The organism is Catenovulum agarivorans YM01 (assembly GCF_000281085.1).
Taxonomy (GTDB): domain Bacteria; phylum Pseudomonadota; class Gammaproteobacteria; order Enterobacterales; family Alteromonadaceae; genus Catenovulum; species Catenovulum agarivorans.
The window spans coordinates 173,015-216,200 of sequence record NZ_JH767528.1 but is presented as its reverse complement, the minus strand read 5'-3'; the positions used below and the strand labels follow the sequence as shown (position 1 = coordinate 216,200).

General features: G+C 40.5%; 36 protein-coding genes (1 of these 36 only partly in view). 24 read left to right on the top strand and 12 right to left on the bottom strand.

Features of this window, described 5'->3' with window-relative positions:
- On the bottom strand, positions 1 to 1,551 hold a 1,551-nt coding region (locus tag WSC_RS22665), incomplete at its 3' end, for an NADPH-dependent 2,4-dienoyl-CoA reductase (RefSeq protein WP_016956207.1).
- 92 nt (positions 1,552 to 1,643) lie between these two features.
- On the opposite strand from WSC_RS22665, the gene WSC_RS0112135 reads away from it, so the two are divergent.
- The 3 genes from WSC_RS0112135 (at position 1,644) to dtd (ending at position 4,024) form a co-directional block, all read left to right on the top strand.
- Positions 1,644 to 2,450, top strand: coding sequence for a YihY family inner membrane protein (locus WSC_RS0112135; protein ID WP_016956206.1), 807 nt, complete (start codon positions 1,644 to 1,646; stop codon positions 2,448 to 2,450).
- Between the two features lie 30 nt (positions 2,451 to 2,480).
- A complete protein-coding gene (gene pip, locus WSC_RS0112130) occupies positions 2,481 to 3,446 on the top strand; it encodes a prolyl aminopeptidase (RefSeq protein ID WP_016956205.1) in 966 nt (321 codons plus the stop codon).
- A gap of 140 nt (positions 3,447 to 3,586) precedes the next feature.
- Positions 3,587 to 4,024 (top strand): D-aminoacyl-tRNA deacylase, encoded by a 438-nt coding sequence (gene dtd / locus WSC_RS0112125; protein ID WP_016956204.1) that lies wholly within the window; start codon positions 3,587 to 3,589, stop codon positions 4,022 to 4,024.
- On the opposite strand, the gene WSC_RS0112120 is transcribed toward dtd, so the two are convergent.
- A complete protein-coding gene (locus tag WSC_RS0112120) occupies positions 4,021 to 4,707 on the bottom strand; it encodes an alpha/beta hydrolase (RefSeq protein WP_016956203.1) in 687 nt (228 codons plus the stop codon). The two genes, dtd and WSC_RS0112120, sit on opposite strands and share 4 nt — an antisense overlap.
- Positions 4,708 to 4,788: 81 nt before the next feature.
- A complete protein-coding gene (cyaY, locus tag WSC_RS0112115; protein WP_016956202.1) occupies positions 4,789 to 5,121 on the bottom strand; it encodes an iron donor protein CyaY in 333 nt (110 codons plus the stop codon).
- 72 nt (positions 5,122 to 5,193) lie between these two features.
- Between cyaY and lptM the strand changes: the two genes are divergently transcribed.
- The 9 genes from lptM (at position 5,194) to WSC_RS0112065 (ending at position 20,523) form a co-directional block, all read left to right on the top strand.
- Positions 5,194 to 5,361, top strand: a complete 168-nt coding sequence (gene lptM, locus WSC_RS0112110; RefSeq protein ID WP_157447273.1) for an LPS translocon maturation chaperone LptM — start codon at positions 5,194 to 5,196, stop codon at positions 5,359 to 5,361.
- Positions 5,362 to 5,372: 11 nt separating this feature from the next.
- Complete coding sequence (gene lysA / locus WSC_RS0112105) at positions 5,373 to 6,623, top strand: diaminopimelate decarboxylase (protein ID WP_016956200.1); 1,251 nt, start codon at positions 5,373 to 5,375, stop codon at positions 6,621 to 6,623.
- A 168-nt stretch (positions 6,624 to 6,791) separates the two neighbouring features.
- Complete coding sequence (locus WSC_RS0112100; protein ID WP_026016822.1) at positions 6,792 to 7,988, top strand: ABC transporter substrate-binding protein; 1,197 nt, start codon at positions 6,792 to 6,794, stop codon at positions 7,986 to 7,988.
- 16 nt (positions 7,989 to 8,004) lie between these two features.
- Positions 8,005 to 11,325, top strand: a complete 3,321-nt coding sequence (locus tag WSC_RS24185; protein ID WP_016956198.1) for an ATP-binding protein — start codon at positions 8,005 to 8,007, stop codon at positions 11,323 to 11,325.
- Between the two features lie 180 nt (positions 11,326 to 11,505).
- Positions 11,506 to 13,584 (top strand): ATP-dependent DNA helicase RecG, encoded by a 2,079-nt coding sequence (gene recG, locus WSC_RS0112085; protein ID WP_016956196.1) that lies wholly within the window; start codon positions 11,506 to 11,508, stop codon positions 13,582 to 13,584.
- Positions 13,585 to 13,756: 172 nt separating this feature from the next.
- Positions 13,757 to 14,464 carry a TetR/AcrR family transcriptional regulator gene (locus WSC_RS0112080; protein ID WP_016956195.1) on the top strand — a complete coding sequence of 236 codons (708 nt, stop codon included), beginning with the start codon at positions 13,757 to 13,759 and terminating at the stop codon, positions 14,462 to 14,464.
- Between the two features lie 167 nt (positions 14,465 to 14,631).
- Positions 14,632 to 15,483, top strand: coding sequence for a hypothetical protein (locus WSC_RS0112075; protein WP_016956194.1), 852 nt, complete (start codon positions 14,632 to 14,634; stop codon positions 15,481 to 15,483).
- 44 nt (positions 15,484 to 15,527) lie between these two features.
- Positions 15,528 to 16,781, top strand: coding sequence for an exonuclease subunit SbcD (gene sbcD / locus WSC_RS0112070; protein WP_016956193.1), 1,254 nt, complete (start codon positions 15,528 to 15,530; stop codon positions 16,779 to 16,781).
- Entirely contained in the window at positions 16,768 to 20,523 is a 3,756-nt protein-coding gene (locus WSC_RS0112065; protein WP_016956192.1) for an AAA family ATPase, read from the top strand. Before sbcD ends, WSC_RS0112065 begins: the two co-directional genes overlap by 14 nt.
- A gap of 5 nt (positions 20,524 to 20,528) precedes the next feature.
- Here WSC_RS0112065 and trmH read toward each other — a convergent pair whose 3' ends face one another.
- From trmH to gmk, 5 genes are all read right to left on the bottom strand, one after another.
- A complete protein-coding gene (gene trmH / locus WSC_RS0112060) occupies positions 20,529 to 21,257 on the bottom strand; it encodes a tRNA (guanosine(18)-2'-O)-methyltransferase TrmH (protein ID WP_016956191.1) in 729 nt (242 codons plus the stop codon).
- 180 nt (positions 21,258 to 21,437) lie between these two features.
- Positions 21,438 to 21,830: a RidA family protein gene (locus WSC_RS0112055; protein WP_016956190.1), complete on the bottom strand. Its 393-nt coding sequence runs from the start codon at positions 21,828 to 21,830 to the stop codon at positions 21,438 to 21,440.
- 31 nt (positions 21,831 to 21,861) lie between these two features.
- Positions 21,862 to 24,117, bottom strand: a complete 2,256-nt coding sequence (locus WSC_RS25290; RefSeq protein ID WP_016956189.1) for a RelA/SpoT family protein — start codon at positions 24,115 to 24,117, stop codon at positions 21,862 to 21,864.
- 207 nt (positions 24,118 to 24,324) lie between these two features.
- Positions 24,325 to 24,600 (bottom strand): DNA-directed RNA polymerase subunit omega, encoded by a 276-nt coding sequence (gene rpoZ, locus WSC_RS0112045; protein WP_016956188.1) that lies wholly within the window; start codon positions 24,598 to 24,600, stop codon positions 24,325 to 24,327.
- Between the two features lie 64 nt (positions 24,601 to 24,664).
- Positions 24,665 to 25,285 carry a guanylate kinase gene (gmk, locus tag WSC_RS0112040; RefSeq protein ID WP_016956187.1) on the bottom strand — a complete coding sequence of 207 codons (621 nt, stop codon included), beginning with the start codon at positions 25,283 to 25,285 and terminating at the stop codon, positions 24,665 to 24,667.
- Between the two features lie 137 nt (positions 25,286 to 25,422).
- Between gmk and WSC_RS0112035 the strand changes: the two genes are divergently transcribed.
- From WSC_RS0112035 to WSC_RS0111995, 9 genes are all read left to right on the top strand, one after another.
- The gene (locus tag WSC_RS0112035; protein WP_016956186.1) at positions 25,423 to 25,794 is read left to right on the top strand and encodes a DUF2750 domain-containing protein; all 372 of its coding nucleotides are present in this window, start codon (positions 25,423 to 25,425) and stop codon (positions 25,792 to 25,794) included.
- Between the two features lie 90 nt (positions 25,795 to 25,884).
- Positions 25,885 to 27,369 carry a substrate-binding domain-containing protein gene (locus WSC_RS0112030; protein ID WP_016956185.1) on the top strand — a complete coding sequence of 495 codons (1,485 nt, stop codon included), beginning with the start codon at positions 25,885 to 25,887 and terminating at the stop codon, positions 27,367 to 27,369.
- 75 nt (positions 27,370 to 27,444) lie between these two features.
- Entirely contained in the window at positions 27,445 to 28,293 is an 849-nt protein-coding gene (locus WSC_RS0112025) for a DUF72 domain-containing protein (protein ID WP_016956184.1), read from the top strand.
- 19 nt (positions 28,294 to 28,312) lie between these two features.
- Positions 28,313 to 29,299 carry a serine/threonine protein kinase gene (locus tag WSC_RS0112020; protein WP_016956183.1) on the top strand — a complete coding sequence of 329 codons (987 nt, stop codon included), beginning with the start codon at positions 28,313 to 28,315 and terminating at the stop codon, positions 29,297 to 29,299.
- A gap of 69 nt (positions 29,300 to 29,368) precedes the next feature.
- A complete protein-coding gene (locus WSC_RS0112015; protein ID WP_016956182.1) occupies positions 29,369 to 29,986 on the top strand; it encodes a thiol:disulfide interchange protein DsbA/DsbL in 618 nt (205 codons plus the stop codon).
- On the top strand, positions 29,987 to 31,450 hold the full coding sequence (locus WSC_RS0112010) for a TolC family protein (RefSeq protein WP_016956181.1): 1,464 nt from the start codon (positions 29,987 to 29,989) through the stop codon (positions 31,448 to 31,450).
- Entirely contained in the window at positions 31,440 to 33,278 is a 1,839-nt protein-coding gene (locus tag WSC_RS0112005; protein ID WP_016956180.1) for a GAF domain-containing protein, read from the top strand. Before WSC_RS0112010 ends, WSC_RS0112005 begins: the two co-directional genes overlap by 11 nt.
- Positions 33,275 to 33,940, top strand: a complete 666-nt coding sequence (locus WSC_RS0112000; RefSeq protein ID WP_016956179.1) for an ABC transporter ATP-binding protein — start codon at positions 33,275 to 33,277, stop codon at positions 33,938 to 33,940. The genes WSC_RS0112005 and WSC_RS0112000 overlap by 4 nt, the downstream gene beginning before the upstream one ends.
- Positions 33,937 to 35,112, top strand: a complete 1,176-nt coding sequence (locus WSC_RS0111995; RefSeq protein ID WP_016956178.1) for an ABC transporter permease — start codon at positions 33,937 to 33,939, stop codon at positions 35,110 to 35,112. The genes WSC_RS0112000 and WSC_RS0111995 overlap by 4 nt, the downstream gene beginning before the upstream one ends.
- A 1-nt stretch (position 35,113) precedes the next feature.
- Here the strand turns inward: WSC_RS0111995 and WSC_RS0111990 are convergent, their stop codons facing one another.
- Genes WSC_RS0111990 through glyQ form a run of 3 tightly spaced genes read right to left on the bottom strand, consistent with a single transcriptional unit; the run spans position 35,114 to position 38,602 of the window.
- Entirely contained in the window at positions 35,114 to 35,593 is a 480-nt protein-coding gene (locus WSC_RS0111990; RefSeq protein WP_016956177.1) for an early set domain-containing protein, read from the bottom strand.
- Positions 35,594 to 35,628: 35 nt separating this feature from the next.
- Positions 35,629 to 37,698 (bottom strand): glycine--tRNA ligase subunit beta, encoded by a 2,070-nt coding sequence (gene glyS, locus WSC_RS0111985; RefSeq protein ID WP_016956176.1) that lies wholly within the window; start codon positions 37,696 to 37,698, stop codon positions 35,629 to 35,631.
- 1 nt (position 37,699) lies between these two features.
- Positions 37,700 to 38,602, bottom strand: a complete 903-nt coding sequence (glyQ, locus tag WSC_RS0111980) for a glycine--tRNA ligase subunit alpha (RefSeq protein ID WP_016956175.1) — start codon at positions 38,600 to 38,602, stop codon at positions 37,700 to 37,702.
- A gap of 983 nt (positions 38,603 to 39,585) precedes the next feature.
- On the opposite strand from glyQ, the gene WSC_RS25495 reads away from it, so the two are divergent.
- From WSC_RS25495 to WSC_RS0111960, 3 genes are all read left to right on the top strand, one after another.
- Complete coding sequence (locus WSC_RS25495) at positions 39,586 to 39,828, top strand: (2Fe-2S)-binding protein (RefSeq protein WP_026016821.1); 243 nt, start codon at positions 39,586 to 39,588, stop codon at positions 39,826 to 39,828.
- A 144-nt stretch (positions 39,829 to 39,972) separates the two neighbouring features.
- Positions 39,973 to 40,980, top strand: coding sequence for a hypothetical protein (locus WSC_RS0111965; protein WP_016956171.1), 1,008 nt, complete (start codon positions 39,973 to 39,975; stop codon positions 40,978 to 40,980).
- Between the two features lie 77 nt (positions 40,981 to 41,057).
- Positions 41,058 to 41,990: a hypothetical protein gene (locus WSC_RS0111960; RefSeq protein WP_016956170.1), complete on the top strand. Its 933-nt coding sequence runs from the start codon at positions 41,058 to 41,060 to the stop codon at positions 41,988 to 41,990.
- Between the two features lie 13 nt (positions 41,991 to 42,003).
- On the opposite strand, the gene WSC_RS0111955 is transcribed toward WSC_RS0111960, so the two are convergent.
- A protein-coding gene (locus tag WSC_RS0111955; RefSeq protein WP_016956169.1) for a hypothetical protein crosses the window boundary here: on the bottom strand, positions 42,004 to 43,186 show its 3' portion. The gene runs 206 nt beyond the window's last position; only the last 1,183 of its 1,389 coding nucleotides appear in the window; its start codon lies beyond the right edge, outside the window; the stop codon is at positions 42,004 to 42,006.

Genomic DNA, 43,186 nt, shown 5'->3' with positions numbered 1-43,186 from the left:
AACCCCCGCCATATCCACACCAATACCACCAGCACCAACAATTGCAGTTGCGCCCATTAAACTCACATTGCCGGATAACACCTGCTGATAATCAAATACTTTAGTGCCAATAAAATCATCCAAACCTTGGATATCTGGATATCTAGGTTGCACACCAGAGGCTACTATCACTTCATCAAAGTTGGTTAAATCATCAGGTTCAACTTCAATATTCAAACGAATGTCCACTGAATGTTTAGCCAACATGGTTTTAAAATATCGTAGCAATTGTGCGAACTCACTTTTACCGGGAATGTTTTTCGCAAAATTAACCTGACCACCAATTTCACTGCGTTTTTCAAATAATCTCACTTGATGACCCCGCATGGCGCAATACACAGCGGCCGCCATACCAGCCACTCCAGCACCAATCACAGCAATATTTTTAACAACTGCGGCAGGGTTAAATTTCAGTTCAGTTTCGCGGCAAGCAACAGGGTTAACTAAACAACTGGCGGTTTGGCCTAAAAAAACTTTATCTAAACAAGCTTGGTTACAGGCAATGCAGGTATTAATTTCATCCACTTTGCCACTTTGCGCTTTTTTCACCCAAGTACTGTCGGCTAAAAAAGGTCGCGCCATTGAAATTAAATCAGCATGACCGTCTTGCAGTATTTGTTCTGCCGTATCTGGCATATTAATGCGGTTAACCGCAACAACGGGAATATCAACATGCTGTTTAATTAATTGGCTCGCTTGGCTAAACACCGCATTTGGCACCATAGCAGCTATGGTTGGCACTCGCGCTTCATGCCAACCTATGCCAGTGTTAATAATATCCACTCCGGCATCTTCCAACCATTTAGCCAGTTGTAAAACTTCAGTTTTATCACTGCCCTGTTCAACTAAATCAAGCACAGACAATCTGAACAAAATTAAAAATTTATCACCCAATTTATCACGAATACCCTGAACGATTTCAAGCGCAAAGCGACAGCGGTTTTCGAGGCTGCCACCCCAATTATCCGACCTGTGGTTAGTACGTTTGGCAATAAACTGGTTAATTAAATAACCTTCAGAACCCATAATTTCCACACCGTCGTAACCCGCTTGGTCAGCTAACACAGCCGCGTTAATAAAGTCTTCTATCTGCTGATTAATTTCTGTATCTGAAAGTTCTTTAGGTTTAAAAGGGCTAATCGGTGCTTGAATAGCAGAAGGTGCAACTACGTCAGGATGAAAACCATAACGCCCAGCATGTAATAATTGCATGCAAATTTTACCACCCGCATTATGCACAACTTGGGTTATTTGTTTATGTTGCTCAACATCCGCTTGAGTTGTCATCATGGCTTGTTTTGGAGCTAACACACCACAAGCGTTAGGTGAGATACCGCCAGTGACAATGAGTGCAACATCATTTTCCGCTCTATACCGATAAAACTCGGCTAATGCGGCAAAACCTTGTGGCGACTCTTCCAAATTGGTGTGCATTGAGCCCATAATAATGCGGTTTTTTAAACAATGATGTTTGAGCTTGAGTGGCTGAAATAATTGCGGAAACTGCGTCATTGGCTTAGCCTATCTTTTTTATAAATCTGAATTAGTTATAGCACATGCAAGTGAATAGCATAACCATGTGTTTAATGTAAGGAACAGCATAAATGCAGACACTAGGTCGCTTTCTAGTTAGATACTTTAAAAAGTGTCAACAAGATGAAGTGAGCATCATCTCTGGCAATTTAGCTTTTGTGACACTGCTAAGTTTTGTGCCTTTTGTTACTGTGATCATGAGTGTTATGAGCACGTTCGGTATTTTTGAACAAGCACAAACCAGTATTGAAGGTTATTTACTCCATCATTTTGTTCCTGAAGCAAGTGCCGAGGTACAAAAACACCTAGTTAAATTTATCAGCAATTTAGGCAATGCGACGGGTTTAAGCACGGCAGCACTATTTGTTATTGCGGTTATGCTACTGAAAAATATAGACAAAGAGCTAAACCGCATATTTGTCACCAATAAAAAACGTCCATTCTGGCAAGATTTAATCATTTATTTAATGGTGATTATTTTAGGCCCAGTGTTAATAGGCATAAGTTTACTCGCCACCAGCGCCTTTTTAGCCAATGAATGGATCCAACAAGTTGCGAGCTGGTTTCCGGGCAATATGCTCAACGCCGGCATTCCGCTGGTTTTCTCATTTTTATATTTTTTATTGTTGTACCGTTTAGTGCCAGCCAAAGCACCCAGTAGCCAAGTTGCTATGGTAGGAGCTGGTATCACGGCTATTTTATTTGAAATATGTAAGTACATCTTCAGTTGGTATATCAGTGCCTTTCCAACCTATGAATTTATTTATGGCTCATTGGCAGCCATTCCAATATTTTGTGTTTGGGTGTACTTTAACTGGCTAGTTGTATTGCTCGGTGCTGAATTTACTTGCGTGTTAGATGAATTTAGAAGCGCCTAATATTGAATCAATTAACAGGATAACTGACCCATGCTTTACCCAGATATTCAGCCAAATCAGACTTATCAACTAGACACAGATGATGGCCATAGTATTTATGTAGAAGAATCGGGCAATCCACAAGGTTATCCTCTGCTCTATTGTCATGGTGGGCCTGGTGGCAGTAGCTGTGCTTTTTTTCGGCGCTTTTTCGACCCTAACTTTTACCGCATTATCTTATTTGACCAACGCGGATGTGGCCAATCGACCCCTAGTTTGTCGTTAGAACACAATACCACAGCACATTTGTTAGCCGACATTGAGTTGATATGCCAACAGCTTAATATCAAAAAGATGGTATTAGCAGGTGGCAGTTGGGGGACAACTTTAGCTTTGCTCTACGCACAAAAACACCCAGAACAAATCAGCGCTATGTTATTGCGTGGGATATTTTTAGCACGCGAACAAGATTTACAATGGTTATACGAACCGACTGGTGCAGCACGATTATTCCCAGATTATTATCAAGAGTTTATTCGCGCAGCCAATTTAGCAGATGATGAACAAATTACTCTCCAACAATTAGCGGCAAGTTATTTGGCACAGCTTACGAGCAACAATCAATTTAGCCAAATAGCCGCAGCTAAACATTGGTGCAATTGGGAAAACAGAATATCTGTGTTACATCATTTAGAATCGCGCGAAAATACCGATGATATTCACGCCAATATGACGATGGCGCTGATGGAATGCCATTATTTTACTCAAGCAAGTTTTATTGAAGAGAATCAAATTCTCAAAAATATAGATAAATTACAAAATATCCCAGTGACCATAATTCACGGCCGCTACGATGCGGTTTGTGATGTCAGCCAAGCTTGGCAATTAGCTGAAAAATGGCAAAATAGCCGCCTGTATATAGTGCCAAACTCAGGTCACTCTTTAGGTGAACCTTTTATGGCCGAAGCATTTTTAAACGCTGCAAATAAAATTGCGCGTTTTTTACAAGAAAACTGATTTCCAAAAACACTAAAGCATAATTTTCGCAAAACCGCTGTAAATACATCCTTGTACGCTTCGCTTTTTCATCCCTGAAAAAGAAATTTTGCTCTAAATTATTGCTTCAGTATTTCCGGAAATACTAAAAGTGAGCAAAAATGATCGCATTATTACAAAGAGTTAGCCAAGCTAGCGTAACAGTTAACAACCGAATAATATCCAATATCAACCAAGGAATTTTAGTATTACTTGGCGTTGAAAAAGGCGATGACGAAACCAAAGCTAAACGTTTAGCTGAACGTGTTGCTGGTTATCGAATATTTGAAGATGAAAATGGTAAAACCAATTTAAGTGTAAAAGATGTCGGCGGCGAAATTTTAGTTGTATCACAATTTACCCTAGCGGCAGATACCAAAAAAGGCATGCGTCCAAGTTTTTCCAATGCTGCAACACCCGAGTTAGCCAATCAGTTGTATTTATATTTTGCGAGCCAAGTTGAGGCTCAAGGGATAAAGGTGCAAACAGGGCAATTTCAGGCTGACATGAAAGTCAGCCTAATAAATGATGGGCCTATGACCTTTAGGCTAGAAATTTAGGCAGGTGATTTAGCCGTGAGTACAGCTTGCAACCATTTTGAAATAGCACCAATTTGTTCAGCACAGACATTGTGCTGCATTGGGTAATCTTGCCATTCAACATTAAAACCGGCTTGTTTAACCATATCGGCAGACTGTCTACCCAGTTGTACTGGAATAATTTCATCCTGTAAGCCATGCATAGCCAACACAGGTGCAGCTTTGGCTGCATCAGTTGCTTCACTGGCTAACTTGTCGGCACGAGATAGATAAGCAGACAAAGATAAAATGCCAGCAGGCGCAGCAGGCTGGCGACAACCTAATTGATAAGCCATGACACCACCCTGCGAAAAACCAGCAATCACTAAGTTTTCATGGGTTAAATCATTTTTGCTTAACTCGGCGTCTATTAGTGCCTGCAATTGTGCAGCCGACTCTAATACACCTTTTTCATCCGCTCGGTTATTCATATCAAACGAAACTATGTCGTACCAACCACGCATAGGCAGACCATTGTTAATAGTAATTGGTCTAACGGGAGCGTGCGGAAATACAAAACGTATGCCTAATTCTGCAGGAAGTTTTAACTCAGGCACTAATGGGGCGAATCCGTGACCCGAATCACCTAATCCATGCATCCATACAACTAATGATTTAACTTCCCCTTGCGGGTTTACATCAATGTACGAGAGCTGCTCAGTCATAAATTCTCCGTTGTCTTTCTCGTTTGCCTAAAAAGTGGCTGGGCTATTTTCTAACATTATTTTGTTTAATAAACCAGCAATTTAGCTTTTAAAAGTGACTTTTGTGCCAGCTTGTTTAGCAACGGCTTCTTCAATGAAGTGCCAGAACTCATCACCAAAACGTTCATCAATCCATTTACCGTCTTGGTAGCTAAAATGGTAACCATTAAATTTAGTTGCAACCCACAACTGCAATAGTGGTTCTTGTTTGTTTAAGATAATTTTGCTGCGGTCAGCAAATTCAATATCTAACTTGCCACCAAAATTTTCATAATCAATGTCTAAATCGTCTTCTATTTCTTCGAGCTTTTGCTCAATTTGCAGTAAAATGTCGTCAACAAGTTGGTGATATTGGGTTTCAGTTAATTGGCTCATGTCTTTACACTTGATTTTCTAACAATGAATGCGATTATACCCGCATTAAAACAAAAGAGTTTAACAATTGTCATGAGATTTAAAACTTTGTCTGCGCTGATAAGCTGCAGCTTGTTAATTTGTGCCTGTGGTCAACGTGGGCCATTAACTATGCCAAAACCAACAGAGCAAAATACTCAGACACAGGCGCACAACAATACAGTGCAGCAAAACACTTTAGAACAAACAACAAATCAATAGGTTGAATTAGCGTGGATTTTTTTAATTACAAACAAGAGCAGTTATTTGCAGAAAACGTGAGCGTGGCAGAAATTGCCGCTGAATTTAACACACCTGCATATATTTATTCGCGCGCGGCAATTGAGCGCCATTGGCAAGCATTTGACACAGCAGCCGGTGAACATCCACATTTAGTTTGTTATGCAGTTAAAGCCAATTCAAACTTAGGTGTGTTAAATGTAATGGCGCGTTTAGGTTCAGGTTTTGACATAGTGTCAGGTGGTGAGCTGGCGCGTGTTATCGAAGCCGGTGGCGATCCAGCAAAAGTAGTGTTTTCTGGTGTTGGTAAAACCGAAGCAGAAATCGAATATGCGTTAGAAGCCGGTATTTATTGTTTTAATGTAGAGTCTGAACCTGAGCTTGATCGCATCAACAAAGTTGCTGCAGAGCTTGATAAAAAAGCACCCATTTCAATTCGAGTAAACCCAGATGTTGATGCAAAAACCCATCCGTACATTTCAACTGGTTTAAAAGCGAATAAGTTTGGAATTGAGCGTGAGCGTGCTTTGGAAGTATACAAATACGCAGCGTCATTATCACACTTAGATATTCAAGGTATCGACTGCCATATAGGTTCACAGCTAACTGAAATTCAACCTTTTATCGATGCACTAGACAAAGTTTTAGCTTTAATTGACGAATTAGCTGCTGCTGGTATCCAAATTAGTCACTTAGACGTAGGTGGTGGTTTAGGCGTAACTTACGCGGATGAAACCCCACCAGCAACCGAAGAATATGTTGCAGCATTAAAAGCAAAGTTAGCAGACCGTACGCATCTGAAACTTATTTTTGAACCGGGTCGTTCAATCATGGCCAACGCGGGTATTTTAATTACCAAAGTTGAATTTATCAAAAACGGTGAAGAGAAAAACTTTGCGATTGTTGATGCAGCAATGAACGACTTAATTCGTCCAAGTTTATATTCAGCATGGCAAAACATTGTGCCAGTCAACGCTGCATTAAGCCGAGACAAAGCAGTTTACGATGTAGTTGGTCCTATTTGTGAAACGGGTGATTTTTTAGGTAAAGATCGCGAACTCGCCATTGAATCAGGCGATTTGCTTGCTGTTCGTTCTAGTGGTGCATACGGCTTTACTATGGCGTCTAACTACAACTCACGTGTGCGTGCAGTTGAAATTATGGTTGATGGCGACAAACCTTATGTTGTACGCGAACGTGAACAGCTAGTCGATTTATGGAAAGGTGAACAGTTATTACCATAATTTAAACTGCCAATAGGCTGAAGTTGGCAAAGATGCAACTTCAGCCATTCACCTCAGCATAACCCCCTAATAAATTCAGCTAATTTTCTAGCTAAACGCCTGTAAATCATTGCAGTGTTGGCTATACTCAAAACATCAAAAACAAAACTAACATCGCCTGTTAAACCAATGCAAAAATTATTAGTTAGTTTAATTACAGTTATTTTGTATGCTGCACCGAGTTACGCCGATGAACTGATAATTGGCCTTGATGCAGATTTATCCGCCGTTGCAGTGGAAGGTGGTATCGCCATTCAACGTGGTGCTCAGCTCGCAATCGATGAAATTAATCAAGCAGGAGGCTTACTGGGTAAACAACTAAAATTAGTTAGTAAAGACCATAGAGGCAATCCGGCTCGCGGCCAGCGCAATATCGAAAATTTTGCTCAAATGCAAAACCTGGTTGCCGTATTAGGGGGTATCCACACACCCGTTGCCATGTCGCAATTACCTTTAATCCATAAACACAAAATAGTTTATTTAGGCCCTTGGGCAGCCGGTACACAATTGGTCGACAATGGTTACACACCCAATTACGTTTTTAGAGTGTCATTGCGTGACCAAGACGCTGGTGTCGTTTTACTTAAACACGCTAAACAAAACAATTTTACTCAAGTGGCGCTGATGTTAGAACATACAAGCTGGGGACGTTCAAACAAACAATCGTTAACACTAGCAGCAGAGCAACTTGGGATTAATATCATCCATGTCGAATGGTTTAATTGGCGAGATTCAGAAATGGCGAATAAAGTGACGCGGGTAATAGCTACTCAGCCACAGGCTATTATCTTAGTCGCGAATGCACCTGAAGGTGCTGAAATTGTAAAAGCAATGAATAAATTACCGACAAATTTGCACAAGCCCATCATATCTCATTGGGGGATCACTTCAGGAAATTTTGTTGAACAAGTTGGCTTAGATATTATTAGACAATCCGATATTCGAGTATTACAAACATTTTCGTTTTTTACCGCCCAAAATATGCAAAAAGCAACCAAAGTACTTCAAGCATATAATCAAAAATATCAAACAGATTATACAGCACAAACAGTGCCTTCTGCGGTAGGTATTGCCCATGCATATGATTTAGTCCACATACTGGCACAAGCAATTAATCTAGCTCAATCTACCGAACGCTCAGCAATTCAAAGTGCCCTACAAGATTTGCCTACCTATCGAGGTTTAGTTAAAACTTATGCTCCTGCGTTTACCGCCAATAAACAGGATGCATTAGCGCCAGAAGATTACCATATTTTCGCATATGATAAGTTTGGTTATTTATCCATTATTCAAAGCGCCACTCGCGCAGCCAAAATAACTCAATAAGGCGCATACACAACGCATGGACCAAAATAACCAACCAACATTGCAGCAGCACATCACCCGCAAAACACTACCAAAAGTGCTGACCATGTTGCTAATTGTTGGCTTTTTACTGTTCGTCTACATTCAAAGATTAGTAGAACATGAAATAACAGATCAACAACAAGAAATTGCCGAGCAATTCAGTCATGCACTGAATAAAACCGAAGCTGCACTTTTGTCTCAAGTAGAAAGTTTGGCCAATAATGATCTCGTCATTAATAGCCTAATTGATATAGATGGTCGGAAGCAATATATCAATTTGTTGTTCAATTCGTTTGTATTTGCCGGGATTAAAAGCAGCCAAATTAGTTTATTAGATTTTGAAGGGCAAGTTGTCACCAGTAATCAAATCAAACATCCAGTTATCGACAAAAAGCTCTGGTTCACGGCAGTGTTACAGCAGGGAAAAGTTTATCGTCAGCTTTCTGAAAAAGGCTGGCTATTTATTGCTCCGATAAAATACGGCGCCTCTCCCGAGGGCGCAATTTACGCATTTATTCCACGTGCACAAGTGCAACCATTGCTGACACTTAACCTCTTAAAAACAGATATTATTTACCTTGATAAACACAATAATATTGTGTTTCAAACCACCCCTGAACTTGCTACCGACAGCTTTCAGTTTGCAACCGAGCAGCTACAGGCGTTTAAATTTTATCTTGAAACCTTAAATGACGGCAGCAAAATTTACGTGCTGCAAGCCGCTGAATACGCCTACCAACAGGTTATTATATTTATTATCGTATTAATTGTTGTGTTAATTGGTTTAATTCTGGTCACAACCTACAGTATCAGCTTAGCCGCTAATTTTGCTTCTCAAACACTACATCAGTTTGTTAAGGCGATTGAAAATCAAGACGAGTATGCTTCAAAAGACATCAACCACTCAGAAAACATTGAACTATATGAAATGGCGCAATTGCGTCACCAGTTTGATGGTTTGTTGGATGAATTATTTGCCACCAATGTATCTAAAGAACAATTTCAAAGTGTTATCAACTCAATTTCCGAGTCGCTGGCTGTTTTTGATCTCAATGGCCGCTGTTTATTGCATAACAATGCGTTTGACCACTTTAAATCACAAGTGTTAACCGAAGGTGTCGCATCAATCAATTTAATAGAAGAGTGCCACAGAGCGGCAGTATTTAACCTAGACAATGAATTATATGAATTTGAGAGCATGTATAACCTTAAAGATGGTGACTCTGCCTACCAGCAAGTTTTTATCCATTGGCATAGAACTTTATATTTAACCTCGGATGGACGCCTCGCCGGTATAGTGTTAGTCGGGATAGATGTAACTTTACAAAAGAATATTGACCGCGAGCTACTCATTCGCGATCGTGCAATAGAAACAGCCCCTTGCGGTATCCTGATAGTGGATGCTAGTTTAGATTCTCAACCAATTGTTTATGTCAATCCAGCATTTGAAGCCATTACCGGTTACGACAAAGCTGAAGTGCTAGGACAAAACTGCCGATTTTTACAAGGGGAAGAGTCAGACCCTCAAGCGGTTGAGCAAATTAGCCAAGCGATTCGTTTGCAACAGCCGATTACCACAACAATTATTAATTACACCAAACAAGGCAAGAAATTTTATAATCAACTATCAATAACACCTGTGTTTGATAACCATGGTAAGTTAACCCACTATCTTGGCATTCAAAACGATGTAACTGAGCGTATGGCCGCCGAAAATCAACTAAAAACAGCCATAGTAGAACGAGAGCAAGCCCTCGAAAAAGCACAAGAATCTGCCAAACTAAAATCGGCATTTTTAGCCAGCATGTCACACGAAATCCGCACACCAATGAATGGTGTACTTGGCATGCTTAATATTCTCCAAAACACTGATATGAGCTCGCGTCAACACCACTACACAAAACTTGCGCAACATAGCGCCAACTCGTTACTGGTGTTAATTAATGACATTTTAGACTTTTCTAAAATAGAAGCGGGTAAAATTGATATCGAAAAAGTCCCAACAAATATACAAGAGCTGATAGAAAATGTCGGTCAAACTTACGCAATTAAAGCGTTTGAAAAAGGGTTACAATTATTAGTTGATGCAACCGATTTACAGCATATCCACTTATTAACAGATCCAACTCGCTATCGACAAATCTTAACCAATTTGGTTGGTAATGCGATTAAGTTCACTGAACACGGCTCGGTAAGCATCAAAGCGAATAGTCAATTGATAGAAAACAAAAGCGTACGTTTAACGCTTGATATTATCGATACCGGCATAGGTATTGATCAAAACAAATTCAACTCACTATTTTCAGCTTTTACTCAGGTAGATGCCTCCACAACACGAAAATTTGGTGGCACTGGCTTAGGTTTAGCTATTAGTAAACAATTAGCCAACTTGTTAGACGGTGATATTCAAGTTAAAAGCCAACACAACCACGGCAGTACTTTTACAGTCGAGATCCATTGTGAATTTGTCGAAGTCCACAACCAACGAACGCTGCATCACGCATGCAAATACAAGGTGCTGTTAATAGGTGAAGAATCTCAATATAAAAAATTACTCAATAAACAATTGCTGAAAATTATTGAGCATCCCCAAAACTTAACCAACACAGCACAACTCAACAGCGTCGAGGAACCAAAGGATAGTATCGTCTGTTTTACCGATTTACTCACGGGTGCAACCACAACGGAACAATTACTCAAACAAATAGAGCAACTAAACCAAGACACTATTTGTTTGATTATCCACCCGGTAAACTACCCGAATGAAGCGCTAAGAGAATTAATTGCGAGTAACATTAAATTGCTGTCATACCCAATTACCAGCCAAGAACTCATAGGTGTATTAAATAATTTAACTGAAACTGAGTGGAAAAAAACCACCAATAAAGCAGTGCCGGAACACCCGATTACCGATAAGTTTAAGCGCATTTTACTAGTTGAGGACAATGAAATAAATCAACTGGTTGCACAAACCATGTTAGAGCCATACGCGGAATTAATTGATGTAGCTAATCATGGTTTAGAAGCCATCGACATGTTATTCGCAAGTCAAAAATTTGGCCAAGAATATGATCTAATATTAATGGATTGCCAAATGCCGCAGCTAGATGGTTATCAAACCACCTTGAAAATTCGCCAAGGCGACTGCGGCGACAGCTACAAAAACATTCCCATTATCGCAATGACAGCCAATGCTATGGTGGGTGATAAAGAAAAATGCTTAGAAGCAGGTATGGACGATTACATAGTTAAACCGATTAACAAACAAATAATCGCTGAAGTATTTGCGCATTGGCAATCCATCACCCAAAGTTAGGCAATTAAAGAAGCTATTATTCGCGTCAGTAGATGTTTTGTAGCAGCGCAGGCACAATTGCTCCAATCCACTCACAATATGCTTGTTCAACATAAAAATAACAGCTAGCAGCAACAAAACTTGCAATTAACAAAACGCCCGGCTTAATATACTGTTAATTTCACCAGTATATTATTTCACATGTCGTTATCGCGCTTAGCTTCACAATCTGTCACTACACTTACAGGCGTTGGCGCTAAGGTTGCGCAAAAGTTAGCACAACTGCATATTCAGTCAGTTGAAGACTTACTTTTTCACTTCCCGCTACGCTATCAAGACCGAACCCGTATTTATGCTATTAACGATCTATTGCCTGAAATTACCGCAACTGTCATTGGCGAAGTTGAAAGTAGCCAAATTGTATTTGGCCGTAAACGTATGTTGTTGTGTAAAATTAGCGATGGTCAACAGAGTTTAACTTTGAGGTTTTTCAATTTTTCTGCAGCACAAAAAAATCAATTTTCAGTCGGAAAACACATCAAAGCTTTTGGTGAAGTTAAACGAGGCAAATACGGTTATGAGATGATCCACCCTGAATATAAAGTGGGTGACTTTGAAAGCTTACAGCATGTTGAAGAAGCGTTTACGCCAATTTACCCAACAACTGAAGGTTTAAAACAAAATACCTTGCGTAATTTAACCGATCAAGCATTAGCCAGATTAAAAAGCACAGAGGTCACAGAGCTTATCCCCATTGCTGATGTAGCAACCCAATTTACCCTGACACAAGCGATTCAAATGTTACATAGACCGACTCCAGATGTATCACTCGAAGAATTAGAGGCAGGTACACACCCAGCCCAACAACGCTTAGCTTTTGAAGAATTAGTTGCACATAACCTCAGTATGCAAAAACTCCGTCAGCAAACACAGCAACATCCATCTGTTGCTATATCACCCGCACATCCATTATTAACAGACTTCATTGAGAGCTTGCCATTTAAACCAACGCAAGCTCAAAACCGTGTAGTTGCAGAAATACAGCAAGATATGAATCAACCCCACCCTATGCTACGTTTAGTGCAAGGTGATGTTGGCTCGGGAAAAACTTTAGTTGCAGCATTAGCTGCGCTTTCAGCATTACAGCAAGGTTACCAAGTTGCATTAATGGCACCAACTGAGATATTGGCTGAACAACATGCAATTAATTTTGCTAACTGGTTAACGCCGATCGGCTTTAAAGTTGATTGGCTGGCCGGCAAACTCACAGCCAAACAAAAACGCGAAGCTCAGGTTAGAATAGCCAGTGGCGAAAGCCAAATGGTCGTCGGAACTCACGCGTTATTTCAGCAAGATGTCGAATTTGCCAAGCTCGCATTAGTGGTCATAGACGAACAACATAGGTTTGGTGTCCATCAGCGTATGAGTTTACGCGACAAAGGGATTAATAGTGGCTTGTACCCACACCAGTTGATCATGACTGCAACGCCGATACCACGCACTTTAGCTATGACAGCTTACGCCGATTTAACCACCTCTGTGATTGATGAGCTACCACCAGGACGCACACCAGTCACCACAGTGGTATTGCCCGACAGCCGCCGTGATGAAGTGATAAAACGAGTTTACCAAGCTTGCAAACAAGAGAAACGCCAAGCTTATTGGGTATGTACGCTTATTGAAGAATCCGAAGTTTTACAATGCCAAGCAGCAGAAGATACGGCCGAACAATTGCAACAAGCTTTACCTGATTTAAGCATAGGTTTAGTCCACGGGCGGATGAAAGCTGGTGAAAAACAACAAGTGATGCAAGGGTTTAAACAAGGTGAAACGGATTTATTAGTTGCCACAACAGTCATTGAAGTTGGCGTAGATGTACCTAATGCTAGCCTTATGATAATAGAAAACCCAGAACGATTAGGTTTAGCCCAACTACACCAATTACGCGGCCGCGTTGGTCGTGGTGCAGTTGCCAGCCATTGCCTATTAATGTACAAATCACCATTATCACAAACTGGGCAAAAACGCCTTGGGGTAATGCGTGAAAGCACAGATGGTTTTTACATTGCACAAAAGGATCTAGAAATACGCGGGCCTGGTGAATTACTCGGCACCAAACAAACCGGTGAAATGTCATTTAAAGTCGCAGACCTATTACGCGACAGCCAACTCATTAGCCCAGCACGCAAGTGCGCAACAAAATTATTGCGCCAGTCCGATATTAGCGAGCAATTAATTGCTCGCTGGTTAGGTGATAGAGATAAGTATTCTCAAGCATAATTTCGACAAACGTCTAATTTTCTTAATAACCAAAAGTATGCTAACTATAGCATCTTGATTTAGCTTATTAATTGACCAAGTGTAATTTAGGGTTCTACAATGAAATCAATTGATTTGTTAAAATTAATCTCTCTAGATGACGAGTAGTCATTACCAAGGAAAGGAGTTACCCATGATCAAGTCTGCTAAACGTGCCCGCTCAGCTGAAGACAAATCGCTCAAACGCGATCTTATTTTACAAACCGCCGCTGAATTATTCGATGACAGTCCAGACGCTTTACCTACAGCAGCGGCCATCGCCAACCAATCAGGCATAGCTAAAGGCACAGTATATTTATATTTCAAAAGCAAAGAAGAGATTTTTTTAGCTTTGCTCGAACAACACTACGTCGCATGGTTTAGCGACATCCGCAGTGCCATAGGTGCAGAAAAACCAGATGCAGATGAAATTATCAATGCACTCTGTCACTACATAGAAACTCAACCACAATTTTTCCAATTGGCAAGCTTAAGTAGCTCAATTATCGAACAAAATGTTGACCTAAAAATATTGCTCGATTTTAAAAACCGATTGCTCGAAACACTCACTTTAACCGCCAAAGATCTCGCTAGTCGTTTGCAATTAGATGAACATGAAACATGTGCACAATTGCTAATGCGTAGTTATGCTATGTTGTTAGGTTTGTGGCAAATTAGCCATCCACCAGAAAAGCTCGCGACATCAATTGAACAATCCCGTCTTGCCCTGTTGCAGCCGGAGTTTGGCTTAGAAGCACGTGATGCACTGGCGCAGTTATGGCATGGATATGTAGATCAAAAAGGCAATAAATCGAGTGGGCGGTTCTGGAAAATCGGCAACTTGTTCGCTAAAGCCGACTAACCAGCCAAAACCCAGGTTATCTAGAGCTGATTATCACTATTCATTTTGATTTAGCTCTAATAAACATCACAGCCTTCAGCTGTGGTGTTTATTCTCTAATGCAGATTTGTAAATAATTCCAGCCATCACCTAAACTTAAGTTATACATAAACAGTTAAGGTACAGACATGCTCAAACCTGTGCTCCATGGTTTAATTATTTGTTTATTGACCGTCTTTAACTCAACACTTGTCCCAGTACATGCCAACCAAGTATTGATTTATCCCAAACCGCGCCACGACAGAGATATGCGTGATGATTATCCGATAGATTTACTAAAACTCGCACTCAAGCTATCCAATCAAAAAGTAAATATAGTCACGGCCAATACACCAATGCAGCAACAAAGAGCATTATGGGCGGTTGAAAATGGTTTAGTTGATATTATGTGGACCATGATGGATCAAACGCGCGAAGCCTATCCATATTCAATTCCGTTTGATCTTTACCAAGGTATATTTGGCAATCGTTTGATCATGCTACACAAAAGCAAACTAGAAGAATTCAGCAAAATTGAACATCCATGCGACTTTTTTAAATATACAGCCATCATGGGGCACGATTGGCCAGATACCCGCTTTTATTTACACCATGGTTTACCTATCACCACATCTTCTACCTACGAAGCATTATTTAATATGTTACGTAAAGGGCATGGTGATTATTTCCCGCGCTCGGTATCTGAAATCTTTATCGAATTAGAGCACCATACCAACGAATCATTTGTGATAGAACCCAACTGGATGATTGTTTATAAAGCCGAGATGCGTTTTGTATTAAGCGAGCAAGCGTTTGAAAAATATGGTCAAACCGTTTTAAGGGGTTTGAATCAAACAATAGCTGACGGTAGTTTTAATAAGTTATTTGAAAAATACCATGGAGATATATTGAAAAAAGCGCAATTAAATAAACGCAAATGGCTTAACCTAGATATGAATTACCAAATGCACTGTGATTTGGTGGATAAACAACTACGTTAAGTTTAGAATTGCGCGCTTTATGTTAATTCGACAAGGAGCTTGGTTTGCGCTTTATTCACACCTCAGACTGGCATTTAGGCCAAAATTTTTATGGCAAAAATCGCGCTGCCGAGCATCAAGCTTTTTTCGATTGGCTACTAGAGACAATAGCGGCTAAGCAAGTGGAACTTTTAGTTGTGGCTGGTGATATTTACGATACAGCCGCGCCCCCCAGTTATGCGCGCTCCTTGTTAAATAAGCTGGTAATTCAGCTGCATGAAGTCGGTTGCCAGTTGTTGTTGCTAGGCGGCAACCACGACTCAGTAGCGGTCCTAAATGAAAACAAAAACCTCTATAAAGCGCTGAATACCAGTTTAATTAGCCAAGCGGCCAATAAACAAGATTCAGTAAATTATCAGCAACAAGTGCAGTTAATGACTGACAAAGATGGACAAGCAAGCGCAATACTCGTCGCTGTTCCCTATTTACGCCCGCGTGACTTATACACAGCCAACTCTATTGATTCAGAAACAGACCAAACAAACAACAAATTATTGCCTGCCATTCAACAACACTACCAACAACTGTACCAAATTGCCCTAGAGAAACAGCAGCAAATTGCCAACGACATTGGCACCAAAGTTCCTATTATCGGCACAGCTCATCTAACCATAGTTAATGCCAAAATAACCGACTCTGTGCGCGATATTTATATTGGCAGTTTAGAGGCTGTGCCTATTGAAGCATTGCCAGAGTTTGATTATTTGGCCATGGGACATATTCACCAACCACAAGTTATCGGCAAAAAAGAGCAGATACGCTATTCAGGCTCACCAATAGCTATGAGTTTTGACGAAGCTAGCCAGCAAAAATCTGTGGTATTGGTCGACACCAATGCGGAACAAACGGAAAATTTACACATTAGCACTTTAGATATTCCATGCAGTCAAGCTATGCGCCAGCTCAAAGGCGATATCCAACAAATAGAGGATGAGCTCGCGCAATTGGCAGCACTTGAACAAAACATTTGGTTAGATATAGAAATCAGCAGTGATGAGTATCACAGCGACTTACAACAAAAACTGCTGAGCCTAACTGTTGATTCAGAGTTAGAAATATTGCGAGTGCGCCGCAGCAAGAAGGTTATCCAACAAAAACTCGCGGAAAAAAGTGTTAGTTTAGATGAACTCACACCACTAGATGTATTTAACCAGCGCGTAGCAAACTTAGAGTTAACCACAGAGCAAATTCAAGACTTAACCCAGCTATTTAACCAAAGCCATCAACAAAGTTTGAGCGAAGAAAATGAAAATTCTTAGCCTGCGTTTAAAAAACCTCAATGCGCTGAAAGGCGATTGGAAAATAGATTTCAGCCAAGAGCCATTTGCCAGCAATGGTTTATTTGTGATCACAGGTGCAACGGGAGCCGGCAAAAGTACCTTGTTAGATGCAATTTGTTTGGCGCTTTATCATCAAACACCTAGGCTGAATGTCTCGGCCAATAACAATCAAATAATGACCCGGCATACTGCTGAATGTTTAGCCGAAGTTGAGTTCGCCATTAAAGATAACAGCTACAAAGCAACTTGGTTTCAGCGCCGCGCCCGCGGTGATGCGGAAGGTAATTTACAACCACCAAAAGCTGAGCTGTACCACCTAGACGAACAAAAACTGATTGCCGACAAATTGCCCGAAGTCAAAGCACAAATAGAACAACTCAGTGGGTTGAATTTTGCGCGTTTTACTAAATCTATTTTATTATCACAAGGGCGCTTCGCTGAGTTTTTAAATGCCAAAAGCAATGAAAAGGCAGAGCTGTTGGAAGAGTTAACAGGCACAGAAATTTATAGCCAAATTTCCAAACAAGTCTTTGCCAACTATAAAACTAGCCAACAAGCGCTGCAGCGCTTAACTGACCAACAAAATAGCGTTAATTTGTTGTCTGATGACGAAGTTTCTGCATTATTAGAGCAACAAAAACGGCTACAGCAACAAGCAGACGCGGATAAAAACCAACTAAATTTATATAGGCAAAAGCAACATTGGTTACAACAACAGCAAGCTTTACAACAACAAATCAACCAAACCAGCAGTGAGTTAGAAAAAGCACAGCAGGCAAAAACACAATCGGAAAATTTACAAGATAAAATTGACCAAGCAAAAGCTGCGAAAAACTGCCAACCCAGTATGGAAAAGCTGGCTGAATTGCAGCAACAATTAACTGCGACACATCAGCAAATTAGCAGCAGCGAAAGCCAAGTTAAACAGACAAGTACTGACGTTGAACAACAACAAAACCAAGTAACAGTTGCGCAAAAAAATCTCACTCAAGCGAAAAACAATCAGCAACACATCCTTGAGCAACTTGAGACACAAGTGCGCCCGCTCGATCAACAGATATCGCAGGCCAGCCAACAACAGCTGCAGTTAACACAAGCGGTAGAACTGCAACAACAAAAACTGACGACTGCGGAAAAAAGCTGTCAACAGCTGCAGCAACAAGCAAAAGAATTACAACACCAATTCGACAATTGCCAAAACTGGCTACAGCAACACCAAGGATTAAAACAGTTAAATCAAACAAGCCTACAGCATTGGCAAAACCAGTTAGAGCATATTAACGAGTTGGCTGACGAATTAAACAAACTGCAGCAAAAACAACAACAGATCGCTCAGCAGCAACAAACTGTATCCAGCTCGCTTGGACAAAAGCATCCAGAACAACAACAGCTGCAAAACAAGCTAAAACAGTTTGAAGCACAAATCCAAGAGTTGGCCACTCAACAAGATCCGAGTTTTAATCAGTTAACTAGCGAACAAAAACAACTAGATATTCAAATAGCGCAAGCTAGCCTTAACCAATTAGCGCAAATTGACAATGTGCAGCAACAAGTTGTCGACAAGCAGCAAAAAATTAACGCCTTAAAACAACAAATAGCAGACGCACAAACACAAATTGAGCAAGTTAACCCGAAATTGCTCGAACTGCGTAATCAATACAAAAACACTAAACAGCAGCTAAGTGATGTTAATACCATTATTGAACAGCACAAAACCATAATGTCGTTAGCAGCACACAGGCACAATTTACAAGATGATAGCCCCTGCCCTTTGTGTGGCGCGTTAGAGCACCCATATGCCAACGATTTGCCCGAAGTAGACCAAAGCTTAGTTACACAGCAACAACGCCAGCAAAAGCTAACCATAGAGCTTGAAGCGCTAGAAAAACAAGGCAGTGAATTAAAATCGCAAGTTGACCAGCAGCAACATCAACAAACTTGGTTGCAACAACAATTAACCGCAGAGCAACAGCACTATCAGCAATTAGCCGAGAGTTTATTCGCCAGTTGTCAGTCATTAGAGATGCCAAGCGCCATAACACCACCTGATTTACTCCAGCAGCAATTTATTGATTGGCCGCAAGATGCCACTGCGCAATTAAACAAGCTGACACAGCAGTTAAACACTTTATTAGATAAGCTCAATACCAGCGTTAAGCTAGACAATCAAATTGCCCAGTTGCAACACCAAACTCAACTCGCGACTCAGCAACAGCTAAGTTTAACAAGTGAAATAAACGCTCTGAATAACCAACAAAATAACCTAGCTGAGCAGTCAACCGAATTAAACACTCGTTATCAGCAAACAGAACTCAAACAACAAGATTTAGTGGTGCAGTTAAGTCAGCAACTTGTTGATAGCCAACTGATTTCACAGCAAGAGTTAGACGAGCAACAGCTGTCGCAGTTTACGCAAATTATTGCTCGTGCCAACAAACAAATAGAACAATATCAGCAGCAGCAAAATCAATTGCACAACTTACAACAGCAACAACAAAAATGTACCAGTGACCTAGCCCACCAGCAAAAAACGCTTGATGAAACCAGTCAAGTATATCAACAGCAACAAACTGAATTAGCTGAACTAACCAGTAAGTTAGACGAACTACAACAGCAAAGAGCCAATTGGTTTAATGGCGCGCCTGTTAAGCAAGTGCAGCAGCAGATTGCAGCTGACCTTGAGCAAGCAGAGCAGAAACTACAGCAGCAAACTCACCAACTAAACCAATTGCAAATTAAGCTGTCGCAACAACAAAGTCAGCTGACGCATTATCAACAAACTAAAACACAAATTGAGCAGCAGCTGGAACAGCAACAACAACTCTGCCAGCAAAAACTCGCTGAGAATGCTTTTACCGACGAGGCCAGTTGGCAACAAGCACTATTAACAGAAAATGAGCTCAACGAATTCTGCCAACAGCTAGAGCAAATTGAACAAAATGAGCGGAAATATCAAAATCAGCTGGCGAGTTTATCTGACCAATTGCAACAATTAACCCAGCAAGATATTGCCAGCGAGCTTAGCCAATTTTCGCAACAAGATGGATTGAGTCTGCTTAGCCAAACATTAGCCGAGCAAGAAACCGCTTATCAAAACCTGTTGCAACAACTCGGTGAAGTTAACCAACAATACCTATATGCGCAAAAGCTTAAACAAGACTTTGCCAAGCTCACTGAGCAAATAACTCAAGCACAACAGCAGCATCAAAACTGGGCATTACTCAATGAACTGATTGGCTCAGCCGAAGGGGATAAATTTAGAAAATTTGCTCAAGGCTTAACCTTGCAACAACTGGTGTATTTGGCCAACCAACAACTGGCACATTTGCACGATAGATATCAGTTGGTACGCAAATCACAAGATGGCTTAGACTTAGCCATAATAGATACTTGGCAAAATGAAGTTGAACGCGACACTCAAACACTATCAGGCGGCGAAAGCTTTTTAGTCAGTTTGGCACTAGCACTGGCATTATCTGATTTGGTCAGTCACAAAACCAATATAGAATCGCTGTTTTTAGACGAAGGTTTTGGCACGCTTGATTCTGATACCTTAGACATAGCGTTAGATGCCTTGGATAGGCTGAATGCCAGTGGCAAGATGATTGGCATTATCAGCCATATCGAAAGTTTAAAAGAGCGAATTCCAGTGCAGATACGCGTCAATAAACACAATGGTTTAGGTTATAGTCAACTAGAAAGCCAATACTCAAGACTCTAACAAAATTATTGGGTTGCCTGTTGACTCTGTAACCAAGCGTCATCCGTCATTTGCATTTGTTGCCACCACAATTCGTCTGCTTCAATTTCGCCTAACTCATTAATTAACGGATAAGGTAAACCTTTGCGTCGGCAAGCTTCGGCAAAAATAGGATGACCGCGCTCAAACAATAATCTTTGTTGTTCAGCTTTTGGTAATTTACATTCGCCACCATACATGCCGGCGGCTAGCCTTTGTTGCTGCGCTTGGTACAAAATTAACGCACCAGCAACTGAAACATTAAGCGACTGCACCATGCCTAACATAGGTACAACTACATGATGATCAGCTGCAGCCAATGCACGCTCAGAAATGCCATATTTTTCTTGCCCCAATATCAGCGCAGTCGGTTTGGTGTAGTCAATTTCGGTGTAACTAACCGCCCTATCGGACAAGTTAGTGGCCACTATTTGCATGCCCTGCTGCTTAAATACAGCCAAAGCTTCATCCAAGTCATCGTGTGCATGTACATTAACCCAATTTTGGGTACCTTTAGCAGTACCTGTGCGCAAACGTGTTTTTAGCGGGTTATCTATATGCATAATTGCGTGTACATCATGGATACCAACCGCGTCAGCTGTGCGCACAATGGCAGATAGATTATGGGTTTTGTGGACATTTTCCATGCAAACTGTCAAATCAGGCTGACGGTTGCTGAACATGCTTTGAATGCGGGCTAATCTTTCTGGGGTCATAATGATTGTAGGATTTATAACTGGTGAATTTAGCCAGTAACATAACTAACTACAGGCTTAGATAGATTTTGTTAAGCTAAATTTTGGATAACAAGTTAACTTGTTCTAGGGACAAATTTTTTTAGTGCGATATTTAACATTGCAAAAAGGAAAAATAGCCCCTAGAAACCCAAGTACAGATTAATTAGTGCTTGGAAGCTCCATTACACCATCTATCTCTATTTGTGCACCCTTTGGTAATTGAGCAATACCAATTGCTGCTCGCGCAGGGTATGGTTTTGAAAAATATTGCGCCATAATTTCATTTACTTGGGCAAAGTTAGCCAAGTCTAACAAAAAGATGTTTACCTTAACCATGTCGTTTAAACAACCGCCAGCCGCTTCACAAACTGCTGCTAGGTTTTTAAATACCTGATGAGCTTCATCTGCGAAACCTGTATCAACCATTTCCATGGTTTCAGCAACCAATGGAATTTGACCAGATAAATAAACAGTTGTACCAACTTTTACCGCTTGGCTATAGGTGCCAATTGCTGAAGGTGCTTTGTCTGTACTAATAATTTGTTTTGACATTGTTCTTTCTCTTCAAAGGTCTAATTGTAAGTTATCTTTTGTAACGTTCGACTTTTTGTACATCTTCAATTAAACGTACTTTTTTAATCACTTGCGCTAAATGAATGCGATCCGTTACTGTTAAAACTAAATCTACGTTATAAATGTAATCGTCTTTTTCTTCAGAATATAAACTCTGAATATTCGAGCCCATTTTTGAAATGGCGGTTGTTACCCGTGCCAGTGCCCCATGAACATTGTGCAATTCTAAACGTAAAGCACAGGCAAACTCTTCGTTAGGTGAATTATCCCAACTAACATCAAAATATTTAGATGGCTCAGTAGCTGCATCGCGCACATTATGACAATTATCAATATGTACCACTATACCTTTACCAGGGCTGACATGACCAATAATGCTATCACCCGGTATAGGTCGACAACATTTAGCAAAAGTCACCAACATACCTTCAGCACCACGGATAGAAATTTTCTTATCTAAATAAGATTCACCTTGGCTGGTCGTCGCATCGTCTCGTTTTAATAATTTACGCGCAACTACTATGCTCATTAAGTTGCCCAAACCAATTTCAGCTAATAACTGATGGACTGTTTGCAACTTAGTTTCGTCTAAGACCGCAGCAATATTGTCTTCCGGAATATCGTTGAGTTCAACATCACCCAAAGCCACTTTTAATAAACGTTTACCTAAATCAACCGACTCTTCGCCTTTGAGATTTTTCAAATAGTTACGAATGCGCAAACGAGCCCGTGGGGTAATAACAAAATTTAACCAATTGGCGTTTGGTCGTGCACCTTTTGAGGTCACTATATAGACAGTTTGGCCACTTTCTAATGGCTGATTGAGCGGCATAGGTTTGTTATTAACCGTTGCACCCACACAGGTAAAACCTATATCTGTATGTAAAGCAAAAGCAAAATCAACCGGAGTTGCCCCTTTCGGCAGTTCAATGATGCGCCCTTTAGGCGTAAATAAATAAATTTCTTCGGGGAATAAATCTGATTTAACGTTTTCAATAAATTCAAACGAATTGCCGGCACTTTGTTGTAGTTCAACTAAACTATTCATCCAGCGCTGCGCGCGTACTTGCGCGGTTGTGCTGCCATCACCCGCTTTAAACGACCAAGTTTCTTTTTCTTTGTCGACTGGCGTGTTTTCCGCGTCTTTATTGACTTTCGGATTAATTTTGACAACTTTTTTCTGTTCTTTTACAGGCTCTTTTGCCGCTTTATCGCCCGCTTCTTCGTCATCTTCAGGCGCTTTGTACACCCAATGCGCCGCTATGCCTTTGTCAGCAGCTAGCTCCATATCATGGGTGCGAATTTGAATTTCGAGTGGAATACCATGCGGGCCAATTAACGAAGTATGTAATGATTGATAACCATTAATACGTGGAATGGCAATATAATCTTTAAAACGCCCTTCAATTGGCTTAAACAAGTTATGCATAATACCGAATGTGCGATAACAAGTATCCACATCATCGACTATGATGCGAAACGCATAAATATCCATCACATCGTTAAACATCAGCTCTTTATTTTTCATCTTTTTATAGATGCTATACAAGTGCTTTTCGCGACCTTTAACTATACATTGGATATTACTTTCGCCAATGCGTTTACGAATTTCGTTGCCAATTTTTTCAATAACGTCTTTTCTATGCCCACGCGCCGATTTAACCGCTGCACCTAAAGCACGATAACGCATAGGATACATGGCTTTAAAACCTAAGTTTTCTAGCTCATTTTTAATATCGTGAATACCTAATCTATGCGCAATAGGTGCATAAATTTCTAAGGTTTCAGTGGCAATTCGGCGGCGTTTGTCTGGGCGCAATGAGTCAAGTGTGCGCATATTGTGGGTGCGGTCGGCTAGTTTAATCAAGATAACACGAATATCTTGCACCATGGCCATAATCATTTTACGGAAGTTTTCCGCTTGCGCTTCTTGTTTACTATTAAAATGGATTTTGTCGAGTTTACTAACACCTTCAACCAAATCAGCAATCACAGAGCCAAAAGTTTCGGCTAAGTCGTCTTTGGTTAACTCTGTATCTTCAATCACGTCATGCAATAACGCAGCACATAAAGTTTCATAATCCAAGTGCATATGCGCAAGAATGCGTGTTACTGCCACTGGGTGGGTAATATAAGGCTCGCCGCTTGATCTAAATTGCCCTTCGTGGGCATCACGCGCAACCACAAAAGCTTTTGCTACTAAATCAGCTTCTTCTGGTGATAAATAACTTTGAACTAACTCACCTAAGTCTTGATATAAATCCACCTAACCTTCCCACAAAAAAGTTCTTTACAAAATACCCAAGTTACTTGAAGAAAAACGCATTAAATCTGATTAAGACGAACTTTAAGTTTAGCCACAAATTTGAATGACGGACACGTCAATGGCAAGTTATTTTTTTGAAGCCATTCCCATTTATTGCAAGGTGGCAATAAATGGGATGGTTATACCCAAAGGCTTGGGTATGCGAGATTATTCTCTGTTTTGAGCAAACGCTGCTACAGCTGCAATTTCAGCTGCTTCTTGCTCTTGAGTTTCACGACGTTCTTGAGCGTCCATAATCGCTGAGCTAATTAAACCTTCTTCAATTTCACGCAAAGCAATTACTGTTGCTTTATCGTTGTCAGGATCAACTAAAGGATCTTTGCCTTCTGAGGCAATTTGGCGTGCGCGACGCGCTGCAACCAAAATTAAATCAAAGCGATTACCAACTTGTTCAACCGCATCTTCAACCGTTACGCGAGCCATAGTTACTCCGCTATCTATGCTAATTATTTAAAAAAAGGCTAAACAGTTTACTTTATGATCAAGCTTAAGCCAAGAGATCACTAAATAAAGCCTGATGTTTTTTCGCTTGTTTTTGCTGAGTACAGCGTTGAGCACGCAAAATAGCGGTTAAATCAGCCAATGCCTGCTCAAAATCGTCATTCACGACAATAAAATCAAATTCATTGTAATGAGATATTTCACTTTGTGCTTCTTGCATACGTTTAGCAATTACTTCGTCACTGTCTTGCCCGCGTTTTTGTAAACGAGATAACAACTCAGCTTGTGAAGGAGGGGCAATAAAGATAGTTTTGGCAGACGGTTGCAGTTTTTTAACTTGACGTGCACCTTGCCAATCAATGTCTAAAAACACGTCAAAACCTTGCTCAAGCTGCTGCTGAATTGCCGCTTTTGACGTACCATAATAATTACCAAACACTTCTGCCCATTCAAAAAAAGCATCTTCGGCGATCAGTTTTTCAAACTCAGTATGATTTACAAAATGATAATGCACAGCATTTTCTTCACCCGGGCGCGGCGCACGTGTTGTGTGTGACACTGAAACACTGGCATTTTGATTGTGGTTTGCCAAATAAGCTTTAATTAAACTTGATTTACCTGCACCACTCGGTGCAGAGACCACATATAAAGTTCCTAAATCTGCCATAATTTTAGCCCCAAGAAAAAACCTCAAGTTTACAATTAAATTGCCAAGGAAAAAATATTAAAGCGTTGTTTTATCCGCTATGCTATGAAGAATAGTTATTTAACCTGCATTTAGTACAATTATTAGGTATAGAACAAATGAATGAAACACACCAAGCGTTATTAGAATTTGCCAACAAAGTTAAAGACTCTCAAACTTTATGGGGCTTAACAGCTGACGCTGCCGAAGAAGACTGGGTTGTTGTAGACTCTCAAGAATTTGAGAACACCGAAGTATTATTAGTGTGGAGCAGTGAACAAGCGGCGCAAGCCACCTGCACTGATGAATGGGCAGACTACAAACCAACTAGCATTCCAGTGGCTGAATATTTTGATTTTTGGTTAGAAGAATTAGGTAGTGATGGTGTACGCATAGGTATAGATTGGCAAGACGAGCAAAAAAATACCGAAGCTGAAATGGTTGAACTCGCCCGTGTTTTAGTTGAATCTGGCGTATACCAAGACCAATAATTCCCAACTGACCACTTGGACATACTGCAGTCATATTTGCAGTTTAAACTGACTCTCTTTAAGCCAAGTCGAAACAGATAGGTTTGATTGATGAGTCAACCGCAAGATAATAATATTATCGAACACGACAAGCGCCTGCTGTGGTTTGGCGGCGTTGTTGCTGTTGTGACAATTATCTTACTTATGTGGTTTTTCTCAACACCAACAGTTGAGCAGATCACTCACCCTGAACTGTCAGAAAATCAAACCCTGTCAGCGGATAAAGCACCTTCAGCCAGCCACCAAAACCATAACGGCCCAACAAACGCAATAACCACCAGTAATGCCAAAGTTTTGTTTCGGCTTGCAGGCTCAAATACCATAGGTGAAAAACTCGCACCCAACTTGGTTGAACACTTTATCAAATCGCAAGGCGGTTATAATTTAGCTTGGGCAAAAAACCCAGCAACACTTAGCCAAATCCTCAAATTTCAAGTTAGACAAAGCCATTACCAAATTATTATTGAATCGCACGGTTCGACTACTGGTTTTAACGCCTTGCAACAGCATGACACTGAGATAGTGATGTCATCTCGGCGGATAAAAAAACAAGAGCTGCTCGATTTACTCAATCCACACGGCAATTTAAGTAAAGTAGGAAACGAGCATATAATTGCGCTGGATGGTTTAGCTATTATCGTTAATCAAAACAACAACATAAACAGTTTAAGTATAGAGCAAGTTGCCAAAATATTTTCAGGACAAATAACCAATTGGCATCAAGTTGGTGGTGCCAACCAAAATATTGAAGTATATGCACGCGACACACATTCAGGCACTAGAGACACTTTTGATCATCTGGTATTAGATAAATATGCAGCCGAGTTAGCAGCAAATGCGATTCAATTGGAGTCTAGCTCGGAGCTTTCACAAAAAGTTGCGCGTAATGAAGGCGCGGTCGGTTTTATTGGTCTTAATTATATATCGCATAATAAAGCGCTAGCTATATACGAAAACCAGCATACCAATGCGCTTTACCCAACATTATTTACCATTAGTAGTGAAGATTATGCATTAACGCGGCGTTTATATCTGTACACGCCCACATCAAGTCCAACTATAGTTAAAGATTTTGCCGCATTTGCTATTAGCGACGCAGGCCAAAACATAGTCGAAAACACAGGTTTAGTTTCACAAAACATTAGCTTAGAAGAAACATATGCAGTGACGGGCGCACCAGCAAACTACAACAAATATGCGGGTAAAGCACAAAGATTATCTGTGACTTTGCGCTTTGACTACACAGAAGAAAATTTGGATAACAAAGGCAAACGTGATCTGCTGCGTTTACTCAACTATTTTGAGCGATACCCAAACAAACGGGTTGTTTTGATGGGCTTTTCGGACAACCAAGGTGAAGCAACAACAAAGCTAAACAATTCGATAAAACGAGCAAAAATAGTTGCGCAAGCGCTATCGTCTCGCGGTATCAGCGTGGTTGATAGCTTAGGATTTGGTGGCATATTACCGATTGCCAGCAACGACAGTATTCAAGGGCAAGAGCGCAATCGTCGTGTAGAAGTCTGGGTGTATTAAAGTTATAATTTTTTGCATCTTTGACTTTTAAATAACCTAGTTTTGCCACAATTTCAAATCCAACTTGGTTGCGCTATGTGGACTCATCCACAATGGCAACATAACTTTTTTCCAAGTAAAACCGCACAAACACAACATCTAGGTTTTTATAGCCAGATATATTCAACTGTCGAAGGCAATACCAGTTTTTATGCATTGCCAAATCAACAAACGGTTGAACGTTGGCGTGAACAAGTCAGTGACGAGTTTAAGTTTTGTTTTAAAGTGCCACAAAGTATTAGTCACCAGCTGATGTTAAAACATGCTGATGCCGAGATGGCAGAGTTTATTACACGCTTTGAACCACTGATAAACAACAATCAAATCGGCCAAATTTTATTGCAGCTACCGCCGTTTTTTAGCGCACAACAATTAAATGATCTTGCGCAATTTTTAACAGCTTACTCTGAGTTGCCATTTGCCGTTGAAGTGCGCCACTCTGATTTTTTTAATAAACAACAAAGCGAAAAAGAATTTAATCAATTATTAATCGCCCATAAAGCCAACCGAGTGTTAATGGACTCGCGCCCTGTGCACAGCCAAATACCCAACACAGAAGCAATCATTGACGCACAAAAGAAAAAGCCTAAAGTGCCAGTACATTTAATTGCCACAGCTGATAAACCTATGGTGCGTTTTATCGGCTGCACTAAACTTGAAGACAATTTGCCATTTATTCAGCCTTGGTTAAAACACTTCAAAACTTGGTTAGAGCAAGGCAAAACACCTTACTTGTTTATCCACACCGCCGACAATGCACAAGTGCATCAATTAGCCCAACTTTGGTTAGACGAGTTAAAAAAGCATTTGGGCTACGATGTCTATCCAGATAAACTAATGCAAACAATTGTGCACAACCAAAGTCAGCAATCGAGTTTGTTTTAAGCTGGCCGGAATTAAATAAATGTCAGATGATTTTTCTTTTAGCAGCTTAACCCCAGACTTAATTTTAGACGCTATTGAGTCGCTGGCGATTTATCCACAATCAGGCTTAATAGCACTGAATAGCTACGAAAATCGCGTTTACCAGTTTGTTGCAGACGACAATAAAAGATATGTGGTTAAGTTTTACCGCCCACAACGCTGGACTGAACAACAAATTATCGAAGAACATGAGTTTGCCCAACAACTAGCTGATGCAGAAGTGCCTATGGTTGCACCTATGCTGATTGATGGCATAAGTTTGCATCACTTCGGCGGCTATCGTTTTACCCTATACCCAAGTGTTGGTGGTCGTTCATTCGAAAATGACAATTTAGACCATTTGGAATGGATGGGGCGTTTTATCGGCCGTATTCACCAAGTTGGTCAACAACAAAAATTCCAATACAGACCACAAATTAGCTGCCAAGAATATTTATTTGATGCGCAAAAAGTTTTACTCAATAGTGAATTAATGCCAACCAGCATTGAACTGCCATTTAAAACCATAGTTGAACAACTGGTTGCGCGCTGTGCGAGCGAATATCAAGCGCAAAACTATCACAATATCCGCTTACATGGCGACTGCCACGCTGGCAATATTTTATGGCGCGACGGGCCATTTTTTGTTGATTTAGACGATGCACGCTCAGGCCCTGCAGTGCAAGATATTTGGATGATGTTATCGGGCGATCGCAATCAACAAATGTTGCAACTAGAAACCATGTTAGAAGGTTACGAAGAGTTCTGCGAATTTGTTCCTGCACAGCTTAAACTGATCGAACCTTTACGCGCAATGCGCATGCTTCACTACATGGGTTGGATAGCCAAACGCTGGTTAGATCCAGCTTTTCAGCATAGTTTTAGCTGGTTTGCCGAACAAAGATATTGGGAACAACAAATTTTGGCCTTCAAAGAGCAGCTTGCAGCGCTTGATGAGGAACCTTTACGCTTGATGTCTGGTCTATGATACGGTAATTTTAGCGACATTAAATTTAAGCACTACACAAAGTAAGTCGAACCAAATTAGGAATTTATAATGAAAAAACTGACATCTTTATTATTTGCCTTGGCGCTATTACCTTTAGCCGCTTGTGCACAGCAGTTTAAGGAAGGCACTCACTATACAGTTTTAGCCAAAGCGGCGACTGCCAAGCCAGAAGTAAAAGAATTTTTCTCATTCTACTGTCCACACTGTTACGCGTTTGAACCAATTGTCGACAAAATTAAAAAAGATTTACCAGCAGACGCTGAGTTCAAAAAAAGCCATGTTGATTTTATGCCACGCAATAACAAAGATGTTGCCCAAGGTTTAGGCAAAAGTTTAGCCGCGCTAGAATTATTAAAAGCAGAAGATGCTGGTATTGCTGCAATATTTGGCCATTTACACAAAGACAAAAAACGTTTTTCTAGCATGGCTGAAGTACGTGATATTGTGGTTTCAAAAGCAGGTGTAGAGCCAGCTAAATACGATTCAGCTTACAATAGTTTTATGGCATCAGGCCGCGCTAACCAAATGCAGTCAGAGCAAAAAAGTTTCAACATACGCAGCGTGCCGACTTTTATCGTGAATGGTAAATACCAAATCGAATTAGGCAGTGTTAAATCCGAAGAAGAATACGTAGAGTTGGTGAAGTTTTTACTTGCTAAACAATAAGTGCGTTTTTCACTCTACTCACTAGTCCTTCTTTTCTCAACTAGCTTGAGCGCACAAACGCTCAAGCTCAGTTTACCTCAAGCGATAGATCTAGCGCTTGAAAATAACATCACACTAAAAAACCAATACCTTAGCCGCATTGCCAACAAACTCGATTTACAATTAGCCGAAGATGAGTTTGCCGTACAATATAATGCTGGTGCTCAGAGCAGGTATAACTCAAGTTACAATGAACAAAGATATGATAGCGTGCAAAATACCCTATCAACTGGCGCAAGCTGGCGGAATCAATATGGCGGCCAAATGAGTTTGTCGCTTAATCAAAACAAATACCAAGCAGAGCAACAAGCTGACCAATACCAAAATTCTATCGGTTTGAGTTATTCACAACCTTTATTAAAAGGTGCAGGTAAAAAAGCTGCAACGGCCAATTTAACCCAAGCTCGCCAACAAGAAGTACTCAACCAATTGTCGATGCGGCGCAATTTAAGTAGCTTAATTAGTCGAGTTATTTTTTCGTACCGCAATTTATTATTAGCGCAACAGAGTTTAAAAATTGTCGAGTTGTCGTTGGCTAGAGCGAACGAAAAAGCCAGTAATAATCGCGCTTTATTAGCTGCCGGGCGTATTTCAAATTCAGTGTTAGTCGAGAGTTTAACCGACCAAGCTAATCAAAAACTCAGCTTTCAACGCAGCCAATACCAATATGAGCGCAGCAAACTCGACTTTCTGCAATTGCTCAGGTTAGATAAACAAGCGGATGCGCGCCTTGAATTAGATGCTGATTTAACCACAGTCGAGCCAGAGCTTAATTTAGTTGAATTACTTCATTTAGCTTTTGCTAACCGGCCAGACTATCAACAAGCAAAAATTGATTTAGAGCTGGCCAAACTAGATTTATATCAAGCGAAAGACCAAGCAGATTGGCGACTGGATTTAGATATGAGCTACAACAAGCTAGTCAGTGGTGAACGCTTTGAACACTATTCAGGTTTAGATCAAGGTGATTACCAAGTTGCGCTTAAACTCGAAATTCCGATTGATGATATGAGCAGTGACAATCGTGTATACAAAGCACAAATATCTCTTTACCAAAGCGCTAATCAACTCAAAGAATTAGAGCGAAATATTGAATTAGATGTTGCCGAACAAAAGAAAAAAATAGAAATGAGCTGGCAAGAGCTACTGCTATCTGAACAATATTTAACTTACACTCAATTACAATTAGAAACAGAACAAGAGAAAGTCCAATCTGGGCTGTCATCCAACTTTCAGTTGGTCAGTTATCAAAATCAGCTAGTTTCAGCCCAACGCGACTATTTATCCGCGAAAATAAACTATCTCAACTTATTAACCGAATTAGATAACTTAGTCGGCCAAGACATTACCAAATGGCAAGTAGATTTAAGCCGCAGCCAAAATGCCAATATAAAACAAATTAGGGATTATAAAATTGCAGATTAATAGCAATCAAAACCACCTAGCAGATTTATTCACCAATACTATGGTGCAAGTATCTGAATATATGAATGCGCAGCGTGCTACTTTGTTTTTAGCCGATGAACAAACAAATGAGTTGTGGTCAGGTGTTGCTTCGGGAGCACAAGTGGATGAAATTCGTTTTGCCGATCATTTAGGTATAGCTGGTGAAGTGTTTCAAACTGGCAAAATAATTAATATAAAAGATGCTTACCAAGACAGCAGATTTAATCAAGCGATTGACAAAAAAACCGGTTTTAAAACCAACACAATTTTATGTGCCGCGGTAGTAAACCATCAAAACAAACGCATAGGTGTTATTCAGGTTTTAAACAAAAACAACGGTACTTTTAATCAAGACGACCAAAAACTGCTAGTTGCGTTAGCCAGCATTGCCGCTGTTGCCATTGAAAACGCCCTGCTACGCCAAAAAGAACTCAACCTAACTGAGCAGCTCTCACAAAAACATAAAGAGTTACAACAAGCCTATATCAGTGTTGAAAACGACAATAGCGACTTAAAACAACAGTCAAAACTCAACCGTATGAGTAAAGGTGCAATTATTTCACTTGCCACAGTAATAGCCAGTATTGTGGCCATTTTTAGTTATTCATCGGCAAGTATTTCGCTCAGTCAGCATGTGCCTAAACTTAACCAGCCAAAACAAGATAAAGCGCAATTTGTTAGCCTAGAGTATACAACCGTTAGCGACTTTATGTATTTAGAGGGCAAAGTTGAACCAAAACAATGGTTAAATATAACAGCACCAACACAAGCGAAAATTGACGCAGTGCATTTCAGTTTTGGCGACTATGTGAAAAAAGGCCAAGTATTAATTAGTTTGCAAAGTGGTTTGTCTGATTTAGCTTTGCGTCAAGCAACGTCAGATTATTATCAAGCGCTTAAAGCCTATGAACAGTTAGCCGATTGGCAAAACAGTTTTGAAGTTAAACAAGCGCAGCGCCAAGTTGAACGTGCACAACAAACCTTAGATAAAACTAAGAGGAACGCACTACATAATCAAAATTTGTATGAGAAAGGCATTATTTCACAGTTGGATGTCGAATTTGGCCAAACCGCCTTACTCAACGCTCAAGACCAGTTAGATGCAGCCAACCACCAGCTAGATAAAATTATCGAACAAGGCAGTGAAATTAAAGTTAATTTAGCCAAACTAACCTTAGACAATGCAACAAAACGCAAAACTCAACTTGAGCAGCAACTCAATCAATCTCAGCTCGTTAGCCCGACTGAAGGCTATATTTTCCCTGCGGATAAAAAGGCCGATGTTAGTTTTCATCCAGGTGCAATATTACAAGCAAATCAGCAACTCTTTACCATAGCGGAAATGACCGGCATTAGTGTGCAAGGCAAAGTAAGCGAAACTGAATTATCAAAAATCAGTTTGGGACAAATTGCCCAAGTGACAATTCCAGCAGCCGACTATTTATCTTTTACCGGGACAATTCGTTATATCAGTTCACGCGCCGAACAATCAGATATGGGCAATAGTTTTGCCATTCGCATTGAAGTTGACAACTTAAGTGAACAGCACAAACAAGATATTCGTTTGGGCATGACTGCAGAAAGCGAAATTCTCACTTATCTCAATGAAACCGCAATAGTAGTGCCATTTAGCGCAATAGAACTGGATAAAGGCGACAAAGTGGTTTGGCTTAGCCACAATGGTAAGTTAGAACAAAGAGTGATTGAAAGCCGCACTGTGTTAGCCGATGGCCTTGAAGTCATTGATGGTTTATCCGCAGGTGAGCAACTCTTAGTTAATGTTAAAAATAGCCGGACCAGCAAATGATTGAGCTTAAAAACATAACTAAGCACTATCAAATTGGCCCATCAAGTTTAACTGTATTAAACCAGCTAAACTTAAGCATTAAAAAACAAGATATGTTGGCGATTATTGGTGAGTCTGGCAGTGGTAAATCTACCTTGTTAAACATTTTAGGGTTATTAGACCAAAACTATTTAGGCGACTATCAATTAAACGGGCAAATTCTCAAGCAGCAGTCGGACCTAGAATTATCTCAGTTACGCAATCAACATATAGGTTTTATCTTCCAATCATTTAACTTGCTCGAACGTATGTCTGTTTTAGACAACATAGTTTTGCCACTAACCTACAGGCGACAACCAAACAAACAAAACTATGCTGCGGCGACTACAGCGCTTGAGCAAGTTGGTTTAGCCGACAAAGCGTATGTATCACCTAGCACTTTATCTGGTGGACAAAAACAGCGCATAGCGATTGCCCGCGCCATTGTCACTCAACCGAGTATTTTATTGGCCGACGAACCGACTGGCGCATTAGATCCAAAAGTTGCCGCTGGCATAATGCAGCAGTTTAAACAGTTAAATGAAGCTGGCCTAACCATAATTATGATCACCCATGATCACGAATTGGCCAAACATTGTAAACAAACCAAAATACTCCGAGATGGGAGTTTGCATAGCTTATGATCTATTTACTGAAACAAGCCTGTAGCAGTTTATGGAGCGAAAAACAGCGCAGCTTAATGGCAGTAGTGAGTATAGTATTTGGTGTTGCTGCGTTAATCAGCTTAGTTTCTATCGGGCAAATGGTTGCCAAAGAAGCAAACAAACAATTTGTCACCTTAGGGACTAACGTGATTACCTTAGGTTTATACGATAATTCACCGCGGCAAGTACAACTGCTCGACAGCCAACTGACAGCCAATCTTGCGAGCCAATTAGATTGTCTTGATTTGGCCGTGCCTTTTTCGTCTGAGTCAGCTGTGATTAACAATCAAGGAAATCGAGCTAAACTGCTTGGGGTAAACCACAACTTTTTTAATTTAGGTTCGTTTGAACTGCAAGCAGGGCGCTTTTTAAGCCAATTTGACCAAGGCTCTGCTCACGTTGTGTTAGGTGCAAATATGATCCGTGAAATGGGTTTAGATCATATGCAACCAGCAAAATATTGGGTTGGCAAATGGCTGAAGATTCAAAATAAAAAAGCTCTGGTTGTTGGCGTACTCGCGCCACATGAACCTATAGCCTCAATTAACTTAGAACCGAACGATGCTATTTTTAGCCCTTATCAATTTGTTCAGCATTATGAAAAAAATGCACTCATTTCGACCGTATTGTTACAAGCCAACTCAAGTGTGTCGTTAGAAGCTTGTGTACAGCAGCTTGAAAGCCATTTTGCCATTTATACCCGTAACCTTGATCTTGATATCTCAACACCAGAGCGTTTAATTGCGCAAATGCAGCAACAAACTGAATTGCTCGACGTCTTTTTAGCTATAGTTGCAATTATCACTTTGTTGATGGGCGGCGTGGGTATCATGAACATAATGTTAAGCAACGTAGCCAACCGCCAGATGGAAGTGGGTTTATGCCGTGCTTTAGGTGCAACACAAAATGACATACTCAAACAGTTTTTATCTGAAAGTATTTTATTGTCGTTAATTGGTGGCCTAATAGGTTGTATTTTAGGGATTTGGGCAAGCCAAGTAGCAGCTGAATATTATCAGTGGCAAGCAATTTTATCTTGGCAGATTGTTGTAACTGGGATGGTGACTGCGTTATTGGTTGGTGTTGGTTTTGGTATTTTGCCCGCCTATCAAGCGAGCAAAATGGATCCGATAGAAGCTCTAAAAAAGTAGCTTAGAACTTGGGCACTAATTGCTGAATCAGATTTTCTTCAGGTGCTTGTTCAATCCAGACCTTAGGTAAGTTCAAATCGCTAAAGTCGATAAAAAAGTTGTAGTGTGCAGTGACACTTGGGGTAAATTTAAACGGCTCAAACTTAGCATTGCAGTTTGCGCTGGATTTTTTACCTATAATCACTTGCTGATCAGCTTTATCGTAATAACCACAGTTTGCACCTAAGCTCCAATTTTCATCGGCAAACTTAAATTCGTATGGTTGGCCATCAGCGATTAATTCAACTTTAGCTTTGTAAACTTGTCCTTCAACTCGCTCAACTTTGGCATGTTCTTCAATATCCCACCAAGTAAAATTACCGCGCAAATATAAATATTCGGAGCGGTCATCCACTTTAACCTGTTCAGTATATGGGGTAATGCTACAGCTGGCCAACAAAGTGATACCAGCAACAGCCAAACATTTTGCGATAATATTCATAGTTCTATCCGTTTACCACTGTTATCGTGCTGCAATTATTTTTGCAGCACAGAGATATCAGCAACCTGTAAAAATAAGTCTCTTAGTTGTGACAATAATAACAAACGATTTAATTTAGTTTGTTCATCTTCTGCCATAACCATCACAGAATCGAAAAATGCATCAACAGCTTCACGTAAAGTTGCCAATGCAGCTAACGCTTGGCTATATTGACGCTGGGCAAATACAGGTGCCAGTTCTGTTTGTTTGGCAGCAACTAGCTTATAAAGTTCCTGCTCTTGGCTTTCAACCAATAATGCTGAGTCGATTTGTGCAGGTAAATCAGCTGGATTTTTCGCTAAGATATTGCTTACACGTTTATTTGCAGCAGCCAATGCTTCCGCGGCTTCAAGCTGTTTAAACTCAGATACAGCTTTAACACGTAAATCAAAATCTAACGGCTGAGTAGGTCTTTGCTCCAACACAGCTTGAATGATCTCAACTTCATAACCTTGGTCTTGGTACCAAGCACGGAAACGACCAAAAATAAATTCAACTACATCATTTTGTGCTGAATCGCTGGTTAATTTGTCACCGTACAAGCCAATAGCATGAGCAGTAATTTCAGCAATATCTAAGTCTAGCTGGTTTTCAACGATAATACGTAATGCACCAATAGCTGCACGACGTAAAGCAAATGGGTCTTTATCGCCTTTTGGTAATAAACCTATACCGAAAATACCGGCTAAAGTGTCGAATTTATCCGCTAATGCAACCGCACAACTTACTGGCGCTTTTGGTAATTCATCACCTGCAAAACGTGGTTGGTATTGTTCATTTAATGCATTAGCAACCGCTGCATCTTCACCATCATGGTTAGCATAGTGCATACCCATAACACCCTGAACTTCAGGGAATTCCATAACCATATTGGTCATTAAATCGGTTTTAGCTAATAAACCCGCGCGTTCAGCTAGTTTTGCATCGGCACCAATTTTTTCGCCAATAAAGGCTGCAAGCTTAGATATACGCTCAGACTTATCAAACAGCGTACCTAATTTTTGTTGAAAAAGAACGGTTTTTAAGCTGTCTAAACGACTTTCAAGCGATACTTTTTTGTCGGTATTAAAGAAGAACTCAGCATCTGCTAGACGTGGGCGTACAACTTTTTCATTACCAGCGATAACTTTGCTTGGATCTTTACTTTCAATGTTCGAGATGAAAATAAAGTTATTCATTAAACGACCTTCTTTATTCAATACTGGGAAGTATTTTTGGTCGCCTTTCATTGTATAAATCAAAGCTTCATCAGGCACAGCTAAGAATTTTTCTTCAAAGGATGCAACTAACAACACAGGCCATTCAACCAAACCTGTGACTTCGTCTAGTAAGTCTTCATCGATGTCAGCAACACCGCCTAATTCTGCAGCTTTCGCTTCCACTTGTTGTTTAATTTGTGTTTTACGCGCTTCAAAATCAGCAATTACAAATGCTTTTTCTAATACAGCTTCGTATTCGTCAGCATGGCTAATTTGTACACGGCCTTTAGAGTGGAATCTATGACCTAGTAATTCTAAACCAGTTTTAACGCCTAATAATTCAGCATCAATTGACTGACCACCAAACAAGATAGTTGCCGTATGTACTGGGCGAATAAATTGCACATCTGAATCACCCCAACGCATTGGTTTAGGGATAGGCAATTTTGCTAATGCTTTAGCTGCAATATCTGGAATTAATTCCGCAACTGCTTGGCCTTTCACTTCTGCGTTATATACAAGCCAAGCGCCTTTATCTGTTTCTAAACGGCCAGCTTGCTCAACTTCAATACCGTTACCACGTGCCCAACCTAAAGCCGCTTTAGTTGGGTTGCCGTCTTTATCAAATGCAGCTTGTACTGCAGGGCCACGCTTTTCAACAACTTTGTCTTGTTGTTGGCTCGCAAGTGCCGTTACTTTAACAGCTAAACGACGAGGAGATGCTAACCATTTAACTTGTTGGTAAGCTAAATCGGCGCTGTCTAAACCTGCTTGAACATTTTCTGCAAAAGCTTCTGCCAACTTGCGTAAAGATTTTGGTGGCAGCTCTTCTGTACCTAATTCGATTAATAAATTTTCAGTTGCCATGTTAAACCTTCTTTAATAATGGGAAGCCTAATTCTTCACGTGCTGCGTAATACGCTTCTGCACATGCTTTTGCCAAAGTACGTACACGTAAAATGTAACGCTGACGCTCGGTTACTGAAATTGCATGGCGTGCATCTAATAAGTTAAATGCGTGTGATGCTTTCATAACCTGCTCGTAAGCTGGCAACGGCAAACCTTTTTCAATGAGTTTGGCACTTTCTTTTTCACATTGGTCGAATTGAGCAAATAATGCATCAACGTCTGCATGTTCAAAGTTGTAAGCTGATTGCTCAACTTCATTTTGTAAGAACACATCACCGTAGGTCACTGTCCCCATAGGGCCATCTGCCCATACTAGGTCATAAATACTGTCGACACCTTGAATGTACATAGCAAGACGTTCTAAACCATAGGTAATTTCACCAGATACTGGTTTACACTCTAAACCACCAACTTGTTGGAAATAGGTAAACTGAGTGACTTCCATACCGTTTAACCAAACTTCCCAACCAAGACCCCATGCACCTAATGTTGGTGATTCCCAGTTGTCTTCAACAAAACGAATATCATGGGTTTGCGTATCAAAACCTAATAGCTCTAATGAGCCTAAGTACAATTCTTGAATATTGCTTGGAGATGGTTTCAAAATTACTTGGAACTGGTAGTAGTGCTGCAAGCGATTTGGGTTTTCACCGTAACGGCCATCTGCCGGGCGGCGGCATGGTTGCACGTATGCACAGTTATGCGGCTCTGGCCCTAATGAGCGTAAGAATGTCATTGGGTGGAATGTACCAGCACCCACTTCCATATCCAAAGGTTGTACTATTACGCAGCCTTGCTGCGCCCAATAATCTTGTAAAGCCAGGATTAAACCCTGGAAGGTTTTGATATCGTACTTAGCCATATAGTTTGAATATCTTGTTGTTAGTTAGGGGCAAGTTGCCCGAATTTCGCGCGAAAAATGGCGGCAATTATAACTTACCGTAAGGCTGGCAACCAGTGTTTATGTGGATTCATTTTTCGCTGAAACCTATTGTAGGAGCAGAAATCGAAGGGAAATGGAGTATTTCTCACAAAAACGCTTCAAGCACATCCTTGTGTCGCTCACACAAGATATCCCTCTCTTGTGAAGTTTTGTTCGAAACACGCCATCCACCTTCTTGACATCATTTGTCACGGCTAGAAAACACAGCGATAAAAATGCCAGACAAAAGTCTATTGGAAAGCTAATTTTCTAAAACTTCAAAAGATATGGGCGAACTGAAACCGAAGCAACGCTTCGCAGTTCAGTGAGGTGGAGTCATGGATGACGACAGGAACGTTACTTCATGGATGAATTAGTTCACGGTTCTTGCGGTGTGGGATGTATGCGTTTTTAGAAAATTATGCTTCCAATGGGCTTGATAGCGCCGATACTAGCAGCAATGACCAATTCCCGGCTGCTAGTATATACAAAGGTCGCATGGAAATTCCGAACAACTCACCAAACGCTTTACGCCATCCTTGGTCGCTCCGGAATTATATCCCTATAATTCAAGGTTGGTTCGTTTGTCCGCAATTCCCATACTCCAGCGACTTATGCGTCACCGCGAGAAAAATAGTGATAAAAATGCCAGATAAAAGTCTGTTTGCATGCTGGTTTTCAAAAACTTCTTTATCATGGATGATAAAGCAGAGCGCCCAAGGATGGGTTCACAGCGTTTTTTAAAAATCATGCTGCAAATGGGCTTGGCTACAACGTCACTAGCAGCGGTGACCAATTCTCTGCTACAAGTATGCACAAGAGTCACATGGAAATTCCGCAAAACACAACAAACGCCCCGCAAACAAATTTCCCATTTACTGATATAATAGCCAAGTTCAAATTAGCCAAAGCCACTTATTCGCATGAGTTTTATTGTAAAAAATCCGCTCGACAAACTACCTGACATCCTAAAAAAAGATCTCGACAGCAACTTATGCGTCTGCAACGAGGTAAACAAAATGGAAATTATCGAAACTATAGCGGATGGTGCTGATTCAGTAGAAGCAGTCAGACGCAAAACTTATGCAACTGATGGCTCAGGCTGCTGCAAGCGTGATATATCAAGGCTTATAGAGTGTATCCATGAAATAGATTTAAACCTATAAGCAATATTTGAATGTGAACCAGTGCTCAATTTAATTTAACGTAAAAATATTTTCGGAATAAACCACATAGCCCAATCGTTACCTTAGTGAATCTGATGCAAAACCGCATCAATGTTTAACAACGAGTTCACTAGGAGAACGATTATGTTTAACTTAAAAAAATCTGCAATCTTAACTATCTGTGCTTTAACTTCTGCAACTGCGGTTGCTAACACTCACATTGATGCTGATGTGCAGTTTAAGCAATCTACCTCTGCTAGCTACTCAGCAAATATGCAAAACTCAGCTGATGCACAAAACACAGCACAAGCTGAAGCAACTGCAGAACAATCAACTCAAGCAGATGCGAATGTAAACGCCCAAACTGATACCTCAACAGAACAACAAGTTGAAGGTTCAAATGAAACAGCTGCTGTAAGTGGTTCAGAAGCTAACTCAGAAACAGAAACGTCGCCTTCGGAAACAAATGAAACAGCCGGCACTGGCAATCAAGCTGAATCGAATACAACAGCTGAGTCAAACACTCAGTCAAATACCCAAGGTTCAGTAACAGCCAAAAACGATACTGAAGCAACAGAGCAAGCTGCAAGCGATGCTCAAGAACAAATCAGCAAACAATTAACCGCAGGTTTAAACAAAACCTTCGAATATAGCCAAGGAGCAGCGGCTGATATTGCACTAGCAGTTGATGGCAGCGTGCAACAAGCAACAGATATTGCTGGCGAAGTTAACAACAGTGTCAATGCCAGTATTGATGGCGCAGTAAACACTGTAGTTGAAGCTCAATTACTTGAAACTGTCGGTTCAACTGTTAGTAACAGTGTAGAACAAAGTATTGATACTGCGGTAAATGCCAATGTGGTTGGCAGCGTGTCAGAGAGCGTTTCTGGCGCTATTGATTCAACAATTGATGGGACTGTATCAGGCTTAGTCACAGGTGCAATTGAAAGCAGTGTAGATAAATCACTCGACTTCGACCAACAAATTAGTGAGTCAATTACTAACTCGGTTGAATCTACCGCAGAAGCGACTGCCGAGCAATCAGCAGAGCAAAGTGTTGAAAGCGAAATTGCGTCTAACATAGACCAACAAGTAGACAGTGCATTAGAGCTAGCCGCTGAAAACAGCTTAAATACTTTAGCTGACCTATAAGCTCAATTTAATCTCCTCGAGTAGTGGCAAGGACGCCACATTTTCTTTGTTGATAGTTTTTTAGTAGAGGTTTTGTTATGAACACATTCCGCATTAAATCAGCCGTTTTACCAGTAACCTGCGCAATTTTTGCATTAACATCAAACCATTTAGTTGCTGAAAACCGCGTACAGTTTTCCACCGAAGCGGGTGTTATCCATGACAGCCAATTAACCATTGCCGAGTTAGATGGCACAGCTTCCAACCAAAGTGATCAAGCATTAAGTTTAAAAGCTAAATTAAAAGGTCAGTTTGATTTGTCTGAAAGTAGCCAAGTCGCAGCTGGCTTACAATGGAGCAGCAAAGATTACCAATCTACTTCCAGTTATGACACTGAACTCAAACAATTTAACCTAGCTGGAAAATGGTCATTAGATGAAATTCGCTTAGGCGCACGCTACGATTTTGCCGATGTAGAACTAGCAGGAAACCCATTATTAGATATGCAAATGCTGACGTTAGACATAGGCTCAATGCTAGGTAAACAAGCCTACTTAAGATTATCCAGTACATTAAAAAACAAAGATTTTTCAGAGTTGAGTGAGCGCAATGCAAATTCACTCACATTTGGTTTAGACGGTTTTTATTTTATTAATTTAAACCATCATTTGGCTTTGAGTTTAAGTCAAGAAACTGAAACAGCAAGCAATCAAACGTTTGATTTTAGCCAAAATAAAATCCGTAGTAGTTATACCTACAAGTTTGCTAGCTTTGGTGAAACTGCACAGCTGCAGTTACATTATCAATGGTTGGATAAAAATTATGACCACTACCCAATTAACAATGAACAAGGACAAAACATTGCGGTACGTAGTGATAGCAACCAAGCGATTGGTCTTGAGTGGCAGCAACCTATCGCTGGCTACTTGACCATTATCAGTAATATTGAATACAAAGATAATCAGTCAAATTTAGCCAGCGCAGATTACTCAGAAACCTTAGCGCAAGCGAGTGTGCGTATTAGTTTCTAATTTTAGTTAGATGTTAATGAGCATGATCATGGCCATCGTCGTGTTCATGCTCAGCTTGAATACCCAACCAAGTAACAGCTTTTGGTGCGTAATCTAGCTCCATTTCACCATCAATTTTCGCTTCATCTAAATCAACCGTGATTATATGTTTAGTGATTGGATCAGCTACATAAGCCAAATGCTCATTTTGCGACAAGGTCATAGTGAATTTCATACCATCAGGCATGTTTGCGACATCTTGCTCAGAAATATCTACGCGATTAGCGTATTCCCATTCCATATGGCCGTCATGTTCATGTTGAGTCAAAATGGTTAAATAACCTTGGTTATCCAAAATTAAGAAATGTTCCGCTTCTAAAGAAAATCCGTATGCCACTGGCTGCGCATTGGTCATTGGCTGCCAATCAATTTCTTCCATTTTCCCTTCATCAGGGTTGATTTGCACTAAAACAGCTGGGCCACCACCATGAGCTGACGCCACTCCAATAAATGAATGCAACTCCGCATGTCCATATACAGTACCAACACGTAAACCATCTAATGCAGCAATGTTGGTAATTTTAGAAGACGAGAAAGTAGCCTCTTCTTTGCCCGTAACCATTACACCATCACTACAACCGAATACTTGATGTTCTTTATTTTGTGCAGCACCGTGTAAATCAGGGCACACTGCACTAAAAACATGCTCCTGCTCGTATTCACCATCATGTAGATGATAAGCCGCAACTTGGTCGGGTAATATTTTGTTGCCTGAGGTGCTATCGGCATCATCGCGACGCACTGTTGTATACAAATAATCACCATGCGGCTCAGCTACACCATGCATATTGTTGCTGTATTCTAGTGTTGGTAGGTTAGTTTTATTGTTAGTGATGTCTAAGTCAGTTAAAACTTTAACGCCAGCCACTTCATTAGTGTCTGCATTCCCATCAAAAAAGATTGCCAATTTACCATCGTGGTTAACTATGTGCGTTGGACGACTGCCTGTCACTGTGTAGCCAGACATAGCCGGAGCTTGTTTATAATCGTGCAAATGTGCAACATGATCTTCTCGCCATAAACCACCATCTATAAACTCAATATAGTCTTCGGATCTCGCATTAATAACCGCGTAACGATAACTCGCCGAAGCATACAAACTGACGCTAGAATAGGTTAGGGCAAAAGAATCCAACAGAGTTTGGTCGTCTAAATCG

Coding starts and splice junctions, on each gene's coding strand:
- WSC_RS0112135 (WP_016956206.1), top strand. CDS start 1,644: ATGCAGACACTAGGTCGCTTTCTAGTTAGATACTTTAAAAAGTGTCAA.
- pip (WP_016956205.1), top strand. CDS start 2,481: ATGCTTTACCCAGATATTCAGCCAAATCAGACTTATCAACTAGACACA.
- dtd (WP_016956204.1), top strand. CDS start 3,587: ATGATCGCATTATTACAAAGAGTTAGCCAAGCTAGCGTAACAGTTAAC.
- WSC_RS0112120 (WP_016956203.1), bottom strand. CDS start 4,707: ATGACTGAGCAGCTCTCGTACATTGATGTAAACCCGCAAGGGGAAGTT.
- cyaY (WP_016956202.1), bottom strand. CDS start 5,121: ATGAGCCAATTAACTGAAACCCAATATCACCAACTTGTTGACGACATT.
- lptM (WP_157447273.1), top strand. CDS start 5,194: ATGAGATTTAAAACTTTGTCTGCGCTGATAAGCTGCAGCTTGTTAATT.
- WSC_RS0112100 (WP_026016822.1), top strand. CDS start 6,792: ATGCAAAAATTATTAGTTAGTTTAATTACAGTTATTTTGTATGCTGCA.
- WSC_RS24185 (WP_016956198.1), top strand. CDS start 8,005: ATGGACCAAAATAACCAACCAACATTGCAGCAGCACATCACCCGCAAA.
- recG (WP_016956196.1), top strand. CDS start 11,506: ATGTCGTTATCGCGCTTAGCTTCACAATCTGTCACTACACTTACAGGC.
- WSC_RS0112080 (WP_016956195.1), top strand. CDS start 13,757: ATGATCAAGTCTGCTAAACGTGCCCGCTCAGCTGAAGACAAATCGCTC.
- WSC_RS0112075 (WP_016956194.1), top strand. CDS start 14,632: ATGCTCAAACCTGTGCTCCATGGTTTAATTATTTGTTTATTGACCGTC.
- WSC_RS0112065 (WP_016956192.1), top strand. CDS start 16,768: ATGAAAATTCTTAGCCTGCGTTTAAAAAACCTCAATGCGCTGAAAGGC.
- trmH (WP_016956191.1), bottom strand. CDS start 21,257: ATGACCCCAGAAAGATTAGCCCGCATTCAAAGCATGTTCAGCAACCGT.
- WSC_RS0112055 (WP_016956190.1), bottom strand. CDS start 21,830: ATGTCAAAACAAATTATTAGTACAGACAAAGCACCTTCAGCAATTGGC.
- rpoZ (WP_016956188.1), bottom strand. CDS start 24,600: ATGGCTCGCGTAACGGTTGAAGATGCGGTTGAACAAGTTGGTAATCGC.
- gmk (WP_016956187.1), bottom strand. CDS start 25,285: ATGGCAGATTTAGGAACTTTATATGTGGTCTCTGCACCGAGTGGTGCA.
- WSC_RS0112035 (WP_016956186.1), top strand. CDS start 25,423: ATGAATGAAACACACCAAGCGTTATTAGAATTTGCCAACAAAGTTAAA.
- WSC_RS0112030 (WP_016956185.1), top strand. CDS start 25,885: ATGAGTCAACCGCAAGATAATAATATTATCGAACACGACAAGCGCCTG.
- WSC_RS0112025 (WP_016956184.1), top strand. CDS start 27,445: ATGTGGACTCATCCACAATGGCAACATAACTTTTTTCCAAGTAAAACC.
- WSC_RS0112020 (WP_016956183.1), top strand. CDS start 28,313: ATGTCAGATGATTTTTCTTTTAGCAGCTTAACCCCAGACTTAATTTTA.
- WSC_RS0112015 (WP_016956182.1), top strand. CDS start 29,369: ATGAAAAAACTGACATCTTTATTATTTGCCTTGGCGCTATTACCTTTA.
- WSC_RS0112000 (WP_016956179.1), top strand. CDS start 33,275: ATGATTGAGCTTAAAAACATAACTAAGCACTATCAAATTGGCCCATCA.
- WSC_RS0111995 (WP_016956178.1), top strand. CDS start 33,937: ATGATCTATTTACTGAAACAAGCCTGTAGCAGTTTATGGAGCGAAAAA.
- WSC_RS0111990 (WP_016956177.1), bottom strand. CDS start 35,593: ATGAATATTATCGCAAAATGTTTGGCTGTTGCTGGTATCACTTTGTTG.
- glyS (WP_016956176.1), bottom strand. CDS start 37,698: ATGGCAACTGAAAATTTATTAATCGAATTAGGTACAGAAGAGCTGCCA.
- glyQ (WP_016956175.1), bottom strand. CDS start 38,602: ATGGCTAAGTACGATATCAAAACCTTCCAGGGTTTAATCCTGGCTTTA.
- WSC_RS25495 (WP_026016821.1), top strand. CDS start 39,586: ATGAGTTTTATTGTAAAAAATCCGCTCGACAAACTACCTGACATCCTA.
- WSC_RS0111965 (WP_016956171.1), top strand. CDS start 39,973: ATGTTTAACTTAAAAAAATCTGCAATCTTAACTATCTGTGCTTTAACT.
- WSC_RS0111960 (WP_016956170.1), top strand. CDS start 41,058: ATGAACACATTCCGCATTAAATCAGCCGTTTTACCAGTAACCTGCGCA.